This window comes from Acinetobacter sp. V104_13 (assembly GCF_031798995.1).
In the GTDB taxonomy this organism is placed as follows: domain Bacteria; phylum Pseudomonadota; class Gammaproteobacteria; order Pseudomonadales; family Moraxellaceae; genus Acinetobacter; species Acinetobacter pittii.
This window is the reverse complement of record NZ_JAVQNP010000027.1, coordinates 1,038,085-1,095,755: the sequence shown is the minus strand read 5'-3', so window position 1 is coordinate 1,095,755 and position 57,671 is coordinate 1,038,085. Positions and strand designations below refer to the sequence as shown.

The 57,671-nt window shown below is 40.4% G+C and carries 53 protein-coding genes (2 of these 53 only partly in view); 37 read left to right on the top strand and 16 right to left on the bottom strand.

Annotated features, from left to right (window positions below; translation table 11 throughout):
- Positions 1-337: the 3' end of a YoaK family protein gene (locus tag RMB06_RS17935; protein WP_311080646.1), read on the top strand. It extends 371 nt beyond the left edge of the window; the window shows 337 of its 708 coding nt (coding positions 372-708); its start codon lies beyond the left edge, outside the window; it ends in the stop codon at positions 335-337.
- A gap of 150 nt (positions 338-487) precedes the next feature.
- Positions 488-2,401, top strand: a complete 1,914-nt coding sequence (locus tag RMB06_RS17930) for an alpha/beta fold hydrolase (protein ID WP_311080645.1) — start codon at positions 488-490, stop codon at positions 2,399-2,401.
- A gap of 55 nt (positions 2,402-2,456) precedes the next feature.
- Here RMB06_RS17930 and RMB06_RS17925 read toward each other — a convergent pair whose 3' ends face one another.
- The 7 genes from RMB06_RS17925 to betI form a co-directional block, all read right to left on the bottom strand.
- Entirely contained in the window at positions 2,457-3,791 is a 1,335-nt protein-coding gene (locus tag RMB06_RS17925; RefSeq protein ID WP_032004190.1) for a basic amino acid/polyamine antiporter, read from the bottom strand.
- 5 nt (positions 3,792-3,796) lie between these two features.
- Positions 3,797-4,675, bottom strand: coding sequence for a homocysteine S-methyltransferase family protein (locus RMB06_RS17920; protein WP_039756979.1), 879 nt, complete (start codon positions 4,673-4,675; stop codon positions 3,797-3,799).
- A gap of 216 nt (positions 4,676-4,891) precedes the next feature.
- Entirely contained in the window at positions 4,892-5,362 is a 471-nt protein-coding gene (locus RMB06_RS17915) for a hypothetical protein (RefSeq protein WP_262439888.1), read from the bottom strand.
- A 91-nt stretch (positions 5,363-5,453) separates the two neighbouring features.
- A complete protein-coding gene (mqo, locus tag RMB06_RS17910) occupies positions 5,454-7,094 on the bottom strand; it encodes a malate dehydrogenase (quinone) (protein WP_311080641.1) in 1,641 nt (546 codons plus the stop codon).
- 510 nt (positions 7,095-7,604) lie between these two features.
- Complete coding sequence (gene betA, locus RMB06_RS17905) at positions 7,605-9,263, bottom strand: choline dehydrogenase (RefSeq protein ID WP_017481348.1); 1,659 nt, start codon at positions 9,261-9,263, stop codon at positions 7,605-7,607.
- Positions 9,264-9,358: 95 nt separating this feature from the next.
- The gene (gene betB, locus RMB06_RS17900; protein WP_075382446.1) at positions 9,359-10,831 is read right to left on the bottom strand and encodes a betaine-aldehyde dehydrogenase; all 1,473 of its coding nucleotides are present in this window, start codon (positions 10,829-10,831) and stop codon (positions 9,359-9,361) included.
- Positions 10,824-11,447, bottom strand: a complete 624-nt coding sequence (betI, locus tag RMB06_RS17895; protein ID WP_005070763.1) for a transcriptional regulator BetI — start codon at positions 11,445-11,447, stop codon at positions 10,824-10,826. Before betI ends, betB begins: the two co-directional genes overlap by 8 nt.
- A 264-nt stretch (positions 11,448-11,711) precedes the next feature.
- Here betI and RMB06_RS17890 point away from each other — a divergent pair, with 264 nt between their 5' ends.
- From RMB06_RS17890 to RMB06_RS17875, 4 genes are all read left to right on the top strand, one after another.
- A complete protein-coding gene (locus RMB06_RS17890; protein ID WP_002117782.1) occupies positions 11,712-13,334 on the top strand; it encodes a BCCT family transporter in 1,623 nt (540 codons plus the stop codon).
- Between the two features lie 121 nt (positions 13,335-13,455).
- The gene (locus RMB06_RS17885) at positions 13,456-15,522 is read left to right on the top strand and encodes a choline transporter (RefSeq protein ID WP_218660223.1); all 2,067 of its coding nucleotides are present in this window, start codon (positions 13,456-13,458) and stop codon (positions 15,520-15,522) included.
- Between the two features lie 11 nt (positions 15,523-15,533).
- Entirely contained in the window at positions 15,534-16,148 is a 615-nt protein-coding gene (locus RMB06_RS17880; protein WP_002117499.1) for a MarC family protein, read from the top strand.
- Positions 16,149-16,398: 250 nt separating this feature from the next.
- On the top strand, positions 16,399-16,914 hold the full coding sequence (locus tag RMB06_RS17875; protein ID WP_005070756.1) for an acyl-CoA thioesterase: 516 nt from the start codon (positions 16,399-16,401) through the stop codon (positions 16,912-16,914).
- 131 nt (positions 16,915-17,045) lie between these two features.
- Here the strand turns inward: RMB06_RS17875 and RMB06_RS17870 are convergent, their stop codons facing one another.
- Positions 17,046-17,246, bottom strand: a complete 201-nt coding sequence (locus RMB06_RS17870; RefSeq protein ID WP_000761577.1) for a hypothetical protein — start codon at positions 17,244-17,246, stop codon at positions 17,046-17,048.
- A gap of 501 nt (positions 17,247-17,747) precedes the next feature.
- Between RMB06_RS17870 and RMB06_RS17865 the strand changes: the two genes are divergently transcribed.
- Entirely contained in the window at positions 17,748-18,746 is a 999-nt protein-coding gene (locus RMB06_RS17865) for a GTP-binding protein (protein WP_311080632.1), read from the top strand.
- 45 nt (positions 18,747-18,791) lie between these two features.
- Here the strand turns inward: RMB06_RS17865 and dctA are convergent, their stop codons facing one another.
- A complete protein-coding gene (gene dctA / locus RMB06_RS17860) occupies positions 18,792-20,054 on the bottom strand; it encodes a C4-dicarboxylate transporter DctA (protein ID WP_068530328.1) in 1,263 nt (420 codons plus the stop codon).
- A 189-nt stretch (positions 20,055-20,243) separates the two neighbouring features.
- Here dctA and RMB06_RS17855 point away from each other — a divergent pair, with 189 nt between their 5' ends.
- From RMB06_RS17855 to pgaD, 5 genes are all read left to right on the top strand, one after another.
- Complete coding sequence (locus RMB06_RS17855) at positions 20,244-20,774, top strand: YaeQ family protein (RefSeq protein WP_005075397.1); 531 nt, start codon at positions 20,244-20,246, stop codon at positions 20,772-20,774.
- 87 nt (positions 20,775-20,861) lie between these two features.
- Entirely contained in the window at positions 20,862-21,200 is a 339-nt protein-coding gene (locus RMB06_RS17850; RefSeq protein WP_002117532.1) for an FKBP-type peptidyl-prolyl cis-trans isomerase, read from the top strand.
- 243 nt (positions 21,201-21,443) lie between these two features.
- Complete coding sequence (gene pgaB, locus RMB06_RS17845) at positions 21,444-23,438, top strand: poly-beta-1,6-N-acetyl-D-glucosamine N-deacetylase PgaB (RefSeq protein WP_311080628.1); 1,995 nt, start codon at positions 21,444-21,446, stop codon at positions 23,436-23,438.
- A gap of 13 nt (positions 23,439-23,451) precedes the next feature.
- The gene (gene pgaC, locus RMB06_RS17840) at positions 23,452-24,711 is read left to right on the top strand and encodes a poly-beta-1,6-N-acetyl-D-glucosamine synthase (RefSeq protein WP_002117710.1); all 1,260 of its coding nucleotides are present in this window, start codon (positions 23,452-23,454) and stop codon (positions 24,709-24,711) included.
- Positions 24,712-24,794: 83 nt separating this feature from the next.
- A complete protein-coding gene (gene pgaD / locus RMB06_RS17835; protein WP_044100554.1) occupies positions 24,795-25,214 on the top strand; it encodes a poly-beta-1,6-N-acetyl-D-glucosamine biosynthesis protein PgaD in 420 nt (139 codons plus the stop codon).
- 102 nt (positions 25,215-25,316) lie between these two features.
- Here pgaD and RMB06_RS17830 read toward each other — a convergent pair whose 3' ends face one another.
- On the bottom strand, positions 25,317-26,105 hold the full coding sequence (locus RMB06_RS17830; RefSeq protein ID WP_311080624.1) for a crotonase/enoyl-CoA hydratase family protein: 789 nt from the start codon (positions 26,103-26,105) through the stop codon (positions 25,317-25,319).
- A gap of 248 nt (positions 26,106-26,353) precedes the next feature.
- Between RMB06_RS17830 and pnuC the strand changes: the two genes are divergently transcribed.
- Positions 26,354-26,935, top strand: a complete 582-nt coding sequence (gene pnuC, locus RMB06_RS17825) for a nicotinamide riboside transporter PnuC (protein ID WP_311080622.1) — start codon at positions 26,354-26,356, stop codon at positions 26,933-26,935.
- A 14-nt stretch (positions 26,936-26,949) separates the two neighbouring features.
- Positions 26,950-27,249 (top strand): hypothetical protein, encoded by a 300-nt coding sequence (locus RMB06_RS17820; RefSeq protein WP_311080621.1) that lies wholly within the window; start codon positions 26,950-26,952, stop codon positions 27,247-27,249.
- A gap of 46 nt (positions 27,250-27,295) precedes the next feature.
- Here RMB06_RS17820 and RMB06_RS17815 read toward each other — a convergent pair whose 3' ends face one another.
- Complete coding sequence (locus RMB06_RS17815) at positions 27,296-28,108, bottom strand: IclR family transcriptional regulator (RefSeq protein WP_032005847.1); 813 nt, start codon at positions 28,106-28,108, stop codon at positions 27,296-27,298.
- A 273-nt stretch (positions 28,109-28,381) separates the two neighbouring features.
- Here RMB06_RS17815 and RMB06_RS17810 point away from each other — a divergent pair, with 273 nt between their 5' ends.
- The 14 genes from RMB06_RS17810 to RMB06_RS17745 all read left to right on the top strand — a co-directional run bounded on the left by RMB06_RS17810 (position 28,382) and on the right by RMB06_RS17745 (position 41,836).
- On the top strand, positions 28,382-28,687 hold the full coding sequence (locus RMB06_RS17810; RefSeq protein ID WP_002117586.1) for a non-heme iron oxygenase ferredoxin subunit: 306 nt from the start codon (positions 28,382-28,384) through the stop codon (positions 28,685-28,687).
- Positions 28,688-28,714: 27 nt separating this feature from the next.
- Positions 28,715-29,014 carry a recombinase-like helix-turn-helix domain-containing protein gene (locus RMB06_RS17805; protein WP_005070730.1) on the top strand — a complete coding sequence of 100 codons (300 nt, stop codon included), beginning with the start codon at positions 28,715-28,717 and terminating at the stop codon, positions 29,012-29,014.
- 16 nt (positions 29,015-29,030) lie between these two features.
- Positions 29,031-30,098, top strand: a complete 1,068-nt coding sequence (locus RMB06_RS17800) for an aromatic ring-hydroxylating dioxygenase subunit alpha (RefSeq protein ID WP_311080617.1) — start codon at positions 29,031-29,033, stop codon at positions 30,096-30,098.
- Entirely contained in the window at positions 30,091-30,855 is a 765-nt protein-coding gene (locus tag RMB06_RS17795; RefSeq protein ID WP_068551207.1) for an SDR family oxidoreductase, read from the top strand. Before RMB06_RS17800 ends, RMB06_RS17795 begins: the two co-directional genes overlap by 8 nt.
- 11 nt (positions 30,856-30,866) lie before the next feature.
- Positions 30,867-31,796: a VOC family protein gene (locus RMB06_RS17790; protein WP_130120979.1), complete on the top strand. Its 930-nt coding sequence runs from the start codon at positions 30,867-30,869 to the stop codon at positions 31,794-31,796.
- Positions 31,797-31,824: 28 nt separating this feature from the next.
- Positions 31,825-33,036 (top strand): FAD-dependent oxidoreductase, encoded by a 1,212-nt coding sequence (locus tag RMB06_RS17785; RefSeq protein ID WP_311080614.1) that lies wholly within the window; start codon positions 31,825-31,827, stop codon positions 33,034-33,036.
- A 42-nt stretch (positions 33,037-33,078) separates the two neighbouring features.
- Positions 33,079-34,302 (top strand): MFS transporter, encoded by a 1,224-nt coding sequence (locus RMB06_RS17780; RefSeq protein WP_017399048.1) that lies wholly within the window; start codon positions 33,079-33,081, stop codon positions 34,300-34,302.
- A 23-nt stretch (positions 34,303-34,325) separates the two neighbouring features.
- Positions 34,326-34,847: a cupin domain-containing protein gene (locus RMB06_RS17775; RefSeq protein WP_002117566.1), complete on the top strand. Its 522-nt coding sequence runs from the start codon at positions 34,326-34,328 to the stop codon at positions 34,845-34,847.
- A gap of 36 nt (positions 34,848-34,883) precedes the next feature.
- Positions 34,884-35,708 (top strand): alpha/beta fold hydrolase, encoded by an 825-nt coding sequence (locus RMB06_RS17770; RefSeq protein ID WP_000988622.1) that lies wholly within the window; start codon positions 34,884-34,886, stop codon positions 35,706-35,708.
- A gap of 15 nt (positions 35,709-35,723) precedes the next feature.
- Positions 35,724-36,518 carry an SDR family oxidoreductase gene (locus RMB06_RS17765; protein ID WP_000009979.1) on the top strand — a complete coding sequence of 265 codons (795 nt, stop codon included), beginning with the start codon at positions 35,724-35,726 and terminating at the stop codon, positions 36,516-36,518.
- Between the two features lie 15 nt (positions 36,519-36,533).
- Positions 36,534-37,325 carry an aspartate dehydrogenase gene (locus RMB06_RS17760; protein ID WP_057068466.1) on the top strand — a complete coding sequence of 264 codons (792 nt, stop codon included), beginning with the start codon at positions 36,534-36,536 and terminating at the stop codon, positions 37,323-37,325.
- Between the two features lie 13 nt (positions 37,326-37,338).
- Entirely contained in the window at positions 37,339-38,805 is a 1,467-nt protein-coding gene (locus RMB06_RS17755) for an aldehyde dehydrogenase (RefSeq protein WP_304397096.1), read from the top strand.
- Positions 38,806-38,843: 38 nt separating this feature from the next.
- Positions 38,844-40,484 (top strand): thiamine pyrophosphate-binding protein, encoded by a 1,641-nt coding sequence (locus RMB06_RS17750; RefSeq protein WP_311080613.1) that lies wholly within the window; start codon positions 38,844-38,846, stop codon positions 40,482-40,484.
- 155 nt (positions 40,485-40,639) lie between these two features.
- Entirely contained in the window at positions 40,640-41,836 is a 1,197-nt protein-coding gene (locus RMB06_RS17745) for a hypothetical protein (RefSeq protein ID WP_031962933.1), read from the top strand.
- 62 nt (positions 41,837-41,898) lie between these two features.
- On the opposite strand, the gene RMB06_RS17740 is transcribed toward RMB06_RS17745, so the two are convergent.
- Positions 41,899-43,197, bottom strand: a complete 1,299-nt coding sequence (locus tag RMB06_RS17740) for an MFS transporter (RefSeq protein WP_311080612.1) — start codon at positions 43,195-43,197, stop codon at positions 41,899-41,901.
- A 234-nt stretch (positions 43,198-43,431) separates the two neighbouring features.
- On the opposite strand from RMB06_RS17740, the gene def reads away from it, so the two are divergent.
- Together def and RMB06_RS17730 are read left to right on the top strand one after the other, a co-directional pair.
- On the top strand, positions 43,432-43,914 hold the full coding sequence (gene def / locus RMB06_RS17735; RefSeq protein WP_206218322.1) for a peptide deformylase: 483 nt from the start codon (positions 43,432-43,434) through the stop codon (positions 43,912-43,914).
- A 178-nt stretch (positions 43,915-44,092) separates the two neighbouring features.
- On the top strand, positions 44,093-45,415 hold the full coding sequence (locus RMB06_RS17730) for a glutaminase (protein ID WP_002060167.1): 1,323 nt from the start codon (positions 44,093-44,095) through the stop codon (positions 45,413-45,415).
- Here RMB06_RS17730 and RMB06_RS17725 read toward each other — a convergent pair.
- Positions 45,382-46,170 carry a helix-turn-helix transcriptional regulator gene (locus tag RMB06_RS17725; protein ID WP_311080610.1) on the bottom strand — a complete coding sequence of 263 codons (789 nt, stop codon included), beginning with the start codon at positions 46,168-46,170 and terminating at the stop codon, positions 45,382-45,384. The two genes, RMB06_RS17730 and RMB06_RS17725, sit on opposite strands and share 34 nt — an antisense overlap.
- Before the next feature lie 106 nt (positions 46,171-46,276).
- Here RMB06_RS17725 and RMB06_RS17720 point away from each other — a divergent pair, with 106 nt between their 5' ends.
- Together RMB06_RS17720 and RMB06_RS17715 are read left to right on the top strand one after the other, a co-directional pair.
- A complete protein-coding gene (locus RMB06_RS17720; RefSeq protein WP_311080608.1) occupies positions 46,277-47,497 on the top strand; it encodes an MFS transporter in 1,221 nt (406 codons plus the stop codon).
- A gap of 270 nt (positions 47,498-47,767) precedes the next feature.
- The gene (locus RMB06_RS17715; protein WP_199111804.1) at positions 47,768-49,003 is read left to right on the top strand and encodes a hypothetical protein; all 1,236 of its coding nucleotides are present in this window, start codon (positions 47,768-47,770) and stop codon (positions 49,001-49,003) included.
- A 151-nt stretch (positions 49,004-49,154) separates the two neighbouring features.
- Here the strand turns inward: RMB06_RS17715 and RMB06_RS17710 are convergent, their stop codons facing one another.
- Positions 49,155-50,300 carry an aldose epimerase family protein gene (locus RMB06_RS17710; protein ID WP_311080607.1) on the bottom strand — a complete coding sequence of 382 codons (1,146 nt, stop codon included), beginning with the start codon at positions 50,298-50,300 and terminating at the stop codon, positions 49,155-49,157.
- 193 nt (positions 50,301-50,493) lie between these two features.
- On the opposite strand from RMB06_RS17710, the gene RMB06_RS17705 reads away from it, so the two are divergent.
- Positions 50,494-50,940, top strand: a complete 447-nt coding sequence (locus RMB06_RS17705) for a hypothetical protein (RefSeq protein ID WP_227061780.1) — start codon at positions 50,494-50,496, stop codon at positions 50,938-50,940.
- An 11-nt stretch (positions 50,941-50,951) separates the two neighbouring features.
- On the opposite strand, the gene RMB06_RS17700 is transcribed toward RMB06_RS17705, so the two are convergent.
- Positions 50,952-51,827, bottom strand: a complete 876-nt coding sequence (locus tag RMB06_RS17700; RefSeq protein ID WP_227063873.1) for a LysR substrate-binding domain-containing protein — start codon at positions 51,825-51,827, stop codon at positions 50,952-50,954.
- Between the two features lie 184 nt (positions 51,828-52,011).
- On the opposite strand from RMB06_RS17700, the gene RMB06_RS17695 reads away from it, so the two are divergent.
- The 4 genes from RMB06_RS17695 (at position 52,012) to RMB06_RS17680 (ending at position 56,021) form a co-directional block, all read left to right on the top strand.
- Entirely contained in the window at positions 52,012-52,761 is a 750-nt protein-coding gene (locus RMB06_RS17695; protein ID WP_069141010.1) for an SDR family NAD(P)-dependent oxidoreductase, read from the top strand.
- A gap of 78 nt (positions 52,762-52,839) precedes the next feature.
- The gene (locus RMB06_RS17690; protein ID WP_000381867.1) at positions 52,840-54,141 is read left to right on the top strand and encodes an MFS transporter; all 1,302 of its coding nucleotides are present in this window, start codon (positions 52,840-52,842) and stop codon (positions 54,139-54,141) included.
- Positions 54,142-54,160: 19 nt separating this feature from the next.
- Positions 54,161-55,006: a transketolase gene (locus tag RMB06_RS17685; protein ID WP_311080752.1), complete on the top strand. Its 846-nt coding sequence runs from the start codon at positions 54,161-54,163 to the stop codon at positions 55,004-55,006.
- A 10-nt stretch (positions 55,007-55,016) separates the two neighbouring features.
- Positions 55,017-56,021 (top strand): transketolase family protein, encoded by a 1,005-nt coding sequence (locus RMB06_RS17680; protein ID WP_032038364.1) that lies wholly within the window; start codon positions 55,017-55,019, stop codon positions 56,019-56,021.
- Between the two features lie 81 nt (positions 56,022-56,102).
- Here RMB06_RS17680 and metH read toward each other — a convergent pair whose 3' ends face one another.
- On the bottom strand, positions 56,103-57,671 hold the final stretch of the coding sequence (gene metH, locus RMB06_RS17675; RefSeq protein WP_311080606.1) for a methionine synthase. Its footprint extends 2,118 nt past the window's final position; the window shows 1,569 of its 3,687 coding nt (coding positions 2,119-3,687); its start codon lies beyond the right edge, outside the window; it ends in the stop codon at positions 56,103-56,105.

Genomic DNA, 57,671 nt, shown 5'->3' with positions numbered 1-57,671 from the left:
GCTAACAGTTGCAGTAACAGGAGGACTGGGTTTAATTGCTTTGGCTATTCGTAATACTTCAAACAAAACCCTTATTAAAAATATTAGCCCAAGCACCATGATGACAGGTAATACTACCCAGCTCGGGATTGATATTGCCAACTTACTTAAAAACAATAATGCAGCCAATCGGGCAAGTTTTCTAAAAAGTGCCAGTATTGTAATTGGTTTTGTGATTGGTGCTTTCTTGGGAGCGATCCTCTATGTCTATTTTGATTTCTGGAGTGTAGCGCCGTTTATCTTACCAATTTTGTATTTCTCTTATTTAGCTTCACAGCAAAAGTTCAACCAAGCTTGATTTTAAAAAAATAACAAATTAGCCTGAATTAAAATGAGTTCAGGCTTTTTTTCGTAATAAGGGAAAACGGAAGCGGACTCGAAATTGTTCGTTCACTGCTTTACAGGCATAATGACCAGATGGGGAATACATTCGATTAAGGAAGGCAGAATGACAAAGTCTTACCATTATTCAATCATAACAATAATGGCTTTGCTCAGTGGCTGTCAGGTCATTCATTTAAAAGAAAGTAATTTAAGCAATGCTTTAAAAAGTAAGAATGAAAGTATTCTGACTGACGGCACCTTAAGTCATCAAACCCAAAACTTACTGTATTTGGTCAAAGAAGATGAAAAAACTTGCCTACAAAATTTTGATGATTGTTTAAATAAGGTTCAGAGCCTGTCCGAAAATAGCAGCCGAGAAGAACGCTATGCTGCGCTGAGTGAAATTTACTTGGCAAAAGCTTTAGATGTCGGGCGTAGTAGTCAGTGTAATGTCATTAATAAAAGTAACTGTTGCGTTGAGCAAGAGTTAGCGCTGTTCGATAAAAGCTTACGCTATAGTTATGTCTATTTATTTGACTCTGAAGAGTCGCCTTTCGATCGGGTGTTTGACCATCGCCAAAATCAGGTACGTATTTTTTATAACGTCGCCTTGTCAAAGCTCATGACCACGTATTTTAATCATTTAAATACGCATCGCTTTCCACCATTGCTGAAAGCAGATGGGCATGAGTACCACGTCAATTTTGACCACGCGTTAGATGTACAAAAAATTGAAGTCGATACTTTTCGCTCCAGCTATAACATGAACTTTTCTGGTTTTAATACTGTCAACCGTAAGGATGGTTTGGGGGCAGAGTTTATTGTTGGGCGTAAAGAAAATGATGTGAATCACGGCTTCATTTTAGACCCCGATAATTTTTATGCTCACCAAGCCAACCCTAATATTCATTTACCACGCTTCTTTCCAGCCACTGCTATTGCATACCCAAAACAAAAAGCCACAGCCGATCAGGTCATTGCTGGGGCAGAGTTAGAAATTTCAATGTTCGATCCATATCGACAAGACCGTGTAAAAATTGAAGGTGTGGACTATCCACTGACTGCAAACTATTCGGCTCCTTATGGGCTTTGGTTGTCGAAATATAATTTAGGTGCGGCAGGTTATTGGTCTTTAATTAATAAAGAAGCCAATTTAATCATGCCGCATTTATATATGCTGGAACCTTTTAACCCAAATAAGAAAATTATTGTGTTTGTTCATGGTTTAGCAAGTAGCCCAGAGGCATGGGTGAGCCTAACCAATGACATTATGGGCGATGCTGAATTAAGGAAAAACTATCAGGTTTGGCAGGTGTTTTATTCAACCAATATGCCGATTTTTGAAAGTCGTTTTCAGATTTATTCATTGTTGAATCAGGCTTTCCAAAACATTGCCAAAGACAGTTATGCTGCACATGATGCAGTGTTAGTTGGGCATAGTATGGGCGGCGTGATTAGCCGTTTACTGGTGAGTAATACTGATGTTTCAGAGCAAGCCATACAAAAAATGAATGAAGCTCAGCTAAACCGTTTAAAAGAAAATCCGGTGATTCAAGAGCGTTTTCAGTTCAAGGCTTTGCCATATTTTAATCGAGTTGTTTTTGTTTCGGCACCGCATCATGGTACAGACTACGCCGACCGATGGTTTACCCAAATTGCCCGCCGTATCATTCGTTTGCCCGCTGATTTTTTTATTGCAGTTGAAATGCGAGATGAGAAAAATACAAAACTCAGAAAAGGCTTAATTGAAAATGGGGCGAGTAATTTAAGTCGCTCTTCTAACTTTATGCAGTTGACTCAAGCCATTCAACCATCGCCACAAGTGGTCTATCACTCAATTATGGGTAATATTAATGGGACAACTGACAAGTTAAAAAGCAGTGATGGGATTGTGCCGTATCAAAGTTCGCATTTAGGTGGGGAGCAGTCGGAGTTGATCATTAAAGGTGGGCATTCAATTCAAACTAGCCCTGAGGCAATTTTAGAATTACGCCGTATTTTACGATTACATTTAAAGCAGTCACAGCCTTCAAAATAGAAATTTTTGTTTTTAGAAAACCACTGCTGAACTAGGTCAACAGTGGTTGAAATGATTAATTTAGCTGATTTTGTTTGAGCGATTTTTTATGCTCAAAGTAGCTGATTGAAAAAATAACCAAGCCGACCAAATACAACACACCAGACAACAGAAGTAAGTCTAAACCTGCTGCATAGAGTAACCAAAGCGCATAGATTGAAGCGACACTTGCAATCGCAATATGCGGCATGCGTTTATGGCGAATGGATTCTTTAAGGTAAAAAGCTGACACCAGAAAATAAGGCAGCAAAATCATCACCGATGAAATTAATAAAAGCTGAGTGTAGTTTTTATTGAAAAAATACACGGCAATTAAAGAACCTTGTACGACCAGTGTCGTCAACCAAAGTGATGAAATGGGTACATTATTTTGATTATTCTTTAAAAATAATTTCGGGAAAGCACCATTTTTTGCAGCCAAAAATGGAATTTCAGTGGCAAATAAAGTCCAACTTAAATAAGAGGATGCAACTGAAATAATGAGTCCAATGGTAATAATGATGGTACCCGGCAAGCCGATCAGTTGCTGTAAAATGGTCGCCATAGATGGGTTATGCATGCCTGCAAGGGCTTCACGACTCGCCACACCATAAGCCAATACGGTCACCATCACGTAAAAACTTAATGCCAGCAAAACACCTAAAATAGTTGCTTTACCAATATCATGACGTTTTTTTGCACGCGATGATAAAACTACAGCACCTTCAATACCAGTAAATACCCAAAGGGTAATCAACATCAGGTCTTTCACTTGCTGCCAAAGTGGAACTTGCAAAGAAAAGTCATGTAAGTTGAGTTTGAATAAATCAAACTTAAAGGCAATGAAGGTAAAGAAGATGAAAACCACCATTGGAATAATTTTGGCAATGGTTGCCAGTAAATTCACAATCGCAGCTTCTTTAATGCCTCGACTCACTAACCAGTGTACCAGCCATACAAAAATGCTTGAGCCAATCAGTGAATAGAGCGTATTACCTTCACCAAAAATAATATGGTCTTTGCTGTCGGTAAACATGCCGACGCCTGAAAAGGCAATCACCACATAACCAACAATACCAATGGTAGTACACAACCAATAACCCCACGCCGAGCAAAACCCGATCAGGTCCCCAAAGCCTTCGCGTGCATAGTTATAAATACCGCCGTCAAGGTCTGGTCGTTGACGCGTTAAATGTAATAGCGAGAGGGCCAAGAAAATAATGCCGACTCCGGTAATGAGCCATGCAACAAGAAGGGCAGAGCCGTTGGCAACTTGAGCCATATTTTGGGGAAGACTAAATACGCCTGACCCCACCATAGAACTAAATACCAGCGCTGTAAGAGACAATAATCCGATTTTGGCAGCAGACATGGTATTTATTCTTTAAAAAATTGAGAAAGTTCAGCAATGTGTTCTGGTCCGATACCACAACAACCGCCCACTAAACTTGCACCTGCTTGCTGCCATTGCTTGGCAAAACCTAAATAAGCTGGAGCATCTAAGTCTTTACGAATTTCATCCAGACCATCGTTGGCAGTAGCGCTTTCATCTTGCGGTGGGAACGCGTTGGCATAAGCACCAATTTGCACAGACTCTGGAATAAGGCCTTTAATTTCATTAATTGCTTGCAAGATCACTTCAGGTTGGCAGCAGTTAAACAATACTGCTTTGGCATTTGATTGTTTGATGAAATCAGCCACTTGTTGCATATTTTCGCCTGAACGAAGTAATGCTTGTTCTTGTTTAATCTCATCTTGCAGCGTAAATGACACCCAATAGTCTTTACCATCTTGTGGTAATAACGCATGGACTGTTTCAACTTCTTTTAAGCATGATTGGGTTTCTGCTAGCCAAAAATCTACTTCCGGTGCCAATGTTTTAATGATGGGCTCAGCAAGGCTTTTAGCCTGTTCAGGTTGGAACAGGTCGGCACGGTAAGAACCAAATAATGGTGGTAAGCAGCCTGCGATTTTGACATTTTTGCCGCTTTCTTGAACTGCATTTTTTGCTTGTTCAATAGCAACTTTAATTAAACGCACACCGTCAGTTTCAAAGCGTTCTTGACCAATATGAAATGGCACAACAGCATAGTTGTTAGTCGTAATAACTTCTGAACCAGCGTTAATAAAATCGAGATGTACTTCTTTTACTGTTTCTGGTGCTTCAATGAGTGCAAGCGCAGACCATTCTGGTTGACGAAATGGAGCGCCACGACGGGCCAATTCACGGCCTAAACCGCCATCTAAAATTTTCATAAATTACAACATAAAGGGAGAAAAATAATTCAGCTAATCTAGCGTGTAGATGGATTGTGTTCAATCGCTAATATGCTCGATATATTTCTAAATAAATTAGATTGTTATGAATATTTTTTCTTAAAAGGAATTCTGTAGATCATGTTCAGTTTTACTGATGAACTTCATGTGAAAAAGATTACGTATTTATTTGAAAATATAGACTAAAAAATAATCTTATAACGCGCCATATTGTTGCCAACTTTCGCCAGTGTGCTGCGTTCTATAATACGCTTTAAGCTGTTCAAGCTGCATAAAGTGTATGCCTGACCAAATTAATAAACTGATGAATATTAAAACTTTAGACAAGCGACGAACTTTTTCTAGGCGAGCAAAAGCTAACAGTACAAAAAATAAGGCAGGTAAAAATATAAAGAATTGAACAGGGGAGAAAAATAAATGAGCAGTACTGAAATATAACGCCGCTGCACTGATGAGCAGATTTAAAACAGAACATAGCTTTTGATATTTACCGAGCTTAAATGCATACGCGGTGATGGCAAGTAGTACGGCTGAGCTGATGTAAATTGCTGTACCACCAATCATCCATATATAAAAACCGCTTACCAAAAGATAAGCCAGCAGCAAAACAAGCACGAGCTTAAAACCAAATGATAAGAGGTGAGAAGATGAGTTTAAATGGGTCATAGCGAATCTAAATATCTCAGCTGAGGTCTTAAAAAACAAAAGGACGAATCGAAATTCATCCTTTTGGAATTTTATTTATACATCGTCAAACTTAGTTTGCTTTTGCAACTGGGGCAGCAGCAGTTTCATCGTTTGCAGCTTTGAACGGAGATGTATAGTTCAAGCCAAGCGTAGAACTTGTGTACTGGCGAACTTTATCGAGTAACACAGGATCTTTGCTTAAGTCTTGTTTATAAGACACTACAATTTCATGAAGCTTCTGGTTCCACTTACCTTCAGTTTGCTGAGGGAAAGCTTTTTCAAGCAAGTTAAGCATGATGTATGGAGAAGTCGAAGCACCCGGAGACGCACCTAACAATGCAGTTACAGCACCATCTTTAGACGCAAAGATTTCTGTACCGAATTGAAGCGTTGCTGGTTTACCCGGTTCTTTCTTGATGATCTGAACACGTTGACCACCTTGGCTTAAACGCCAGTCTTCAGCTTTCGCATCTGGGTAGTACTTACGAAGTTCATTGAGACGGTCTTCATCTGACATCATAACTTGGCTGACCAAGTATTTAACAAGATCAAGGTTTTCTAAGCCAACAGTCGTCATTGGTAAAACGTTGTTTTTGTTGGTTGATGCAAGTAAATCAAGCTGAGAACCATTTTTCAGGAACTTGTTTGAATACGTTGCAAATGGGCCAAACAATACATATTTTTTACCGTCGATATAACGTGTATCAATATGTGGTACAGACATTGGAGGCGCACCAAGTTCAGCACGGCCATATACTTTCGCTGTGTGTTCAGCAGTAATTTTTGGATTGTCAGTAATTAAGAACTCACCACCAACAGGGAAGCCAGCATATTGTTTCGCCTCTGGTAAACCAGTAAGTTGCAATAATTTAACTGCTGCACCACCTGCACCGATAAATACAAAACGTGTTTTAACGTGATCTACTTTACCAGTTTTCAAATTTTTGAAAGACACAGTCCAAGTTTTGTCATCATTTTGGCTGATGCCAGTCACTTCAGTTGATGTCTGTAATTTGAAATTCGGGTTTTGATTTAAATGACCCACTAATTGTTTAGTGATTGAACCATAGTTCACGTCAGAGCCAACATCCATACGGGTTGCTGCAACTTTTTGACTAGGGTCACGGTCATTCATGACTAAAGGTGCCCATTGTTTAATAACAGCAGGGTCTTCAGTAAATTTCATACCTTTGAACAACGGGCTTTGAATCATGGCAGCATAACGTTTTTCTAAGAACTGAACGTTATCGCCCCAAACAAAAGCAATATGCGGAACTGGATTAATGAATGATTTCGGTTCAGCTAAAACGCCTTGTTTTACCTGATATGACCAGAACTGTTTAGCAACTTCAAATTGAGAAGCAACTTTTTCAGCTTTGGCAATTTCCATCTTACCGTTTTTCTCTTCGGTATAGTTCATTTCCATAAAGCCTGAGTGGCCTGTTCCGGCATTGTTAAAGCCGTTTGAACTTTCTTGAGCAACTTGGTCAAGACGTTCGTACATACGAATTTGCCAGTTTGGTTCAAGCTCAGTTAAATAAGTACCAAGAGTAGCACTCATGATGCCGCCGCCAACAAGAACAGCATCAACTACTTGCTCATCTTTTGCAGTTTCAACTTGTTTTGACGTTGTAGGTCTAAACAAGAACGCAATACCTGCAATTAAAATAAGAATGATTAATACCAGAAGGTATTTCAAAAACTTTTTCATGTAAGGGGGACCTTAAAATAAGTTATTTGAGTCACTTAAGGTGTGAGGAAACCTAGACAGCGTATCCAGACAAAAAGGATATAAATGCGAAAGTAAACTCTCTAAAACAGAGAGTCTTGAAAAAAATAAAAATTACTTGGGATTATCGCAAACACTCTATATTTTAGACTAATTTTGCATTGACAAGACAATTTTTATAATAAATGGGGTTCATCAAAATCATAAATATGATTTATATTTAACCAAATTGAGCATTGATAAGATAATTTAACTTAATTGTTATTGTGTAAATATTTGAAATTAAAATAATAATTTTGATTTGATTAAAGTTGAATCATTTGAAGAATATTTGCCTATAAAAATCGATTAATTTTTATTTCATATCATAATTATGTAAATAAGCTCTTCGTAGACGCTTATTTTTTGTCATACATGGTTCTTATTAATATTGGTTCTATAAAGATTAAATTAAGGGCATATTTCTGCATAAGAAATATGCCCTTTCAGATTTTATGATGCTACATAGAACGGTGCAGTTGAACGTGGTAACGCTTCGCGTCCACGAATTTGGTCTGCAATTTTCTCGGCAATCATAATAGTAGTTGCGTTTAAGTTACCGGTAATAATGAGCGGCATGATAGAGGCATCGACAACACGTAAACCACGCATACCGTGTACACGGCCTTGACCATCTACAACAGCCATTTCATCTTCACCCATCTTGCAGCTACAAGATGGATGGTAAGCTGTTTCTGCATGGTTACGAACAAAGTCATCAAGCTCTGCATCGGTTTGCAAATGTTTGCCTGGACTAATTTCTTCACCACGATATGGGTCAAGTGCAGGTTGCTGCATGATTTCACGAGTGATACGAATTGCATCACGGAACTCGCGCCAGTCTTGCTCAGTCGACATGTAGTTAAACAAGATACTTGGATGCTCAAACGGATCCTTCGATTTAAGTTTGATTCGACCACGTGAAGGCGAACGCATTGAACCGACGTGTGCTTGGAAACCATGTTCTTTCACTGCATTACTACCGTTGTAGTTAATGGCAACTGGCAAGAAATGGTACTGGATATTTGGCCATGTAAACTCATCCGAACTACGGATAAATCCGCCTGCTTCAAACTGGTTACTTGCACCAATACCTGTACCGTTAAATAACCACTCGGCACCAATCGCAGGTTGGTTATACCATTTCAAGGCAGGGTATAAAGAAACAGGTTGCTTACATTTATATTGTAAGTACATTTCCAAGTGGTCTTGCAGGTTTTCACCTACGCCCGGCAAATCATGAACCACATCAATGTCCATTGATTTTAAGAAAGTGCTTTGACCCACACCTGAGCGCTGTAAAATTTGCGGTGACGCAATTGCACCTGCGCACAGTAATACTTCGCGTTTAACCAAGGCACGTTGTAAGTTGTTTTGGTCAGCGCCAATAATATATTCAACACCAATTGCTTGTTTTTGATTAAACAAGATTTTGTTGGTCGTCGCATGAGTCAAAATAGTCAGGTTTGGACGACCTTTTGCCATATCTAAATAGCCACGTGCAGTGCTTGAACGCCGACCTTTAGGGGTTACCGTACGGTCCATTGGACCAAATCCTTCTTGTTGGTAACCGTTTAGGTCATCAGTACGCGGATAACCTGCTTGTACACCAGCTTCAACCATGGCATGGAACAACACATTGTTGCCATTTTTAGGGGTAGCAACGGACACAGGACCATTGCCGCCATGGTAATCATTTTCACCAATGTCACGAGTTTCGGCTTTTTTGTAGTATGGCAAACAGTCGGCATAAGACCAGTTTTCAAGGCCTTTATGTGTTGCCCATTGTTCTAAATCCATTGCATTACCGCGGATATAGCACATGCCGTTAATTAAAGATGAACCACCTAAACCTTTACCACGACCACATTCCATACGGCGGTTATTCATGTGTGGCTCAGGATCGGTTAAATAAGCCCAGTTATAGCGACGGCCTTGAAGAGGGTAGGCCAAAGCTGCCGGCATTTGTGTACGGAAATCCAAGCGATAATCTGGTCCACCCGCTTCTAATAATAAAACGGTGGTATCTTTGTCTTCAGTAAGACGCGCAGCGAGTACATTTCCGGCAGATCCTGCGCCAATAATAATGTAATCATATTCTTTAATATTCATAACTATCCTTTTTTTACTAACAGTTTGCCTGAGCAATCTATAAAGACTGCTCGGCATATGTGATTTAGGTTGAAGTGTTTAAAGCGATGGAGGCATTAAAAAATGCTTTGATAATCGCCAAGTTCAACTTGAATAGATTTGATACGGGTATAGTGCCCAAGCGTGGTCAAGCCATTTTCGCGGCCCACACCAGATTGTTTATAGCCACCGACTGGCATCTCGGCAGGCGATTCGCCCCAAGTGTTAATCCAGCAAATACCAGCTTCAATTTGGTGAATAATGCGATGAGCGCGGCTAATATCTTGAGTGACCACACCGGCAGCTAAACCAAAGGTCGTGTCGTTAGCACGTTGAATCACTTCTTCTTCAGTTTCATAGCTTAAGATGCTCATGACAGGCCCAAAAATTTCTTCTTGAACAATAGCCATCTGGTCAGTACAGTCGCTAAATACAGTCGGTAGTACATAAGCGCCTTTGGCAAGTTCGCCTTCTGTAGCACGACCACCACCAATTAACACTTTAGCGCCTTGTTGTTTGCCTGACTCAATGAAAGACAACACTTTTTCCATGTGAGGGAAGCTAGTGAGTGGACCGAAGTTTGTGTCTTCAGCCATTGGGTCACCAATGCGAATACGTTTTACACGCTCTACAACCGCTTTTTCAAAGTCGGCTAGAAGTGATTTTGGAACAAATACACGCGTACCGTTGGTACATACCTGACCTGAGCTAAAGAAGTTCGCCATGACTGCAATATCTGCTGCACGGTTCAGGTCGGCATCTTCACAAATAATCAGTGGAGATTTACCACCGAGTTCCATGGTTACTTCTTTTAGCGTAGAACCAGCAGCACTTGCCATGACTTTTTTGCCAGTTTCCACACCACCAGTAAATGAGATTTTTTCAATCACAGGATGTTCAGTGAGCCACTGACCGATTTCACGACCAGCACCTTGCACCACGTTAAATACGCCGTCTGGTACGCCAGCTTCTGTATAGATTTCTGCAAGTTTAAATGCAGTGAGTGGAGTGGTTTCACTTGGTTTGAAAATCATGGCATTACCCGCAGCAAGGGCAGGGGCAGATTTCCATAAAGCAATTTGAATTGGATAGTTCCAAGCACCAATACCGGCAACTACGCCTAAAGGTTCACGGCGTGTATAAAAGAAACTTGATTCGCGAAGTGGAACTTGTTCACCTTGAATGGCTGTTGCAAGTCCTGCGTAGTATTCGAGTACATCTGCGCCAGTCACAATATCGACTGTAGATGTTTCGCTAAAAGCTTTACCTGTGTCGAGTGTTTCAAGACGGGCAAGCTCATCATTACGTTCACGAAGAATGTCGACAGCACGACGTAAAATACGTGAACGTTCCATGGCAGTCATGGCAGCCCAGATTTTTTGTCCTTGTTGGGCACTTTGTACAGCAGCTTCAATATCTTGTTCAGAAGCTTGTTGAAGAGTCGCGATTGTCTCGCCGTTGGCAGGGTTAATACTATTAAATGTTTTACCACTGGTTGCTTTAACGTAGCGTCCATGGATATACAATTGATGAACTTGTACATCACTCATTTTGTCTCTCCTGCAAAGGCTTGTTCGCAAATTGCAATTGCGTTTGTACATAATCGTAAGCAATGGAACGAGCAAGGTTGCTGTCAAATTCGTTATGACGGCTTAAACTGCCTCGTAACCATAATCCATCAATCAATGCTGCCAAACCTCTAGCGGCAACACTGGCCTGTTGTTCATCCATTAACTTAAGAAAATAAAATTTCAAGTTGGAGTACAGGCGTTGATCATTAATCTTTTGTAAGCGGCTTAAGTCTGGTACATGCATACTTGCTGACCAAAAGTCCAACCAGACCCGCATTGCTTTTTCATTGACCTGACTAATGTCAAAGTTAGAGTCGATAATGGCCTTAATCTGGCTCTCTGGATGCGAATCTGCTTCTGCTCTGTACTGTTCGGTTTTACGACGCAGAACATTTAACATTTCTTGCATACAGGTATTTATCAACCCTTGTTTGTCGCCAAAATAATGGCTAACAATGCCGGTCGACAGCTCGGCTTTTTTTGCAATTTGTGCAATGGTGGTATTGGATAACCCCACTTCATAAATTACGTCGAGTGCAGCGTTCATGATTTCTTCACGTCGCACATGTTCTGGTTTTACTCTGCGTTTTGTCATGGTTGTCCACATCAGCACTTTTAGTGGTGCTTAAAATTCAACATGTTAACTTGCAGAGCATCATAGCACTTTTTTATCATACTTGTTATTGATTGAACGTTCAATCAATAACAAGTATGATATGTAAAAATCAATGAATTTTTGAAGATAACTTCTAGAATAAAGAGGTGAAATCAAAGGTTCTTAAGGATAGGATGATGCGCATAAGTACATTACTTATCACGTTATTTTGAGAAAAATACACCGATTGCAAGGAGCAATAAGATGGTGTTGAAAAGTGATGGATATTCTTCAGACCATATTCGGTTAAATCGTTTCGTATTTTGGAGTTCAGCCATCAGTATTGGCATTTTTGGCCTACTTTTTGTGCTGTTTCCAGAAAAAAGTCAGTTTTGGCTGACTTATGTACAAGAGCAAGTAAATCACTTTTTTGGGTGGTATTACATGCTGGTTATTGTGCTGTGTCTGGGTTTTGTTGGTTGGCTCGCTTTTTCAAAAGTAGGGCAGATTCCTTTGGGAAAAGATGACGACAAACCAGAGTTTAGTTATTTGGCTTGGACTTCAATGCTGTTTTCGGCAGGGATTGGTATTGCGCTACTTTATTATGGTGTGGCCGAACCGGTTGACCATTTTTTAAGACCGCCAGAAGGTGAGGCAGGAACGATTCAGGCAGCCCGTAATGCGATGACTTATAGCTTTTTGCATTGGGGGATTCATGGCTGGGTGCTGTATGCATTGCTCGGAGTTACTTTAGGGTACTTCGCTTTCAGACAAAACTTGCCATTAGCACTGCGTTCAGCACTTTACCCAATTTTTGGAGAGCGAGTGCATGGCTTGGTGGGCGATTTTGTCGATGGCTTTGGGATTTTAGCGACAGTTATTTCCTTGGTTACCAACTTGGGAATCGGAGCGTTAGTGCTTGTATCGGGCATTTGTTATTTACTTCCGCAAATTCCGGATAACTCTGCGACTTTAATTACTGCCGTGCTCATCATGATGTTCGTTGCCACGATTACGACAGTGGTGGGTATTGAAAAAGGTTTGGCGTGGTTGTCGCGTATTAATTTACGTCTGCTATATGCCTTACTTTTATTTGTATTTTTAACGGGTCCGACTAACCATTTATTAAATGGTCTGGTACAAAATACTGGCGATTATCTCAATAATTTTATTGGTAAAAGTTTTGATATGTATTTGTACAATCAAAAAGCCAGTGGCTGGTTGGGTTCGTGGACTGTATTTTATTGGGCTTGGTGGATTGCATGGGCGCCTTTTGTCGGTATGTTTATTGCCCGCATTTCAAAAGGACGTACCATTCGTGAAGTAGTATTGGGTGTATGCCTGATTCCACTCGGCTTTACACTGGCTTGGATTTCGGTTTTTGGAAACACTGCAATTTATTTTATCTTGCAGCAAAAACAGAAAGTATTAGGTGATATGGTCTTAACTGATCCAGCATTATCTTTATTTAAATTACTCGAATATCTGCCGTTTAATCCTTACGTTGCAGGTATTGTTGTTGTAATTTGTTTCGTTTTATTTTTGACACCAGTTGGCTCTGGTACACTAATGATCGCTAATTTGTCCTCAAAAGGGGGCACCAATGATAGTGATTCACCGATCTGGTTACGCGTCTTTTGGTCTGTGGTAATTACCATTGTAAGTATTGGCTTGCTTTTAGCCGGTAGTTTTAACTCCATGCAAAGTGCTGTGGTGTTATGTGGTTTACCATTTTCAGTCATTATTTTGCTTTATATGTTTGGTTTAGCCAAAGCGTTAAAGCAAGATGATTTTGACCCTCAATTAGTGAAAAAACAGTTAGCTGTTTCAAAAGACATTTCAGTCCCATCGAATTGTGACCAGAATAAAGTGACCGAGGTTTTATAACCTCAATCGATCACATCTATATATTATTTTTTTGCGTTTAAAGTCGTCTTTTCATTGTTTTAAATAAGAGTGAAAAGACGAAATTAAATATTTTGTTTTTATTTTATTCCTTGAGGATTGTATGGCAACAGATAATCCAAGAGCAGTTGATGATTTAACATTATCTAAATCTAAAAAAGACCCGCTCAACCGTGTGGTTTTTTATTTTTCAGCTGTACTTATTTTAATTTTTTCTCTCGTCACGTTTTTGTTCAACGATTTTGCAAATCGAGTCATGAATGCCGTGCTTCAGTGGGTAACTTCAACTTTTGGTTGGTATTATCTGCTTGCCGCAACATTATATATGGCCTTTGTGATTTTTATTGCCTGCTCAAGATATGGCAGTATCAAATTAGGACCTAAGCATTCAAAGCCTGAGTTTAGTTTGCTCAGTTGGTCTGCCATGCTGTTCTCGGCGGGTATTGGTATCGACCTCATGTTCTTCTCGGTCGCTGAACCACTATCTCATTACATGCAACCTCCGGTCGGAGTAGGTCAAACCTATGAAGCAGCACGCCAAAGTATGGTTTGGACATTGTTTCACTATGGCTTAACCGGTTGGTGTATGTATGCCTTGATCGGTATGTCATTGGGATATTTCAGCTATCGTTATAATTTGCCGCTTACCATTCGTTCTGCACTTTATCCAATCTTTGGACAAAGAATTAATGGTGCGATTGGACATAGTGTAGATACGGCTGCCGTGATCGGGACAATTTTTGGTATTGCGACGACCTGCGGGATTGGAGTAGTACAGCTGAATTATGGCTTACATGTGTTATTGGGGTTACCAGAAAATATCTGGATGCAATTTATCCTGATTGCTGTTGCAGTGGGTATTAGTATTATTTCGGTGACATCTGGGGTCAATAAAGGCCTGCGGATTTTATCTGAAATCAATATTTATGTTTCGGTCGGGTTATTGCTGTTTATTTTATTCTTGGGAAATACCGAGTTTTTACTTAATGCCCTGGTCCAAAATATTGGTGACTATTTAACTCGTTTCCCTGCTTTAGCATTACAAAGTTTTGCTTTTGAACAGCCTAAAGAGTGGATGAGTAGTTGGACTTTCTTCTTCTGGGCGTGGTGGATTGCTTGGTCTCCATTTGTAGGACTCTTTTTGGCACGTATCTCAAGAGGACGTACCATTCGTGAGTTTGTATGCGGTACCTTAATTATTCCACTTCTATTTACACTTACGTGGTTATCTATTTTTGGTAATAGTGCTCTGCACAGCGTTATTTTTGAAGGCAATCAAACCTTAGCAGCGACTGTGTTAGCAAATCCGGCTCATGGTTTTTATGACCTGTTAGCGCAATATCCAGGTTTTACCTTTATTGCTTCAATTGCCACTGTAACAGGGCTTTTATTCTACGTGACTTCTGCCGATTCGGGAGCTCTGGTTTTAGGTAACTTCACCACTAAACTCACTAATATCGATAATGATGCTCCACGTTGGTTAAGCGTGTTTTGGGCAGTGGCGATTGGTTTACTCACATTAGCCATGCTCATGACCAACGGCATTACCGCCTTGCAAAACGCAACTATTATTATGGGTTTGCCGTTTAGTTTTGTGATGTTCCTTGTGATGGCAGGGCTTTATAAGTCACTCAGACTTGAAGATTACAGGCATGCTAGTCGCAGTATGAATGCGGCACCAGTGGTAGGGAACGTTGATATTCTGAACTGGAAACAGCGTTTAACTCGAGTCATGCATCATCCGGGAACCACTGAAACACAGCGCATGCTAGATACGGTGTGTTTGCCAGCTGTTCAGGCTGTTGCTGATGAGTTGATTAAGCAGGGTATGAATGTGGACGTGCAGCAAACCCCGCTTGAAGATGAAGATACGCTTTACCATTTAGATCTGACTATCCATTTGGAAGAAGAGCAAAACTTTGTTTATCAGATCTGGCCTGTACGCTATAGCGCGCCGAACTTCAGTCAGCGTGTAAAACGAGGCAAACAGTTCTATTTCCGACTTGAAACCTATCTTTATGACGGCTCGCAAGATAACGATCTGGTTGGCTACAGTAAAGAACAGGTCATTAACGATATTTTAGATAAATATGAAAGACATATGACGTTCTTACATATTAATCGTATTAGCCCCGGGAATCGTCCATTGTTCCCAGATCCACAAGCTTAAGAGGAAAATGCATGGCTTCTCCTTATCTACATTCTTTTGCTTTATTTTTCTCGTTGCTCAATCCATTTTTAATGAGCATTTATATGATTGGCCTGATCCGCCATTCAGAAGCCAAGGTGTTTAATAAAGCACTGATTCAGGGAAGTTTGATTGCTTTTGTCGTATTCATGCTATTTGCATGGGGCGGCGAAACAATTTTTAGTAAATATCTGAATGTACGTTTTGAAGCCTTTCAGATTTTTGGAGGCCTTATCTTTTTGGTGATTGGCTACCGCTATGTGTTTCAGGGTGCCGACACCATTGGAGAAATGCGTGGTGCTCCAGAACATCTGGCTGGCACCATTGCCATGCCGTTTATGATCGGTCCAGGGACTATTAGCGCTGCGGTAGTCACAGGAATTGAAATGTCAATTGGTGAGGCAGCGCTAGTGATTGCTTTCACCTTGTTTTTAACTTGCAGTATTTTGATTTTGATGAAATTTTCACATGATCATTTACGCTATAAACATGCCAAACATATTGACCGTTATTTTGATATTGTCGGGCGTTTATCTGCTTTATTAATTGGTACGATCGCCATTGATATGATCATTAATGGTGTGACAGGCGTCATTAATAAAGTTTAGCAAGTCACTCATAAGAACCTGCTATGCCATTGAACATGGAATAAAATGGCATAGCATCTTCTAAAAAATTCTAAGATAAATAAAACAGCTTTAAAAAATAACTTTAAAAATAGTGTCTTAAAAAATTAAATTTTAAAAAACAATCAAAGATATTAAAAAATACAATGCTATGTTGTGGATTTAAGCATGTTTTTTTTGTGAATTATCAACCATAATGTTGACTGAGCTTGTTTTAAGACAGAGTTGAGCTATGCCTACATTAGATGAAATGACCACAGCAACTGATGATCAGTCTGAATTGACGATGTCAGTTTTGATGACGCCTGATATGGCAAATTTTTCAGGTAATGTTCATGGTGGTACGATTCTAAAACTACTAGACCAAGTCGCTTATGCTTGCGCAAGTCGTTATTCGGGTGGCTACGTGGTGACTTTATCTGTAGATAAAGTAAATTTTAAAGAACCTATTTATGTAGGTGAGCTGGTGACCTTCTTGGCAAGTGTTAACCATGTAGGTCGTACTTCAATGGAAGTCGGAATCCGTGTTGAAGCGCAAAATATCCAGAAGAGGACAGTGCGCCATACCAATAGCTGTTATTTCACGATGGTTGCTGTTGATGAACAGGGCAAGCCATGTGAAGTACCTCAATTAAATCTCAATACAGAATGGAAGCGTTGCCGCTTTGAAGCTGCTGAGCATCGTAAGGTTTTACGTCTTCAAGAAAACCACAATCCATCTTGTAGCATGTATAAGAAAACTTCTTAAAAAAATACATCGAATTAAAAAAGGATCGAACCGCAGCATGGTTCGATCCTTTTTCTTCTTTACCAAAATTCAGCGTCCATTTTTCATTTCAGTAAAATTATCTCTGAGCTTGGAGGAGAATGCTGAGAGAATTAACGAGTTGCAGGAGCAGCTTCAGAAGCAGAACCTACAGCATCAGATGCAGCATTTGCAGTGTTTGCTTGTTCTTGAGTTGAAACAACAACTTTTTCTTCACCAGCAGTGTTATGTGCTTGGTCGTGCTTAGAAGCAGCAAAAGTTGAAGCAGCAGTTAAAGCAAGTGTAGTAGCGAGTAAAGTTTTAGCTAATTTCATTTTATGGCATCCTTAAATTTCATTTAAAAATAAATTAAACCTAATCGTTCATACCTACCTGAAACCTGTATGGCTGAATGACTAAGCTAGGACACATGCTAAGCCGAGCTTGGTATTACATCAATTAACTTAACAATCTATTACGGCTATCTTAACAATATGAAATATACGGGTCATTTATGTGAGCAATCTGTAAAATAAAAGGGCTTAAATACACCTTAAAATGTGAAAAAATATTTCTTATCGAGTAAAAAAAAGCCAACTGTGTTACGTAAACCTAACACTCTGGCATGAATTGTGAATGCGCCTAAATAGAATATTCCGTTTGAATTATAATTATCCAGAGTTAATATAGATTTTAAATGAGATGTATGTCACATATTAACTATTTTGGCCCGATATATTGAAAAGTATATCTTCAAAGTGAAAAATCATTTTCATGCGACTTAAACAGTGATATATCTTTCTTAGTTTTTTGAACCTTGTTGATTTGAGCCGCTTGTGAAACTGATAGCTCCAAAAACTGTTCCCACCCATATTATTTCCGGTTTTTTAGGGGCAGGAAAAACCACATTATTACAGCATTTATTAAGCCAAAAGCCTAAAGATGAGGTGTGGGCTGTATTAATGAATGAGTTTGGGCAAATTGGAGTAGACCAACAGCTCTTACCCCAAGATGAAGGGTATGCAGTCAAAGAGCTATTAGGGGGCTGTCTATGTTGTAGCAGTCAATTGCCGATGCATATTGCTTTAGCACGGCTATTGAGTGAACAAAAGCCAGATCGACTCTTTATTGAGCCGACTGGACTTGGGCATCCTTCTCAGTTATTTGACCAACTGACTGAGCCTCATTGGCAAAGTAGTTTAGCCATGCGGGCACTGATTACGGTGATCGATGGTAGTCGTTTGCATGATACCAATTGGGTTAAACAAAACCTTTATGAAGATCAGTTAAAAGCTGCCCAAATTGTAGTGGTGTCACATACAGATGTGATGAATTTTGAAGATGATCAGGCGCTTGAGCTATTAAAAGACGAATACCAACCTTATCACCAAGAGTGGATTAAGATTGAACATGGTCAGTTAGCTTTAAATAAAATTGATATAGCTGCTCGTTTAACTGAGCGATCTATACAACCTTTACTTAAAATTCAAAAGCAAATGACTGAAACCGAAGTCGCAAAGGAAATTAATCAATTACCTTATCATTATGTCGAGTCGGCACAAGGTTATATTGTGGCAGGTTGGAAATTACCTAAGCGCTGGAAATTCGAGTTTTATGCTTTGCTAGATTTATTATGTGCACAGCAAGACTGGCTCCGAATTAAGGGAATTTTTAACACAGATCAAGGATGGAAGGTTTTTAACTTTAATCCTGATCAGTTTAATTATAAGTCAGGTGAAGAGGGTATTGATAACCGGATTGAAATCATTAGCGAACATAACCATGATTGGTTGGCTTTTGAAACAGCATTACTTGCCTGTCAGCTTGAAGAGTAGAGAACATTAAACCAAAAGTAATTCAATGTTCTCTGAAGAGTGGGATTAAGGTTTGCTATCTAACACAGCTTTAGCTTGCGCATGGTCAATATCTTTTTCCCAGTGAGCAATCACTACGGTTGCGACACAGTTACCAATTAAGTTGGTACAGGCACGAATAATTCCAATAAACCAGTCCACTGAAAGTAGAAGCACTAAGCCAATTGCAGGGAGACTTGGTATCACTGAAAGCGTGGCTGCAAGAATAACTAAAGCCGAGCCGGGAATGCCGTGCGCCCCTTTAGATGTGATGAGTGAAACCAGCAAAATAGCCAGTAAGTCATGCATAGACAAATTAATATTGCAGGCCTGTGCAATAAAGATCACGCCTAAAGTTAAGTAAATTGAAAAGCCATCTAAATTAAATGAATAACCAGTTGGAATAACCAAACCGACAGTTGAATCTTTAATTCCCAAATTTTTGAGTTTTTTCATAATTTGAGGAAGAACAGAGTCAGAAGAAGCGGTACCTAAAACAATAGCGAGTTCATCTTTAAAATAACCCACAAATTTAAAAATGTTGAAACCAGCAAGTTTTAAAATCGAACCTAAAACAATAACGACAAATAAAATGCAGGTTGCATAAAACAGTAAAACCAAATAACCCAATTGTAAGAGTGAATCTAAACCAAATTTAGCAGTGGTATAGGCGACTGAACCGAATACACCAATTGGAGCTAAACGAATAATAAGTCCCATAATTTTAAAGAAGACTTCTGAAAAAGCTTCAAGTGCTTGACGTACCAGCTCTGCTAAATGTTTTGGAATTAAAAGTAGGGAAACACCAAATAAAATAGCGATCAATAAAACCTGTAAAATATCGCCGTTTGCAAAAGCGGCAGTGAAGGTTTTTGGAATAATATTGAGTAGAAATTCCGAACCCGTATGCATTTCGTGGGCACGTTCGGTATAGGTACTTAAATCTTTTGCATCTAAATGGCTAATATCGATATTCATACCGACGCCCGGTTTAAATACATAGGCCACAATAATGCCTAAAATTAAAGCAATACTGGTCACCACTTCAAAATAGAGAATCGTTTTTGCACCGACTTTGCCCATTTTTTTAATGTCGTTTGCACCATAGATTCCCAGTACAACAACACAAAACACAATTGGTGCAATCAGCATCTTAATTAAAGAAATAAAACCATCACCTAATGGCTTTAAAGATAGGGAGAAATCATGAAAGCCGATTCCAACTGCAACCCCAAGAAAGAGAGCACAAAGAACCTGTAAAAATAAACTACGCTTGAGCTTTAGCCACATAAGTCATCAATTTTAGCAAGAGGAAAATATCTCTCTCTAAAGCAAAAAGCCGGCCAACTATAAAATAAGCTGAGCGTTTTGGAAGAATATGCAAATTTCACATGACTATGCTTTGCATTGTTCAGTTTTTTTATAATTTTTTACCTAAAATCGAGTATCCTTAGCGCCAAATTTTTGGACATATTAATCATGGCGCTTAAAGCAACAATTTATAAGGCAGACTTGAATATTGCCAATATGGATGACCATATTTATGGTGATTATCAACTGACGCTTGCCTTGCATCCTTCGGAAACTTTAGAACGCTTAATGGTTCGTTTGATGGCTTTTGCCCGTTTCGCAAGTGATGAGCTTGAGTTTACTAAAGACCTTTTTGAAACTGACGAGCCAGCATTATGGCAAAAAGATTTAACGGGTCAGTTAGAAACATGGATTGAAGTTGGCTTACCGTCTGAAGATAAAGTCAAAAAAGCCAGTGCGCGCTGTAAAACAGTTGCGCTTGTTGTGTATGGCACACAAGTCGAAGACTGGTGGAAACGAAACAGTAAAATTAAAACGTTAAGTAACGTTCAGGTGTGGCAAATTGCTCCTCAAAGTACAGCAGAGCTTGAACAACTTTGTGAACGTACAATGCAGCTTCAATTAAATGTCATGGACAACGAGTGGACGCTTTTAGGTGAAAAGGGCCAGGCAAGTGTTGTGTGGACACAGTTACAGTAACATAGAAAAGCGCAACAAATTCTACAGATTCAGTTGGTACACTAAGTACCAGTTGCGATTTTAAAGATTCAGATTAAGGGGTAAACCATGTCAAATGAATTAGAAATTATCGATTTAAAAGTAGGTGAAGGCAAAGAAGCGGTTAAAGGTGCTTTGATTACAACTCACTACACAGGTTGGTTAGAAGACGGCACAAAATTTGATTCTTCAATTGATCGCGGTAATTATTTTGAATGTGTGATTGGAACAGGCCGTGTAATTAAAGGTTGGGACCAAGGCATTATGGGAATGAAAGTTGGCGGCAAGCGTAAATTAATCGTACCTGCTCATTTAGCTTATGGTGAGCGTAAAATGGGTAAGATTATTCCCGCTAATTCTAATTTAATTTTTGAAATTGAATTATTCGATGTCAAAACTCGTGACTAGTGAAAATTTAAAGCCCTTTAGGGGGCTTTCTTGTTTATATGAGCTTTAAATATAAATACATTATTAATTTATATTTTAGCTTTTTAAATATTTAAGATTATTTTCAGATTATTTGATTATAAATGCTGACTGAAAAACTGTTCATTTATAGGCAGTGTGATATTAAGACCAAATTTCAAAAAGTTTGTGGCTTAACATCAAATTTCACATAAATAATCTATATTGATATCGAGACGCTATTTCATGACTATCCGCTTTGCATCTCCTTTGTTGAACATATCACTTGGCTTGGCTTTGGCTGGCTTGTCGGGTATGGCATTAGCCAAACCACCTAAACTGGACGCATCAACACTTACAGTTATTGGTTATCATGAAATTACCGATACTAAAAATGCATTAATTCCTCAATATGCAGTAACGACGCAACAATTTACACAGCATGTTGAATGGCTGCAAAAAAATGGATTCCATTTTATTACGGTTGATCAGTTGATCCGTGCTCATCAAGGTAAATTTCAACTACCTACAAAACCTGTTCTATTAACTGTAGACGATGGTTATCAATCTTTTTATCAAAATGCTTATCCTGTTATTAAAGCTAAAAAAATCCCTGTGGTACTCGCAGTGGTTGGTTCATGGTTAGAGCCAAAAGCAGGGCAGAAAGTCGATTTTTCAGGGGAAGAAATTCCTCGCGATAAAATCTTAAGCTGGGGTGAGCTTAAAGAGATGCAAGATAGTGGCTTTGTAGAGATTGCAAGCCATAGCTACCATTTGCATCGCGGTATTACAGGCAACCCACAAGGCAACTCTGAACCTGCTGCAACAACCCGTTTTTATGACGCAAAAACTCAAACTTATGAAAGCGATGAACAGTATCAATCACGTATCTATAACGACTTAAAGAAAAATAATGAGCTACTCAAAGCTCATGGCTTACGTTCACCACGTATTATGGTCTGGCCTTATGGTCGCTATAATATGCAAACAGTTCAAATTGCTAAAAAGCTTGGTATGCCAATTACCATTACACTTGATGATGGGGCTGATCACGCAAAACAATCTCTACAAAATATGAGCCGTATTTTGGTAGAAGGCGATATGACGACTGATGATTTGGCTCAAGAAATTAAAAATCGTGAATTGAATTTAACGGATAACAATCGTCCGCAAAAAATTATGCATATCGATCTGGACTATATTTATGATCCAGACCCGAAACAGCAAGAACGTAATTTAGGTCACTTGTTAGACCGAATTAATGCGATGGGTGTAAATACTGTCTATTTACAAGCATTTTCAGATCCAGATGCGAATGGCTCTGCTGATATGGTGTATTTCCCAAACCGCCATATTCCAATGCGTGCTGACTTGTTTAACCGTGTTGCATGGCAAATTCAAACGCGTACGCCTGTAAGTCGTATTTATGCGTGGATGCCTTTATTGGCATGGGAACTACCAAAAACTGATCCAGTTTCTAAAGACTTAGTTGTGACAGAACAGGCAAAATCTGGTGAACACCTCAACATGGGGTATATCCGTTTAAGTCCGTTCTCAGCAGACGCACGCCAAACTATTCGTGAGATTTATCAAGATTTGGCTAAGTCATCTTCATTTAACGGAATTTTATTCCATGATGATGTCACCTTATCTGACTATGAAGATGCAAGCCCAGAAGCATTAAAAGCCTATGCAAAACAAGGCTTGCCAACAGATTTGGCAAAAATCCGTGATAACGATCAAGATTTGCAAAAATGGACTGCATATAAGACAAAATATCTAGATGATTTTGCAATGCAACTCGTTGATGACGTGCGACAATATGAACCGTTCTTGCTCACCGCACGTAACTTATACGCGCAAGTTGCTTTAAAACCATACGCAGAAAACTGGTATTCACAATCGCTTGAAGAGTCATTAAAACGTTATGACTTTACGGCTATTATGGCAATGCCTTATATGGAACAGGTAGATAATGCCGATCAGTTCTATAAAGATATGGTTGATCGCGTGAAACAATATCCAAATGGCATTAAGAAAACCGTTTTTGAATTACAGGCAACTGACTGGCGTAAAAACGAAAAGGTACCTTCAACTGAAATGGCTGCAACAATTCATTCTCTTTATCAGCAAGGTGTAATGCATGTCGGATATTACCCAGATGACCCAATTAAAGATCATCCGGATGTGGACACTATGCATAAAGCATTTGCTGAAAAATCATCTCGTCTTGTGCCGTAGTTGAGGCTAAAACATGACAATCTTTGCTGCAATATGGTCGCATGCCTTAAAATTCGTTTTCTATTATCCATTATTCATGTCGTATTTATGGATGATTGGCGCGATCATTTTCTATTGGAAAGAACGTCAGGCCCCGCCTTACGATCAACCAGCTCCATTAGAGAGTTATCCAAAAGTCGCTGTATTAATTCCTTGTTTTAATGAAGGGGATAATGCAGAAGAAACCATTAGCCATGCATTAAAACTGGACTATCCTCATTTTGAAGTGATTGCAATTAATGATGGTAGCTCGGACAATACAGGCGAGGTACTCGACCGTTTAGCAGCACAACATGAAAAACTCCGTGTTGTTCATTTGGCGCAAAACCAAGGTAAAGCTATGGGGTTGCAAGCTGGAAGCTTAATGACCGATGCCGAGTTTTTAATTGGTATTGATGGCGATGCTTTACTTGATCCTCATGCAGCAAAGTGGATGATTCGTCATTTTCAGGAAAATCCAACAGTTGCAGCTGTGACGGGTAACCCGCGTATCCGTACTCGCTCAACTTTGCTAGGGCGTATTCAGGTCGGTGAGTTTTCTTCGATTGTCGGCATGATTAAACGTGCACAACGTACCTTTGGACGCTTATTTACCGTATCGGGTGTAATTACCGCTTTTCGTAAGAGCGCTGTTCACCAAGTCGATTATTGGTCACCCAATATGTTGACTGAAGATATCGATATTACTTGGAAATTGCAGCGAGCAGGTTGGGACATTCGTTTTGAGCCGAATGCCTTGGTCTGGATTTTAATGCCTGAAACTTTAAACGGTTTGTGGAAACAACGTTTACGTTGGGCTATGGGTGGGGCACAGGTATTAATTAAAAATATTGATGTGTTCACCAAACCAAAATTAAATTTTTTATGGCCTTTAATGTTTGAGCTTTGCTTAACCTTAGTTTGGTCATATTTAATGCTCGCGATGGCTTTGTTATGGTTGGTACATTTTATTTTACCGGTCCCTGCTTTAGCCGTTGTGAGCTCTCCATTTTTACCGTATGGTAGCGGTATTTTATTGGGGGCAACCTGTCTTATTCAGTTTGCTTTAAGCAAATGGATGGATAGTCGTTATGAACCACATCTGGGAAAAAACTATTTCTGGATGATCTGGTATCCATTGGTCTTTTGGCTAATCACCATCTCGGCAACTATTGTGGCATTTCCAAAAGTTTTAAAACGTGGAGATGAGAAACGTGCGCGTTGGGTGAGCCCGGATCGGGGCATTCGTGGATGAAATGCAAGAGTCATGAGATTTTAAAGATCGTGCTGTATTGATGTCTGGGGAAAACCACAGCACTTCGTTAGGTAAAGAGAGAAATGAAGACAAATTCGTTGATTATTGATTTACGCCGTCAATTACCATGGCATAAGCGCTATGCTTCTACAACAAGCACAGCCATGATGTGGGCGGTTTGGTTGTTGCTGTGGCGTCCGTTTGTACTGATCTGGGTTTTGGCTGAGCTCCAAAAAACACATTTAGTTCACCGTTTGTTTAGTGCCTTTGGTTTAGGCATTGAACATGGTATTACTGCGTTAATTGCTTGTGCAATTTGCTTATTGTTGTGGAGTCATGTGCTGCCTGAGCATCGTGTTGGCGGTAATGCGCTTAAAGCAAAACAGACTGATGATTATGCGCGCTATTTTGATTTACCTGAACATGAAATTGAACAGGGACGTAGTCAGAAAATTACAGTCGTTCACCATGATGAGCTAGGTAAAATCATTAGAGTTGAATAAAGCCAATTAATAAAAAAGCCCGCATCGTGTGGGCTTTTTTTTTACGCTAATTTCTGTATATCCATAGGTTTTAAACTGTAGAGCGCAGTGCTTGTGCAGGTATTATTTACCTTTAAAAACAGGCGGTCTTTTTTGTAACATGGCAAATACACCTTCTTGAACATCTTCTGTGGTGAGCAATGGTTGAAGATAGCTTTGCAATTGCTTAAAGGCAACCTCGTACCCTTCGTTAATAGCTTCACGAGCAGAGGCGAGGGTCGCTTTTACAGCAAGAGGAGCAGCTTGCGCAACATGTTCAGCAAGTTCTATTGCACGGTTGAGCTGAGAACCATCTGGGCATATTTCGGTAATCAGGTTCATGTCAAATGCTGCTTGGGCATCGAAAGAGTCACCAGTGAGTAAATAACGCATGGCTTTGGCCCAACCCGCGGCTTGAGCAAAGCGTGCAGTTGCCCCACCAAAAGGTAAGATGCCACGCTGGACTTCCATTTGAGCAAATTGTGTATTTTCACATGCTAAAGCAATGTCTGCATTCAGAAATAGTTCTATACCAGCTGTATAACAATAACCTTGTACTGCCACAATCAAAGGTTTACTGAGCTTTCGGCCTACAGTGCCCCAAGGGTTAATTTCATTTTCACTAAAATCAAAAACACCTGTAGCGAGTTTAGGTTGTAACTCAACTAAATCTAAACCAGCTGTGAAATGATCGCCATGAGCAAAAATAACCGCGCAGCGCAGGGCATCATTATTTTCATATTCGGTGAGCGCTAGTGATAAGTCTTTGATCATGTGACTATCAAAAGCATTACGTTTTGCTGCCCGATCTAGACCAATTAAAAAAATATGTCCACGAGTTTCACGGCTGACTTTTCCTTCTTGATTTGACATATTGTCACGCTCTTTATTTGTCTTTAATCATGTTTTAAACAATCGTTTAAAAACTAGCAAATAGAAATTGTTAGTAACTTGATCAGTATTTCTTTTGTCTATCTATTGAAAATAAATCGACAGCATTAGAAAAGAGTAAAACCTCAGCCAACGTCAATTTGCATCATTTATTTAAATTAGCAGTTTGCTTCGCTCTATATTTTTCTCATAATACCTCGTCAAATTGATCTCAATAAGCAGCTGTTTTTATGTCACCTCTAGAAATCTTTGCAGTCTTGATTAGCCTGATTGGAGTCGGATTAACGGTAATCCGTAATATGTGGTGTTGGCTGTTTAATTTCTTTGCCTTTGTTTTATATGCCTATTTGTTTTACGAATTTAAGCTATATGGAGAAACGATTTTGCAGTTCTTTTTTATGGTCGTAAATTTTTATGGCTTTTACTACTGGCTCAAAGGAAAGCAGCAAGATCATGACATTCGTATAGAGCCAATAACTCCTAAAGTTGCAATTTTTCAAATGATCATTGCCGCGGTAGGTGGCTTGCTTTTTGGTTTGATACTTAAAAACTTTACCGATGCAGCGGTGCCTATGCTCGACTCACAGCTTGCCGCCTTTAGTTTACTTGCAACTTATTGGACCAGCCGAAAACATATTGCGACTTGGATACTCTGGGTATTTGTCGATATTATTTATGTCGGTATGTTCATCTATAAAGATTTATTCTTAACAGCCGCTTTGTATGCAGCATTTGTTTTGATGGCAGCTTATGGTTGGTATCAATGGGAAAAGGTTAAAAAGAAACAGCTTTTAGCCTCAAACCAGCTTTAATTTGGAGGGTGATCATGTTGTTGAGCTTAGAGGTTTATAAACAACAACAGTTTGATCAAATGGCTGCAAAAATAATGGCTAAGCCAAAACAGTATTGTGAATTTAATTCTGTATCTGATTTTTATAATGCCGCATGGCTCAACGGTTTTCCACAAGGTACTCAGGTCTCTGCGACAGGTTTAGATGATGGTGCTGAAGAGTTTTATGCAGTTATTCAGTTTAAACAACAGTATTTGAAATTTGATATTAAAGAAAATAATTCGACAATTATCTTTCAGGATATGAATGGGAATGTTTTAAAAAGTAATTTTTGATTTATAAAATAAAATCTAAAAAAAAGCGACTTAACGTCGCTTTTTTTTAATAAATAAATTTGGAAATTTTATTCGCTGTTTCAACAACTAGGTTTGCGATATCTTCTTTAAATGTTCTTTCATCGTAAGTGGTAATTGGACAACTTACAGAGATAACAGCGACCATTTTACCGTTTGATTGTTTAAAAATAGGCGCTGCACAGGCTGCCATATCATGATTGTAATGACCCCAGCTCACCATGGTTTTTTGAGTTTTTACGTAAGAGAGTCTTTGCAATAAAGCTTTTAAATTAGTTGGCGTCAGTTCAGAGAAACTGTCCCAATCGCTAAAATTGCGGTAACGCTGACGTACTTCCGTTTCAGGTAAATCAGATAAAAGCATTTGACCAATGACGGTTGCATGGGCAGGCCAGCGAGTTCCTAAACTAATGTTGCTCGTAAAGGTTCCCATCGACTGGATATTATTTACAAAGACAATATGAGTGCCTTCTAAAATTGAAAGATGTACTGCGAGTTTGGTCTGGTCACGTAGTTCTTTCATTAAAGGTGTCGATAAATCAAGTAATGAAAGTTTAGATAAACTGTTAAAACCAAGTTCCATGACTTTGGAATCGAGAGCATAAGTTTTTTGAGATGCTTTTCTTAAATAGCCACAAGATTCGAGTGTATAGATCAGGCGAAATGCACTAGAACGGTTCACTTCTAAAATTTCAGCAATTTCTGTAATGGTCATTTCTTGCGCTTGTTGATTAAATGCTTGCAAGATAGCTAAACCCCGTACAAGTCCGGGAACTAAATATCGGTCATCATTTTTTGTTGTTTCCGATTCTTGCGAATCTTCATCAATTGCTATGCTCATTCGTGTCATTTTCCTATAAATAAAACATGATTCAATTTGGGGCATGCTGCTTTATTTTATAACTATTGTAATTGTTAAAAATGCATAAAACAATTTTTATATTTAAAACTTTGTTTCCTTCTTGAAACGTAACAAAATATTTAAAAATTAATAACACAATGAATTTTATATTTATTTTTACTTTGACAAAAAATGATCAAGGGGATTATGCTTAGCTTGTGTTTTGAAAATCAAATTATGTTTTGTATATAAAACAAAATGAGGACGCAAGGTATGAGTTGGATCTCAGTTTGTCAGCAGGGTGACGTTAGCGAAGATGAGCCGAAAGCCATCGAAATTGAAGGGAAAAAAATAGGCGTATTTTTCGTCGATGAAAATTACTTTGCTATCGAAAATGTTTGCCCTCATGCGTATGCCTTATTAACCGAAGGATTTATCGAAGATCAGACTGTTGAATGTCCATTGCACGAAGCAATTTTTGACATTCAAACAGGTGAGCTAAAAAGTGGGCCAGGGTGTAGAAACCTATGTACGTACCCAGTTCGTGTTGAAGGACAGGATATTCAAATTCAACTCTAGTCCTCACATGTACAAGGAAGCAGAACAATGAAGACATTTAATGAAAAGTTGGCAAGCTGGATTCATGCAACGCCGGCAACCGAAGCAGGTATCAACAATATTCAAATTCCAGGTCAATCTGAATTGTTGGTTTGGCAGACACGTTATAAAGAGCCAACGCTCTATGAACAGGATTTTGTAAAAAACTTGATTCAGGCATTTTCTGCGGGCGCAACAGAGTTAGATGACGTTGTTTCTGCACTTAATCAACAGGGTTTCCGCTGTGAATCTGGTGATGAATGGACTTCTGCAAGCTTTACAGAAGAAATGCAACGTTTAGGTTATTGATTCAGGGAAGAATAAAATGAACGCAATCGTATCAACTTCACAAAACGCTGAAGAATATTTAGAACTTGGTTTACGTGACCAATGGCATCCGGTTTTGGCAAGTTGGGAAGTCGCTGCTAATCCAGTTGGAATTACTCGTTTAGGCGAAAACATTGTGGTTTGGCGTGATGCCGAAGGTCAGGTTCATGCACTTGAAGACCGCTGTCCACACCGCGGTGCTCGTCTTTCCCTTGGTTGGAACTTAGGCGACCGAGTGGCTTGCTGGTATCACGGTGTTGAAGTTCGTGCTGATGGTGTAGTTGCTGATGTGCCAGCGGTTCATGAATGTCCAATGACTGGAACTAAATGTTTAAAGAACTACCCAGTAATTGAGCAACATGGCGCAATCTTCATCTGGTTTGGCATCGATGCAAATGAACAACCAGCGCCGCTTGAGTTTCCAGAGCAACTTGCAAGCGAAGAGTGGAGTGCATTCCTTTGCCAAGCAGACTGGAAAGTAAACCATCAGTATGCAATTGATAACGTGATGGATCCAATGCATGGTAGTTATTTACATGCGACATCGCACTCGATGGCAGATGGTGATCGTACTGCAGAGATGAAACACCGCACGACCGATAATGGCTTTGTTTTTGAAAAAGAAGGTCAATTAGGTGTGAACTTCGACTGGGTTGAATATGGTTCAACAGGTGCAAGCTGGTTACGTCTTTCAATTCCATACCGCAAACAATTTGGCCCAGGTGGCGAATTCTGGATTGTCGGCTATGCAACGCCAATTGATGCCAACAATACCCGCGTATTTTTCTGGCGCTGCCGTAAGGTGGGTGGTTGGCAACGTAATGTATGGCGCTTCTTATATCGCAATCATTTAGAACAATTGCATTGGGATGTATTGGAACAAGACCGCATTATTTTAGAAAATCTTGCGCCAAATGCGCGTGAAAAAGAGTTCCTCTATCAACACGATGTGGGTCTTGCACGTTTACGCCGTTTAATGAAAAAAGAAGCTGAGAAGCAATTAAAGAAAATTGCTGCACTAAATGCATCAAACCGTATCGAGATGCAGGAAGAAGCTCATGGCTAATGTAGCGTTGTTGCAAGGTAAAAAAGTTTTAGTGACTGGTGCTGCGCGTGGTTTAGGTAGAGATTTCGCTCAAGCGATTGCCGAGGCAGGTGCTGAAGTTGTGATGGCAGATATTTTGTCTGACTTGGTGCAACAAGAAGCACAAGCGTTACAACAACAAGGACTAAACGTTCATGCTGTCACCGTTGACCTTGCCAATGCAGACTCTATTGAAAATGCGGTTGCAAAAAGCATTGAAGTATTACAGGGACTAGATGGCCTTGTGAATTGCGCGGCACTGGCGACCAATGTCGGTGGAAAAAATATGATTGATTACGATCCTGAACTTTGGGATCGGGTCATGAATATTAATGTGAAAGGCACATGGCTCATCAGTAAGGCATGTGTTCCCCATTTAAAGCAATCGGCTGCAGGCAAGATCATTAATGTTGCTTCCGATACAGCACTTTGGGGCGCACCGAATCTAATGGCTTATGTTGCAAGTAAAGGTGCAATTGTTGCCATGACGCGTTCAATGGCAAGAGAGTTGGGGCAGTCCAATATCTGCGTTAACACATTGTCACCGGGCCTTACTCTGGTTGAAGCAACCGAGTATGTGCCTCAAGAACGTCACGATTTATATGTCAATGGAAGAGCGATTCAACGTCAGCAACTTCCACAAGATTTAAATGGAACAGCATTGTATCTACTGTCGGATTTGTCCTCTTTTGTGACAGGTCAAAATATTCCGGTCAATGGCGGTTTTGTCTTTAACTAAGGAGTAGTCAAATGATTACAGGGATCGAGATTTTAAAGTTTGGAGTTGAAGATAGAGCCGCTTCAAACAAGTTTTTGGCAGATTTTGGTTTAAGCCAAAGTAGTTCGGATATTGAAGGCACTGATCTTTACCAAACCCAAAATGGTAGCAAGATTTATTTATTTAATTGTGATGATGATCGTTTGCCAGTTGCTATTGAGCAAGGTTCAACTTTACGTGAAGTTACGTGGGGTGTTGAAAGTGCTCAAGACCTTGAAGACTTGGCAGCTCGTTTAGCCGATGTAGAGGGTTTTAAACGTACTGAAACGACAGTTCAGTGTCTTGACCCAAATGGCATGACCATTCGTTTTGAACAAAGTTTTGTTAAAGAAGTACCTGAACTTAAAACGGAAGGTATTAACCAATACGGCAACATTCAACGTGTTAATGCAGCAAGTCCTGTCTATGAAAAAGGTCAACCTGTTGCGATTGGACATGTGGTGTTCTTCACACCGGATTTGGCAACAACTGAAAACTTCTATATTGAAAAAGTAGGTTTTCATTTATCTGATGCTTACAAAAATCGCGGTGCTTTCTTACGTTGCCGCGGTGAAGGTTATCACCATGATTTATTCTTGCTCAGTGTTCCAAATAAACCTGCTGGCTTAAATCACGTTGCATTTGTCGTTCGTGATATCCATGAAGTGATTGGGGGCGGTTTAAATATGAATCGTTCGGAGTGGTCAACCTTTATTGGACCAGGACGTCACCCAATTTCTTCTGCGTATTTCTGGTACGTCAACTCACCATTAGGTGGTGCATTTGAATACTACACCAACGATGATTATTTGACAGAAGAATGGCAACCACGTGTAGAAGAACATCGTCTAGAGCTTTTCACTGAATGGGCGATTGAAGGTGGTCTTGATGACACAACCCGCCGTCAGGTGAAGCCTGTTTAACAGGTATTGCTTTACAAGGAAGATGGCTATGGAAAAGATCGTAATTGTAGGTGCCGGACAGGCAGCGGGTTGGGCAGTAAGTACCTTGCGTCAAAATGGGTATGTGGGCGAAATTCACGTGGTTTCAAATGAAGATCAAGTGTTTTATGAGCGTCCGCCACTGTCTAAGCAAGTACTTTCAAAAGAAGCAACGTATGAAAGTTTGAATCTGTTCTCACCTGAACAGGTTCAAGAGTTCAACGTTCAATGGCATAAACCAGAAATTGCAACAAAAGTCGATCGTGAGCAAAAACAGGTTCATTTAGAAAGTGGTCAGATTTTGCCGTATGACAAATTGCTGATTGCAACTGGAAGCCGTGCCCGTGTACCCGTTAATACATGGCAGTTCATTCCTAATGTTGTGACTTTACGCAATGTGCATGACTGTGAACGTTTGGCTGAAATTTTAAAGAATGCAAAAAATGTCGCTGTGATTGGCGGTGGTTGGATTGGTTTAGAAATTGCTGCAACTGCACGTAAGCAAGGTAAAGATGTTCATATTTTTGAATATGGCGATCGTTTATGTGCAAGAAGCGTGAGTCCGGAAGTTTCTGTATTTTTAAAAAATATGCATGAAGCCCAAGGTACAAAAATTCATTTAGACAGCAAGAGCCTTCATTTGGTTGAAGCGCCAAATCAAAAAGTTGAAGTGGTGAACCATCCTCAAAATAGTCAGTTATTTGACTGTGTGGTGGTAGGTGCAGGCGCTGAGATTGCCAAAGAGTTAGGTGTACATGCTGGTCTCGATGTGAAAGATGGCATTGTGGTGAATTGTTTTGGGCAAACTTCAGATCAAAACATTTATGCCGCAGGTGATGTCGCGATTCATCCGGGCTTGGGTTATTGCATTCAGTCTTGGGCAAATGCACAAAATCAGGCGATTGCAGCAGCAAAGTCGATGCTCGGAATTGAAACTGAATATAGCGATATTCCATGGCTTTGGTCAGATCAATATCACTTTAATATCCAGATTTTAGGTACTTATCAGCCTGAAAAAACGAAGGAAGTGGTCATTCGCCAAGGCGGGGAAGATCAGGTGAGCTATTTATATCTGGACCATGAAAATCGTTTGCTCAACATGATTGCCATTAATGATTCTAAACTGGTCAAACTGGCAAAACGTTGGATGCAAGCCAACACCGTTTTAGATCCAAAACTATTAGCAGATGCTGAATTTAATGTCATGAAGTTAAAACCGTAAACATTAAATCTGGTTCTCATTACCAAATCGAAGGAATGACACATGAGTAATGAAGAAAAAAGTGGATTGAAGCATTGGGTACCTGCTTTTGTCCTTATGGTGTGTGTGGTACTGGCATTTTTCGACAAGATTAGTATTGCGGTTTTATTTTCAGATCCTCATTTTCAAAGTGCAATGGGAATTGCTGAAGATAAGGCCAAGCTCGGATGGCTCATGACAAGTTTCTTACTTGCTTATGGTTTTTCATCAGTCTTTCTAAGCTTTTTGGGTGACATTTTTAACCCAAAGAAAATGCTGTTCTGGAGCGTAACATCGTGGGGCGTACTCATGTTTTGCATGGGGTTCACCACCAGTTATTCAGGCATGTTGATTTTACGTGTACTGCTTGGTTTAGCAGAAGGCCCATTATTTGCCTTGGCATATACCATTGTTAAGCAGACTTATACGGACCGTCAGCAGGCACGTGCTTCTACTATGTTCTTACTTGGAACGCCAATAGGTGCATTCCTTGGATTCCCGATCACTGCAAATGTTTTAGCTCACCACGACTGGCACACCACTTTTTTTGTGATGGCTGCGCTAACCCTGATTGCGATTTTTAGCATTGTTTTTGGTCTGCGTAACTTGCAGCTTAAGAAAACTGTCGAAATTGAGGGCGAGAGTAAACGCACTAATTTCAAAGGTCACATTACCAATACTAAATTGCTGCTCAGCAACAGCGCATTCTGGTTGGTTTGTCTCTTTAACATTGCGTTGATGACGTATTTGTGGGGTTTAAACAGCTGGGTTCCTTCTTACTTAATGCAAGACAAAGGATTCAATCTCAAAGAGTTTGGGATGTATTCAAGCTTTCCGTTCATTGCCATGTTAATTGGCGAAATTATCGGTGCGTTTTTATCTGACAAGTTAGGCCGCCGTGCAATTCAAGTATTTAGCGGTTTACTACTCGCGGGCATCTTCATGTATGTGATGGTCATTATGACTGAGCCACTATTGATTATTGCTGCCATGTCTTTAAGTGCTATGGCGTGGGGTTTTGGAGTAGCAGCTGTATTTGCTCTGCTTGCAAGAGTGACGACCTCAAATGTAGGTGCGACTGCGGGTGGAATATTTAACGGTTTAGGTAATTTTGCAAGTGCAATTGCGCCTGTTCTTATCGGTTACATCGTGATGCAAACACATAGTTTTAATTTAGGAATTACCTTCTTGGCTGCTGTCGCTGTCATTGGGTCGTTGTTCTTGGTTCCTCTTTTAAAACGTTATTAATTCACTGTATAGGAGTTTAAAAAATGACTACACAACAATTCGAATCGTGGGCACAACCAGAGGGTGCTTCTTTAGAAGATTGGTTAAACACACGTATTGCTCGCTTTGAGACACGTAAATACGACTTCGATGCTTTGAAGTTTCAAGCAGATTACGACCCGAAATATCGCCGTGCACAAATGCGTTACATGGGTACGGGTGCAACAGGTGTTGCAAATGACGGTAACACTGTACCAGCAGAAAACTTCACGTTTTCAACCATGGTTCTGCCACCACAGTGTGAAGGCCCTTTGCACATTCACCATGATGTTGAAGAAGTTTTCTTTATGCTCCGCGGCGAAATTGATTTGTTCATTGAGCACAACGGCGAAAAATTTGAGACCCGTTTAAAAGAGCGTGACCTGATTTCAATTCCACCGGGTATTTACCGTGGTTTGTTTAACCCAGGACAAGAAGATGCCTTGATGTGTGTGATGTTGGGAACAGGTAAACCAACCATTCCGAACTATCCACCAGAGCATCCATTGTCTCAAATCAAACGTTAATTGTTTGATGAAGTGAATGAAAGGAAAGAATTGAAAATGATGACACTCATTGAAAAGTTAGCAGAATTTCCGGTGAAAACGGTCAATGTTCAAGGCCAGCAGCAAGCCTATCGGGAAGCCGGTCAGGGCGAGTACCTTGTGCTATTGCACGGCATTAGTTCAGGTTCTGCTTCATGGGTAAACCAACTTGAAGTGCTGTCTCATCATTTTCATGTCATTGCCTGGGACGCACCGGGCTATGGCAAATCAGATGAACTTTTAACTGATCAGCCCAATGCTACTGACTACGCAAAGCGTTTGGCAGGGTTGTTCAATGCTTTAAAAATTGAAAAAGCGATTGTGGTCGGACACTCATTAGGTGCCTTACAGGCGAGTGCATTTGCTGCACTGTACCCAGAGCGAGTGGAACACTTGGTTGTTGCTAACTTAGCTCAAGGTTACCAACGCCACGATGAACAGACACAGATTCAGGTTTTTGAAAAAAGACCAAAAATGTTGAAAGAACTCGGTGCTAAAGGAATGGCCCAAAGCCGTGGACCTCATTTGATTTATAAACAAGAGCCACAGGCCTTAGCTTTAGTTTCAGAGGTGATGCAGCAATTGACCCTACAAGGTTTCACCCATGCATCGTACTTACTGGCATATGACGAAATACGTAATTATTTAACCCATTTAAAAGTCCCATGCACAGTCATTGCAGGGCAGCAAGATCAAATCACTCCTGCGTTAGGTATACAAGAGCTTGCTCAGGAATTGCAGTTGGAACAGCGCTTCGTCATAGAAGATGCAGGACATTTAAGTTATGTCGACCAACCGCAAGCATTTAACCAAATTATGTTGACGATTCAGGAACAATCGTAAGAGAGATTAAGGATTATGAGCTTCCAAGTTGAAGGAAAAGTTGCAGTTGTTACCGGTGGCTCATCTGGGATTGGGCTGGCTGCTGTTGAAATACTGGTTGCAGAGGGGGCAAAAGTTGCTTGGTGTGGTCGCGATGAAGAACGTTTAAATGCTTCTAAGCACTATATTTTAGAAAAATTTCCACATGCCAGTATTTTTACCAAAGCATGTAATGTGTTGAAAAAAGAAGAAGTTCAGCAATTTGCCAAAGACGTCAAACTCAATTTGGGCAATGTGGACATGCTCATTAACAATGCTGGGCAAGGCCGTGTTTCAAATTTTGAAAACACACAAGATGAAGACTGGATGAAAGAAATTGAGCTGAAATATTTCAGTGTTTTACATCCGGTACGGGCTTTTCTCGACGACTTAAAACAGTCGGCAAATGCCTCAATTACCAATGTGAACTCGTTACTGGCATTGCAACCAGAACCGCACATGATTGCGACTTCATCTGCACGCGCTGCACTGTTGAATTTAACCCATTCATTAGCGCATGAGTTTACTCAATATGGCGTTCGTGTGAACTCGATTTTACTTGGAATGGTCGAATCTGCGCAGTGGAAACGCCGTTATGAAACCCGTTCAGATTTAAATCTGTCATGGGAAGAGTGGACAGGCAATATCGCAAAAAATCGTGGCATTCCTATGCAGCGCTTAGGCCGTCCAGAAGAGCCTGCACGTGCTTTAGTTTTCTTGGCATCACCATTGGCATCTTACACCACAGGTTCGGCAATAGATGTCTCGGGTGGTTTTAACAAACATTTATAAATATCAGGTGCTGTCATGAAAAAGTTGATGATGATTGGTTTTGGCGCAATGGCAGCAGAAGTGTATGCCCACTTGCCTCAAGATCTGCAACTCAAATGGATTGTCGTGCCATCTCGCAGCATTGAAAAAGTGCAGTCACAAGTCTCTTCCGAGATTCAGGTGATTTCAGATATTGAGCAGTGTGATGGTACGCCAGACTATGTCATTGAGGTGGCAGGTCAAGCAGCAGTGAAAGAGCATGCTCAAAAAGTTTTAGCGAAAGGCTGGACTATTGGTCTGATCTCGGTGGGTACGTTGGCTGATAGCGAATTTTTGGTTCAGCTTAAGCAAACTGCCGAAAAAAATGATGCCCATCTGCATTTACTGGCAGGGGCTATCGCAGGCATTGACGGTATTTCTGCGGCTAAAGAAGGTGGTTTGCAAAAAGTCACTTACAAAGGCTGCAAAAGTCCAAAAAGCTGGAAGGGCAGTTATGCAGAGCAATTGGTCGATTTAGACCATGTTGCTGAACCTACTGTCTTTTTCACTGGAACTGCCCGTGAAGCTGCGACCAAATTTCCAGCCAATGCCAATGTTGCAGCAACTATTGCACTTGCAGGACTTGGTATGGATGAAACCATGGTTGAGTTAACTGTTGATCCAACCATCAACAAAAACAAACACACCATTGTGGCAGAAGGTGGCTTTGGGCAAATGACTATTGAACTGGTGGGCGTGCCATTACCAAGTAACCCAAAAACATCAACTTTGGCTGCGCTTAGCGTGATTCGTGCTTGTCGCAACAGTGTAGAAGCAATACAGATTTAAGAAGGATTTGATCATGGCAAAGGAAATTTATATTGCAGGTGAATGGCGATTAGGCCGTGGTGCAGTCATTCAAAGCCTGTTTCCGGCAGATCAGTCGGTGAATGCAGAGCTTTCAACAGCAACGCTTGAAGATGTAAATGAAGCAATTGAAAAAGCAGATCAGGCTTGGCGTCAACCAAATTGGAGAAACAGCTTGCCGCATGAGCGCGCACGTATTCTCTATAAAGTTGCAGATATTATTGAAGCGCGTGTAGATGAATTAGCAAAATTACAAACACGTGATAATGGTAAGCCTTTAACCGAAACTCGTGGCTTGGTGATGAGCGCGGCGGCAACTGCACGTTATGTTGCTGCGGCATGTGAAACGTTGAACGATGAGCTCACCACTCAACGTGCTCCAGACTTTATGACCATGAGCGTGCATGAACCTGTAGGAGTTGTAGCAGCCATTACCCCTTGGAACTCTCCAATTGCGAGTGAGGTTCAAAAACTTGCTCCAGCTTTGGCAGCAGGAAATGCCGTGGTGTTAAAACCAGCAGAAGCAACTTCACTGATTGCTTTAGAGCTTGCTAAAATTTTTGAAGAGGCTGGTTTACCAAAAGGCTTACTCAGTGTGTTAGTGGGGCGCGGTTCTGTGATTGGTGATGCAATTGCTCAGCACCCATTGGTTCGTAAAATTTCTTTTACAGGTGGAACAACTACGGGTCGTCATCTGGCACACATTGCCGCAGATAAACTGATTACCACTTCGCTTGAGTTAGGTGGTAAGTCACCAACCATCGTTTTGCCAGATGCAGATGTCGAACTGGCGGCTAAAGGTGTGGCGTACGGTATTTTTAGCTCGGCAGGCCAAGCGTGTATCGCAGGTTCTCGCTTGTTTATTCATAGCAGTCTTTACGATCAGTTTTTAACGCGTTTGGTTGAAATCACCAAAGGCTTACGTGTGGGCCATCCAGAACAGGGGGGTGTGCATTTAGGGCCATTGGTCAATGACAAACATTTGCAGTCCGTCGACCGCTATGTGCAGCTTGCTAAAAGCGAAGGTGGTCAAGTTCTGATTGGTGGTGAGGCACTTACTACTGGTGACTATGCCAAAGGAAGCTATTACTTACCAACGATTATTACGGGCTTAAATAACAGTGCTCAAACCTGTCAGGAAGAAATTTTTGGCCCTGTTTTAGTGGTTATGAAATATGACAACGAGCAAGATTTAATTGCCCAAGCCAATGACAGTTGTTTTGGTCTTGCCGCAGGCATCTGGACTGAAAGCTATCGTAAAGCTTGGCGTATTGCACGTGCATTAGAAGTTGGAACGGTATGGATTAATACCTATAAAAAATTCTCGATTAGTGCGCCTTTTGGTGGCTTTAAAGACAGTGGAATCGGACGCGAAAAAGGCCGGTTGGGCATTTTATCGTACATGCAACAAAAGAGTATTTATATGGGGCTGAATGAACAGCCGAACCCTTGGTGCGATTAATAAATTCAAGGACTGAAAATAAATTTTGAGGAACAGACATGACTGAACGTGTAAATGTAGGCGAAGCAATCGCAAGAGTTTTAGAAGCGCACCAAGTTGAGAGTATTTATGGTGTTATTTCTATCCACAATTTACCTATTGCTGATGCAGTAGGGCGCCGTGAAAAAATGCGCTTTGTCGCAGCCCGTGGTGAAGCGGGTGCAGTCACCATGGCAGATGCACACTCACGCTTTAAAGGCCTAGGTGTAGCGTTGACCAGTACAGGTGCTGGGGCAGGTAATGCGGTGGGTTCACTCATTGAAGCAATGAATGCGGGTAGCCCTGTATTGCATTTAACAGGTCAAGTTGAGCGTGAATATCTCGACCGTGATGCAAGCTTCATCCATGAAACTAAAGACCAACTTACATTCTTGCGCGCATCAAGTAAAGCGGCGTTCCGTATTACCAGCCCAGACAATGCTGTTGGTGTGATTCGTGAAGCAATTCGTGTAGCAACCACAGTTCCAATGGGTCCGGTTAGTGTTGAGCTGCCGATTGATGTGCAGGCAGCAGAAATTGATTTGCCACTTAACTTAGGACCAGTCAAAGCACTTGAGTTACCACAGGCAGAGCAAGCAGAAATTGATCTTCTTGTAAGCGAAATCAAAAAAGCAAAACGTCCAATTTTCTGGATTGGCGGTGGAACTTTAAATAGCGTTGCCGAAGTTAAAGCAATTGCAGATTTAGGTATTCCTGTTGTGTCATCTACACATGGTCGTGGGGTGTTGGCAGATGATCATCCACGTAGTTTAGGTGCTTTTCATAACTCTGCAGGTGTTGAGCAGTTATTAAAAGATGCCGACTTGATGGTTGTAGTGGGTTCTCGCTTACGTAGTAATGAAACTAAAACTTATTCGGTTGAGTTCCCTGAAAACATTATTCAGGTAGATGCCAACCCAGTGGCTCAGCAACGTAATTACAAAATTCGAAACTTCATTTGTGGCGATGCCAAAGATGTCTTAACACGTGTGTTAGAGCAACTTCAAGGGACTTCAAAAATCGATGCCGATTACGATGCTGCTGTTGTGGCTGCTAAACAGGCTGCAATTGATGCACTGCGTAAACAAATCGATCAGTACGCATTAATTTGTGATCACTTGCGTGCAGCTTTACCTCAAGACGGTATTTTTGTACGTGACATCACCATGTCGGGTAGTACATGGGGCAGTCGTTTATTCCCAGTACAAGCACCAAACCAAAACATCCACTCACTCGCGGGTGCAATTGGTTTAGGCCTTGCAACAGCAATCGGTGCTTCAGTTGCTAACCCTGATAAAAAAGTAATTGGTTTAGTCGGTGATGGCGGCTTAATGCTGGGTATTGGTGAAATTGCAACTATGGTGCAAGAAAACACCAACATGGTCTTAATGATTATGAATGACGGTGGTTATGGCGTAATGCGTGGCATTCAAAATAACTACTTTGGTGGTCGTCAGTATTTCAATGAATTGCATACACCTGACTACAAACTCCTTGGCGAATCAATGGGTGTGAAAAGCTGGAAAGTCGGTAGTGCAGATGAGTTTAAAACGGTTATTCAAGAGGCTGTTGCTTTTGAAGGGCCAACCGTGATTGAGCTCGATATGAACTCGATTGGACCATTAAACTTCGCGGGTCCACCGCAAAAGAAACTGTATTAACCAGTTTGGATGGTTTAGTACATATGCGATGGGAGCTGCTAAGCCATCCTTTTTTTAGATAAATTTTTTTGTCTAAAAAACAATAAAAACGAAGTTTTACAGGTAAAACAAATAAAGTTCCAGCAGGACGCTGGAACTCAATCAAGGATGTAGAGATGAAAAAGACTTCATTGATCATGGCATTCATTGCACCGCTTACGCTGGGGGTAAGCGTCAATGCATTTGCAAAAGACTCATTGCTTGAATGGAAAAGTGATGACGGCACCGACTCATTAAAGTTAGGTGGGGTGGTTCGGTTAAATCAACGCTATGAAGATTGGGAAGGGCCAAACCGTGGTTTTGGTAAGCTCCATTTTGATATTTTCAGGGTTGATCTCAAAGGTAAATTTGATGATGCCTATATCAATGCCAGCTATATGGTTCAAGACCAACAGAAAACGTCCATTGAAAAAGCATATGTTGGCTATAACTTAGATGCCAATAACAGCATTGAAGCAGGTCTAGTTTATAAACCTTTTACGATTTATCCTTATCCGCAAAATGGCTGGACCTATCACATTCCATTCTTTTTAGGTTATGGCAATAACATTGCACCGGGGATCAACTGGAATTATCACAACAAAGATTGGGATGTAAAACTCGGTTATTATCCTCAAATGCTAGAGACGAACCTGCGTTATTCCCCTGAAAGTGCAACTTATGATGACTTGGCAGGAAATGCATTTCCATCTCAAAAAGCTTATCAAAATGAAAAGCGCAATCAGGTGAATACCCGCATTGTTCGCAAGTTAGAAACTGATTTCGGTAAGCAAGAGTTTGGCGTGTCGGGTGCAATTGCCCAGTTGCATAATGACATTACTGACAAAGACGGCAAATATTATGCAGTCGGTTTGCATACTGAAAATAACTATAAGCGCTTTAACTTACAAAGTTCGGTCATTCATTATCAGTACGATGCTAAAAATCCGGATGGTGTAAACAGTGATATGACTTTGATGGGAGCGAATGGCCTTACACCTGCTTATTTCATTGCTTCGGAAGGTACGATTGCCAGTTTAAACCTTGCCTATACGTTGCCTGTGACCAATATGGGCAAGCTAAAAGCCATTAAGTTTTATAATGACTATAGTTATCTCGATAAAAAACGTGATGATTGGTCAGACTCGCAAATGAACACTACAGGGATGATGTTTATTGCTTCACCATTTATGGTTTGGGCAGATTATACCTGGGGTAAAAACTCTAACATTATTGGTGGGGCAACCAACTCAACAGGGTATACCTCTGCAACTTCACCAAATAGTGATAAATGGCTATATCGTATTAACTTTAATATCGGGTTTACTTTCTAAAATAAGCAGCATTAAAAAACCACGCAATCGGCGTGGTTTTTTTATTTAATAAGTGAAAATTTTTAATACCTGTTTTTTTCAAACTTATTCCAAAACACAAAGGCAGTTACAAAGGCCAAAATGGTTAGCGCGAAAATATAATACATCGCACCAATATCACTATATTGACTGAGCCAATGCACTAAAGGCAGCGTCATACCACCAACAATTGCATACGATAAATTATAAGAAAATGAAATGCCCGAGAAGCGAACAGGCGCGGGGAACATTTTGACCATACTGCTCGACACCATGCCGACAGTACCAGAGCATAAACCCAACAACATATATAAACCAAAAATGGTTGAATGTGCCGCGTGCTCCAAACTGTTATAAAAAACTGCCGCTGTAAGTGCCACAGCAAGTGCACCGACCATCATGACTTTGCCACAGCCAAAACGGTCAGCAAAATAGCCTGCCAAAATACAGCCGACCATTTGCATAACAATGGCTGCACTTTGCATTTCAAAAGTTTGAGCACGCTCAAAGCCAAACGTACCAGTTAATAAATTTGGCATGGCTAAAATCACCACCACCACACAACCTGTTAAAAACCACGTAAATAACATGCCAATCGCAACGGCTGTTTTATGCGTTTTTAAGACTTGCTTCACTGGCATTTCTTTAGAAATTTCTTTACGTGCCTGCATGGCTTTAAACACAGGGGTTTCTTTCAAATACGTTCTTAAATAAAGTGCAACGAGTCCAAAAATACCACCCACAATGAAAGGAATACGCCATGCCCAGTCATGGATTTGTCCTTCACTAAAATTAAGTGAAATCCATAAAGACATCAGTGCACCTAGTAAAATTCCTAAAGACAGCCCAGCGGTGAGTAAACCATTGGCCAGTCCGATTTTTCTTTCAGGCACGTGTTCAGATACAAAGGTCCATGCAGCTGGAATTTCACCCCCAATCGCAATCCCTTGTACCACACGCATAAGTAACAAAAGTAGCGGTGCCAAATATCCGATATTTTCAAAAGTGGGCAAAATCCCGATAAACAGGGTAGGCAGCGCCATGAGTAAAATAGAAAGCGAAAATAGTTTTTTACGCCCGACCAAATCACCAAAATGGGCCATAACAACCCCGCCCAAAGGTCTGAAAAAGTAACCTGCTGCAAAAATACCGTAAGTGTTGAGCATGGCCCAAAACGGACTAAGTGTGCTGGGGAAAAAGAGGTCGGAAATGATTTTGGCGTAGAACACATAAATCACAAAATCATAAAACTCTAAAGCTCCACCCAATGAAGAAAGGGCGAGGGTTCGTTTATCTTCTTTATTAAGATAGTTCGCATCCTGCAAAGTTAATTCCTGATCCATTTTTTACTTAATTGTTGTAATTGAAGTTTGGATATTAATGGAAAAGTGAAGTAAAAGTAAATGGAGGAAATTTGTTCTATATAGCAACGTCGATTGGACTTACTCAGAACAAAAAGCTTTAAAACAAAAAACGCTTTAGATGAAACAAAAACAGATGTAGGAATGACTTTTCTTTTGGCTTGTTCAGCGACACAATAAAACTTGTTATAGCCAGTTTAATGAGAGAGTCAAAGGATGAGTGTAGTTTTACCTGTCGCGAAGCGTGGCGAAGATATTTTAAAACTAATTGCTGCTCCCGTCTCGGCAAATGAGTTAAACAGTAATTGGCTTTATCAGCTTGCTGACGCTATGCATGCGACAATGCTCGAACGTAATGGAGTAGGGATTGCTGCACCGCAAGTTTATATCTCTAAACGCGTCATTATTGTGGCATCTCGACCAAACCCACGCTATCCCGATGCACCTGAAATGGAAGCAGTGGTCATGGTGAATCCTGAAATTTTAGAGTTCTCAGATGAAGTTTGTTTAGGCGAAGAAGGCTGCTTAAGTGTGCCAGACGAACGTGGACAAGTTGAACGCGCAGAAATGGTTAAGGTGAAATATTTAACACTTCAGGGCGAGACGGTGGAAACAATTTTTCATGGTTTTCCTGCTCGTATTGTTCAACATGAGGTCGATCATTTAAATGGGATATTGTTTGTAGAAAGAATAAGCTAATCTTCAGTTTAAAGTTTTGAAAAACCTATAATGAGCTTGAAAAGGATAAGTCATCGGAATTACAATACTTATAGCGTGATATTTAAATCATTACAAAAGATATAATTTTAATATTATCAGCAGGTTGTGCTGAAATTTTACGCGATGTTGTAAATCTCCTCATTTAAGGTTACTGACCATGCAAACCCCTCTCCCAGATTATTTGGCAAATGTTATAGAAGCCTGTGACATCGATAACAGCGGTCATCTCGCCGATTATATTCCTGAGTTGGCAAATGCAAACCCAAATCGATTAGCTTTAGCAATGTCTACGGTAGATGGTGAAATTTATTCGGTCGGCGATGATGATGTTGAATTCACCATACAATCAATTTCTAAACCTTTTGTATATGCCTATGTTTTACAACAGCTTGGCATTGATGCAGTACTTGCGAAAGTAGGGGTAGAGCCTTCTGGTGAAGCCTTCAATGAAATTTCATTGGGTAAAGATGGTCGTCCAAAAAATCCGATGATCAACTCTGGCGCAATTACTGTACATTCCTTGATTCAGGTCAAGCATGGTTTACATAGCGCAGAAATTCTACGCCGTTTTATGAGCGAGCTTGCTGGTCGTGAATTAAGTTTTGATGAGTCTGTTTATGATTCGGAAGTCAAAACAGCCTACCGTAATCTTTCGATCGGTTATATGTTGCGAACAGTGGGAATTTTAGAAACTGACCCTGTTGATATTGTGAATGGTTACATTCGTCAATGTGCGATCATGGTTACAGTTAAAGACTTGGTACGTATGGGCAGTGTACTTGCCAATGGCGGAGTCGATCCTAGAACTGGAAAACGCCTATTGAATCGATCTGTGGTTAGACAAGTGCTCAGTGTCATGATGAGCTGTGGTATGTACGATGCAGCGGGTGACTGGCTTTCAACTGTAGGTATTCCGGCTAAAAGCGGTGTAGCAGGCGGTATCTTGGGTGTGCTACCGGGGCAGGTCAGTATCGCTGCTTTTTCACCTCGACTAGATGAGCATGGTCATAGTGTTCGAGGTATCGATATTTTAGAACGATTATCTCGTGACATGGGATTACATCTCATGGAAGGTACACCTTCTGCCCAGACCATTGTACAAAGTCATTACCGTACAGGAAAAGATGCATCGTTAAGTGTGTATGTGCTTCGGGGTGTATTGAAATTTACCGAAGCTGAAATGTTGTTGCGTATTTTACAAGACGAGACAACTGACCAAAGCACGATCGTTATTGATTTAACCCAGATTTCACTTATCCACGATGTGGGTAAACGTATGTTTTTAGAAGGCGTAGATCGTCTGATTGATGATGGCCATACTCTTGTTTTAGTCGACCCTGAACAGCGCTTAGATCATGCCAGAACTGGTAAAGATCGAGAACTGCATGTCTATCATGATTTCGATGATTTGCTCGAAAAGCATGACCTACCTGCAAAAAAAAAGACTTATAGCGACATCGCGGCACTTCTAAATTGTTGAGGTGTTTTTCCTAGATGTCGCTTAAACATTGCACTGAACGCGCTGGGGTTTGTATACCCCAGTGATTCAGAAATTCGAGCAATAGATTCACCATTCGCAATTTTACTTAAGGCAAGTGCAATATGCATTTGCTGGACCCATGCTCGATAAGACAGTCCAGTTTCTTTTTGGAACATACGCATTAGGGTTCTAGAACTCGCACCAATCTCATCAGCCCAATCTGTTAAGTCTTTTGAATGGTCAGGAGTATGTAATAACTCTTGGCAAATTTTTAATAGTCGCTTGTCTTTCGGCCAAGGAATCTGGATAGGCAACAAATTGGCCCGATGAATTTCTTCAAAAATCAAAATTTGTAAAGAACGGGAAAGCTCTTGAGACGTCGCCGTATTTGGCGTGTCTTCTCGTTCAATTTCATTTAAACGAATCAAAAGTTCATGTAACAGGTTACTGACTCGAATAATAAAGCAATGTTGTCCCATTAAAGCTGCTGCATTTACTTCAACCAATGCCGTATTTAACTTAACGTGACTCAGTGAAATCACGCTGTGCTCTACATGTGCTGGAATCCATAATGCACACATGGGTGGCACAATCCACACATGATTAGGCGTAAAAACTTGAATGTTGCCAGTGGACGCATATAAAAACTGCGCACGTGTATGCGTATGGGTAGGAGTGATTTCTCGGTAAGAATGCTCGGAAGATAGCCCAATCACCAGTTCAGATAAATCAGACTGAATAAGAGAATCGGACATAAACTATCCTAAAAATTGTCACTTATACAATGATTATTGGAAGATAACTTTATAAGCGACAATTTACAATAAGCATCTCATTTAAAAATATTGGAGTTTTTCAGGTATGACGTCTTCAATACAATTGAAAGATGGTATTGCCGATACCGTTGCAAATGATCAGTCTCAAGGAATGATTATTAAAATTGTAGGCGCCGTGGCAGTCGCACATTTACTAAATGATTTAATTCAGGCGGTGCTACCAGCTATCTATCCAATGCTAAAGGCAAACTTTTCACTGAGTTTTGCCCAAGTCGGCCTAATCTCGTTTGTATATCAAATTACAGGTTCACTGCTACAGCCTTGGATTGGACTTTATACCGATAAACATCCAAAACCGTATCTTCTCCCACTCGGAATGGTCGTCACATTCTGCGGCATTATCTTGTTAGCATTTTCACCAAGTTTTGCTGTGTTGTTATGTGCATCTGCACTGATTGGGGTTGGGTCTGCAACCTTTCATCCAGAGGCTTCACGGGTGGCGCGAATGGCATCGGGCGGGCGCTTTGGTACGGCTCAGTCGACTTTCCAAGTAGGCGGAAACACAGGTACTGCCATTGGTCCATTATTAGCAGCTTTACTCATTGTCCCATTTGGACAGCATGCAGTTGCCGGCTTAGTGATATTTGCACTTTTGGCGATTTGGGTTTTATTTGGTGTAAGCCGTTGGACTGTGAGCCATGCTAAAAATCAGGTAGCTGCACGTGCAACTCAAGCACATACTAAATTGCATGGTCGTAAGCTCATTATTGCTTTGAGCACAATTAGTGTATTGATGTTTGCCAAATTCACCTACATTGCCAGCATTAGTAACTACTTTACTTTTTACTTAATTCAAAAGTTCCATATCAGTATTCAAACAGCTCAATTGCATTTGTTTGCCTTCTTGGCAGCCGTTGCTTTAGGTACATTTGCAGGTGGCCCAATTGGTGACAAAATTGGCCGTAAAGCGGTGATCTGGGTTTCATTTGTTGGTATGGCGCCGTTTGCATTAATGATGCCGTATGCAAACTTATTTTGGACAACAGTTTTCTCAATTATTGCAGGTTTGGTGTTGTCATCTGCTTTTGCTGCAATGGTGGTTTACGCACAAGAAGCTGTTCCGGGCCGTGTGGGTATGATTGCAGGTTTAATGTTTGGTCTCATGTTTGGGGTAAGTGGTATTGCCGCAGCTGGGTTAGGACATTTAGCTGATATTAACGGCATTGAATGGGTATTTGGTTTATGTTCATTCTTGCCATTACTTGGATTTGCAACTGCATTTTTACCAAACACAAAAGTTAAATAAAAACCATCACTCCGTTGTTTTAAATCCTCCAGTCTTAAAAGGGTTGGGGGATTTTCTATTAGAAAAGAGAACTATATATTAGGGTGATAAATTTATTTTAATTAAAATAATAAAGTTAATTCAATAGGCTATCTTGTCCTATGAAAAAAATTGTTTAAAATCGCAAGGCAATATATCAAGACATAAATTGATAATATTATAGAAACAGTAATAATTTCTTAATTTATTGAATTTATTATATAAAATAAAATTTGTTATAGGTGGTATGAAGTGTTCGCTATTAAGCAATTATCATTAAGTGTTTTTCTCGTTTCTACATTAACTTTAGTTGCATGTGGTGGGGGTGGTGGAGGAAGTTCCACGGACGGTTCTTCTACATCTTCAAAATCAAATCCTAATGAAATCCCGACTTTATCATCTACTCCTTTGATTAATTACACTACAACTTTTGAGCAAAATCTCACTATAATTAATGAAAAAAATAATGGCATATCAACCCAGCTTGTTCCAAGTAATGGATCTAGTAACAGTGTGATTGAACCTAGTTATAGTGTAAGAACTTATGGAAATTCAGGGCTTTCATTTTACTATAAATTAGATAAAAATCAATTTATTAGGGTGGAGTACGATAAGCTTTCTGGCAAAGTAATAAATGCAAGAATTGATACGGAGAAATCTTCTTTAACTTGTAGGAATGATAAGTGGACTCCTGAAGGTTGTGAAGGAATTAGTATGATTTATGATGACCGTACTGGTGATTCAACACTATTATTTAATAATAAAAAATTTGAAGATTCATATTATACAGATTCCTCTTCGACTAATGAAAAGATAACGTATTTAGTTACATTGAATGGTACGGTAAAAGGGAGTATTAGCAGTAAACCTTTAGTATTTACAGATTTTGAAAAGACCCATAATGGTGAAATTACTGTTAATGGTAAGAAAATGGATATTCTTCGAGCCTATATGAGGGATACTCAGCTTGTTGTTCAATTTACGAATGGTGAGAGCTTATATTTGCTTACAGGTAAATCATCAGGGTTGGTTAACTCTTATTATACAGGAGAAGAGATTCTCTCTAGTGCGGCGGCTATGGGGACATTAAAAAAACTAGATAACGATCGAGTAAATGTAGAATTTAATAACGTTTACTTTAATTCAAAAACTGGATCTAACTCTAAAATAGCCTCAGGAAATATTACTTTAATCAATAGTTACGCCAAAATTGATATCTCAAATGTAGGAAAAATTGATACAAACGAGGTTTATGCTTATGAACTCTCTAATAAAGAAATAACTTACTTTATTACATCTACTACTGGGCATGGTTATATCACTGTTCAAGGACAAAATCCTGTGAATATTCAGATAAATGGCTATTCTTGTACCTTAAGTGATTGTAAAAATGTATTGATCTCTAAAGATGGTTCTTATATCCAATTGAAGGGTACAAAGCTGGGTGATGTGAGTGTGACTGGTTCAATTCGAACAAATATTCATTAAGTCATTCATTTCACCTTGGACTAATTGGATAGGAGTGAGGTGACGGTTAATATTCGGTATTTTATGAATACAAAAGTTAAATAAATGAAAAGACTCTCAGCCATATTTAGCTGAGAGTCTTTTTAATATGAACATAGCCTCATTGAAAAGATTATTTTTGAACACCAAACTTAAATACGGTGACACTGTTATAAGTTTGATTTGGGTTTAAACGTGTAGAAGGGAAAGCTGATTGATTCGGGCTATCTGGAAAATGCTGTGTTTCTAATGCTAGCGCATCTGCTTGTCGATAGAGTACGCCATTTGCACCAGTAACATTTCCGAGTAAATGATTGGCTGTATACATTTGAACGCTTGGTTCAGTGGTTAAAACCTGCATGGTTCGTTTAGATTTTGGGTCAACCACAATAGCTGCAAGATTGAGTTTCCCTTGAGACTTTTGATTAATTACCCAAGTTTGGTCATAGCCATATCCATAGGCCAATTGCTGATTATTCGCTCGAATATCTTTCACAATAGCCTTAGGCGTCCGAAAATCAAAAGGTGTACCTGCAACCGAAGCTATTTCACCTGTGGGTAAAGAGTTTTGATCGGTTACTAATATACGGTCTGCATTGAGTTGTACCACATGATCTAGCACGCCATAAGGGTTATTGCCAGCGCCTGATAAGTTGAAATAACTGTGGTTGGTGAGATTGACGACTGTCGGTTGATCAGTTTTGGCTTTATATTCGATCTGGAATTCATTTTGATCTGAAAGACTGTAGATCACTTCTACATCTAATTTTCCGGGAAAACCTTGATCACCATTTGGACTGGTTAACTTAAGAGAAGCTTTAACGGTTTCACCTTTAGAAACGAGGGGCTTAACTTGCCAAACACGTTTATCAAAACCGGGATTACCGCTATGTAATGAATTCGGCCCATTATTTTTTTCAAGGTTATACGTTTTTCCATCTAAGTTAAATTTAGCATTGCCAATACGGTTCGCATAACGACCAATTAATCCGCCAAAATGAATGCCTTCCTTGGTATCAGTGACTTCATAACCTTTTAGATCATCAAAGCCCAAAACAATATTATTTTGTTTGCCTTGTGCATCGGGAGTCAAAATCTGTGTAATTACGCCACCGAAGCTAATAAAAGATACCGAGACTCCTTTGTTATTGCTCATGGTGTATAAATCAACTTTTTGACCGTCTTGAGTCGTACCATATGGTTTTACATTTAATGTGGCTGCATTGGTAAGTTGTGCAAAGCTATAAATCGTAATACCTAAAATTACTATTTTTTTCATGTTTATACTCTATTTTTTAATCGTAAGACTGGATGAATATAAGATTGATTTTTCATCTTTTTAAAGAGGTTTTTATTATAGATAGTGTTAATGATGCTTAGTGCCATTAACTCTAAATATTGAACAAACTTGCACAATTTAAGGTTATAAAGAAATTAATCTTATGAGCAAAACTCAACGGTAAGCTATTTTTATGATTCATCCCGACTCGGTTTTAAAATTCTCACTTGGTCTTAATGGTTTGTTATTTGACATAAACAACCAACATATTCGACTTGAACAGGGCTTGGGTTTTGTTGATTCGAAAAGTATTAGCAATGGTGTTATTGATGAGCTTGCGATTGAAAAGATGATTTATTTCATTGAAGAAATCATAGAGTCTCAGCCCCTCAGAAATTTAAATATAAGTGGTTTAGCTGTTACGTCTGATGCTGTTATGACACAACTGAGTCAGTTATTTTTTTATGCTAAAAAGCAAATCAGCCGTACTGAGCTTGAGCATGGTTTTAATAGTTTTATTGAACGTTTGAGCTACTACACAAACCAAGTAGCTCCAGATCAGCTTTATATTTTTACCTACTTTGTATTTGTTCGAGAGATGATGCATCACTTAAGAGTTGAGGAAATTCAAATCATTTAATAATTACTTTCTCAATCCGCTAACTCATCATGAATCCAGTTTAAAAACAGCTCAATTTTAGGAATAAATTGGTGGGTTCGTGGATATACCAAATGATGAGCCGAGATAGGAATCGATAGTTCATTTGCAAAAACTCTAACTAATTTTCCAGATTCTAAGTAATTTTGAGTGAGTAAATTACTTTCCAAAACAAAACCTAGTCCATGTGTGGCTGCTTCAAGTGACATATAAGAGCGGTCAAAACTCAAAGTATAGGGAAACTCAGGAATGCTTAAACCCTGATGGGCAAACCATTGGGGCCAAGTGACTAAGGTCGAGCGCGATAAAATCAGTTCTTTCTTTAATAAATCTTGAGGCTTTTGTACCGGACTACGTTCAAGTAGCTTAGGAGATGCAAGCACTTCTAGCTTTTCATTACGAATCGTTCTGATTTCTACGCCTGTCCAGTTGGGTAATCCATGACGAATATCAATGTCGATCTTATCGCGGGTAAAGTGCAAGTTTTCATAGGAACACGAAAGATTGACCTGAATCATTGGGAACTTTTCTTTAAATGACTCGAGGCGAGGGAGCAACCAAAGCAAACCAAAACTTGGGGATGAATGAATATATAAACTGTCTTTAGGGCTTTTATCGGCAGCTTTTTCAGTGGCTAACATTAGATTATGCAAAATGGTGGTGACATCTTGAAAATAGCGCTCGCCAGAAGGGGTAAGCGTCACACCACGGGCACCACGAATAAATAAACTCTGCCCAATCATTTCTTCAAGCTTAGCAATTTGATGACTTACTGCTGAAGGGGTGAGATTCAAATGCTCGGCTGCCTTGGCAACATTGCCGAAACGGGCGGTTTGTTCAAAAGCCTGTAATGTTTTAATTGAGGGCATGTGGTTGAAATTGTTTTCACTACTATCCATGAAATGATCCGTTTTTATCCCTAAAACTTATTTGAAAATAGCATAGGCATGAATTTTTTTCATGCCTTGTTGAATTCGACATGATTGCTGGGCTTTGTGAAAAAAGAGATTCTAAGTCAGAACTCAGGAAATAAAGCGTAAAAGAGGATTGAACATGTTACTACAAGGAAAAGTGGCATTAATTACCGGTGCAGCATCAGAACGTGGAATTGGGCGAGCAACCGCCGAAATCTTTGCACAACAGGGTGCCAAAGTCATTATTGTTGATTTAGATCTTGCTCAAAGCCAAAACGCTGCAAAGGCGCTTGGTGAAGGACATTTAGGCCTTGCTGCAAACGTTGCGAACGAAGAACAGGTCAGAGTAGCTGTTGAACAAGCATTACAGCACTATGGCAAGATTGATATTTTAATTAACAATGCTGGTATTACTCAGCCAGTTAAAACACTCGAAATCCAGCGCAATGACTATGACCGCATTTTAGATGTTAGCCTACGCGGAACATTGATTATGTCGCAAGCTGTTATTCCATCCATGAAGGCAAATGGTGGTGGAAGCATTGTATGCCTATCTTCAGTTTCAGCGCAGCGCGGTGGTGGTATTTTTGGCGGGCCACACTATAGCGCTGCGAAAGCAGGTGTGTTAGGTCTGGCAAAAGCGATGGCTCGTGAGTTTGGTGGCGATCAGATCCGTATAAATTCTCTTACTCCCGGTCTAATCCAGACTGATATTACTGGCGGTTTAATGAATGATGACCGTCGTCATGACATTTTGGCAGGTATTCCTCTCGGCCGCTTAGGTAAAGCGCAAGATGTTGCAAATGCAGCATTATTTTTGGCAAGTGATCTGTCAGCTTACTTAACTGGTGTCACACTCGATGTAAATGGTGGCATGCTGATTCATTAATCGCTCACTATTTCAAAACTAAAAATAGAATGATGGTCACAAGAGGATACTGTGGCCAAATGTAAAGGGATTCGCATGATGGATACAGTATTTTCATCTGAAGTAGATACGGCGGTTCGTAAATCTGCCTATCGAAAAATTGCATTTCGGCTCATGCCATTTTTAATGCTTTGTTATTTTTGTGCCTATTTAGATCGAGTAAACGTGGGTTTCGCCAAGCTCCAAATGATGAGCGATTTACAGTTTAGTGAAGCTGTATATGGTCTAGGCGCAGGGATTTTCTTTATTGGTTATTTCCTATGTGAAGTACCAAGTAACATTGTACTTCACAAAGTAGGTGCACGGCGTTGGATTGCCCGAATCATGATTACATGGGGCATCTTGTCAGGCTGTTTTGCGTTTGTTCAAACCGAATGGCAATTTTACACCTTACGTTTTCTATTGGGTGTCGCCGAAGCTGGACTAGCTCCGGGCTTGTTGCTCTACCTTACTTATTGGTTCCCGTCTTATCGCCGCGCACGCATGACAGTTCTTTGGTTTATCGCGATTCCAATTTCAGGAATGATTGGTGGACCACTTTCAGGCTTAATCATGGACCGAATGAGCGGTGTACATGGTTGGTTTGGCTGGCAATGGATGTTTGTAATTGAAGCCATTCCCACAGTGATTGTTGGCCTGCTTGTACTTGCTGTTTTAAAAGATTCAGTTCAAGACGCCAACTGGTTAACCCAAGACGAAAAGAACTTGGTGAAGCAAGAGCTTGCTCAAGATAACCAGCACAAAGAAGGTCATGCTAGCGTCAAAGAGTTCATCGCAGATAAACGCTTATGGCTACTGGCAGGTATTTACTTTTGTGTCGTGATGGGGCAATACGCCATTACATTTTGGCTACCAACTCTCATTCGTAACTCGGGCATTAGTGATAACTGGCATATCGGTTTGCTCACAAGCCTGCCTTATATGTGTGCCATTGTGGTCATGATTTTGGCAGGGCGTAGCGGTGACCATTTCCAAGAACGCCGCTGGCACTTAATTATTCCGATGTGTGCAGGCGCTATAGCACTCACATTTGCGACTTTATTCGCTTCAAATCTAACACTCTCTTTAATTTGCCTTTGCATCGCAGCCTCAGGTGTGCTGACGGCATCCTCTTTATTCTGGATGTTACCGACCAACTTTTTGGGTGGTGTTTCCGCAGCGGCAGGTATTGCAGCAGTGAATAGCTTCGCCAATCTTGCAGGATTTTGCTCACCTTATTTAATCGGTTGGGTCACCACCAACACAGGTTCAAATGCAATCGGCATGTTCTTAATCACAGCAGTATTAATTTTCGGTGCCAGTCTGGTTCTGCGTGTTCCGGCAAAACTGGTCAATCGTTAATAAGGAATAGTAAATGACAATGTTAAATGTTGATAAAGCAGGCCAAATTGCCGAGTTGCAACAACGTGCCTACCACATTCGCCAACATGCTTTACGTATGGGGCAAGTACAAGGCCAAGGCTATGTTGGACAAGCCTTGGGTGCAGCAGATTTGCTCGCAGTATCTTATTTCCATGCCATGAAATATCAGCCAGGAAACCCTGAATGGGAAGGCCGTGACCGTTTTTATCTTTCTATTGGACACTATGCAATTGCACTCTATGCAGCCTTAATCGAAGCAAAAATTATCCCGCTTGAAGAGCTTGAAACCTACGGTGCAGATGACAGTCGTCTACCGATGTCGGGTATGGCTTCTTACACACCGGGTATGGAAATTACCGGTGGCTCATTGGGTCATGGTCTTGGAATTGCAGTTGGTGCATGTCTAGGTCTGAAACAGAAAAAGTCGGATGCTTTTGTTTATAACTTACTGTCCGATGGAGAGCTAAATGAAGGCTCAACATGGGAGGCAGTGATGTCTGCTTCGCATTGGAAACTAGATAACTTGATTGCCATCATTGATGTGAATAATCAGCAGGCAGATGGACACTCCAGCGAAATTTTAGCGTTTGAGCCGATTGTTGATCGTTGGCAGTCATTTGGATGGTACACCCAACGCGTAGATGGCAACAACATGGAAGCTTTACTTGAGGCATTCGATCAAGCACGAAACCACAAAGGAGTATGCCCACGCGTCATTATTTGTGACACCAAAATGGGTAAAGGCGTGTCGTTCTTGGAAAGCCGCGAAAAAACACACTTCATTCGTGTTGATGAACATGAATGGGACGACGCTTTAAATATTTTGACCCACTACGGACAGTAAGGAGTACACCATGAGCCAGTTAGCTAATCCTCCTAAGAAAAAACTAACCACTTCGGCAATGATTGCTTCTATTGCTGCTGAGGGTCAACCGACCAAACCAGCACCATTTGGACATGCGCTGAATGCCTTGGCAAAAGAGCGTGACGATATCGTAGGTTTGTCAGCAGATTTATCAAAATATACAGACCTACATATTTTTGCCAAAGAAAACCCCGACAAGTTTTTCCAAATGGGCATGGCAGAACAACTTTTGATGAGCGCAGCAGCAGGACTCGCCCGTGAAGGGTTTGTTCCCTTTGCGACGACCTATGCCGTGTTTGCATCACGCCGCGCCTATGACTTTATTTGTATGGCAATTGCAGAAGATAACCTGAATGTTAAAATTGTGGCAGCACTTCCAGGGCTAACCACGGGTTATGGCCCAAGTCATCAGGCAACGGATGATATTGCAATTTTCCGTGCTATGCCAAACTTGATGGTCATCGATCCATGTGACGCTTTAGAAATTGAACAGGCGATTCCTCAGATTGCTGCGCATAATGGCCCGGTATATATGCGTTTATTACGCGGTCAGGTTCCGTTAGTGCTCGATAAATACAACTATCAGTTTAAATTGGGTAAGGCACAGGTGATTAAACCGGGTAAAGATTTACTCATTATTTCCACTGGTTTATTGACCATGCGTGCGCTTGAGGCAGCCGAAGAACTTGAAAAAGAGGGCATTGAGGTTTCAGTGCTACATGTACCGACCATTAAGCCTCTAGATGAACAAACTATTTTAGATGAAGTCGCAAAAGGTGGCCGACCTGTTTTAACTGCCGAAAATCATTCAGTGATTGGTGGGTTAGGCGAAGCAGTTGGCTCACTACTTCTAAAAAATGGGCAACATCCTCGTTTTGACATGATTGGTTTGCCAGATGCATTTTTAGATGCAGGGGCATTGCCCACTTTGCATGATCGCTATGGTATTTCAACTGAAGCAGTTAAAGAGAAGATTAAGGCACATTTGAAGTAAAAAGATTAAATTTTCAAATTGAAAAGGGCGTGATGGATTTCCTTCACGCCCTATTTTTTAATCAGGTTTATTTATATGAACTTAAGCAATCGAATCATCTAAATTCGGAGCTAACCAACGCTTCGCTTCATCAAGTGTCCAACCTTTACGTTTTGCGTAATCTTCAAGTTGGTCTTGAGAGATTTTACCCACGTTAAAGTATTCACTTTGTGGATGAGAATAATAAAAACCACTCACCGAAGATGGTGGCATCATTGCAAAGTGTTCAGTCAGTTTAGTACCGATTTTGTCGGTCGAATCTAACCAGTCGAACAACACCGCTTTTTCAGAGTGTTCTGGGCAAGCAGGGTAACCCGGTGCAGGGCGAATACCGACATATTTCTCTTTAATCAGTTCTTCATTGCTGAGCTGTTCGTCAGCTTTATAACCCCAGAACTCTTTACGAATGCGTTCATGCAAGTGTTCTGCAAAAGCTTCAGCAAAACGGTCAGCCAGTGATTGAACTAAAATTGCAGAGTAGTCATCACCTTTAGCTTTGTATTCATTTGCCAGTTCTTCTGCACCAAAAATAGATACAGTGAATCCGCCTAAGTAGTCTTGTTGCTCACGGTCCTTACGAATGTAATCTGCCAAAGACAAGTTTGGTTTACCTGTCACTTTGTCAGATTGCTGACGTAAGTGCTCAAAAGTATGCGTAACATTTTGACCAGCTTCATCAAATACACTCACTGTGTCTGCGTCAGTGCGCTGTGCAGGGAACATACCGAATACAGCACGAGCATCAAAACGGTTGTTGTCGATAATATCTTTCAACATTGCTTGAGCTTGGTTGTACAAATCTGTTGCAGCTTCACCAACCACTTCATCTTCTAAAATTTTCGGGAATTTACCTGCCAAGCTCCAAGAAATGAAGAATGGTGTCCAGTCAAAATACTCTACAAGCGTTGCAAGAGGGTAGTTAGTGAGGACTTGTGTTCCCAAAAGATTTGGTTTTGGTGGTACATAGCTTTCGTCAATTTTAAAACCGTTTTCAACTGACTCAGCATAGGTCAATTTTGCAGCTTTTGGTTGTTTGTTAGCTAAGCGCTCGCGAATCTTGGCATATTCAGCACGGTGTTCTGCAATAAAGTTTCCACGCATTTCTTTAGAAAGCAGGGTCGTTGCAACACCCACAGCACGTGAAGCATCAGCCACATAAATCACAGCATCGTTTTGGTACTGAGGATCAATTTTTACTGCTGTGTGTGCTTTAGAAGTAGTCGCGCCACCAATCAATAAAGGAATGTTAAAGCCTTTGCGTTGCATTTCTTTCGCAACAAAGACCATCTCATCTAAAGATGGGGTAATCAGACCTGACAAGCCGATGATGTCACATTTTTCATCAATTGCAGTTTGCAGGATTTTCTCACAAGGGACCATCACGCCAAGGTCAACAATGTCGTAACCATTACAGCCAAGTACAACACCTACAATATTCTTACCAATATCGTGTACGTCACCTTTAACAGTTGCCATCAGGACTTTACCTTTAGATTGGCTACCTGTTTTTTCAGCTTCAATGTACGGGTTGAGCCAAGCCACTGCTTGTTTCATGACTCGGGCAGATTTTACAACTTGTGGTAAGAACATTTTGCCTGACCCGAACAAGTC

Bases quoted from the DNA above. Each gene is read 5' to 3' on its own strand.
- RMB06_RS17930 (WP_311080645.1), top strand. From the start codon at position 488: ATGACAAAGTCTTACCATTATTCAATCATAACAATAATGGCTTTGCTC.
- RMB06_RS17925 (WP_032004190.1), bottom strand. From the start codon at position 3,791: ATGTCTGCTGCCAAAATCGGATTATTGTCTCTTACAGCGCTGGTATTT.
- RMB06_RS17920 (WP_039756979.1), bottom strand. From the start codon at position 4,675: ATGAAAATTTTAGATGGCGGTTTAGGCCGTGAATTGGCCCGTCGTGGC.
- RMB06_RS17915 (WP_262439888.1), bottom strand. From the start codon at position 5,362: ATGACCCATTTAAACTCATCTTCTCACCTCTTATCATTTGGTTTTAAG.
- mqo (WP_311080641.1), bottom strand. From the start codon at position 7,094: ATGAAAAAGTTTTTGAAATACCTTCTGGTATTAATCATTCTTATTTTA.
- betA (WP_017481348.1), bottom strand. From the start codon at position 9,263: ATGAATATTAAAGAATATGATTACATTATTATTGGCGCAGGATCTGCC.
- betB (WP_075382446.1), bottom strand. From the start codon at position 10,831: ATGAGTGATGTACAAGTTCATCAATTGTATATCCATGGACGCTACGTT.
- betI (WP_005070763.1), bottom strand. From the start codon at position 11,447: ATGACAAAACGCAGAGTAAAACCAGAACATGTGCGACGTGAAGAAATC.
- RMB06_RS17890 (WP_002117782.1), top strand. From the start codon at position 11,712: ATGGTGTTGAAAAGTGATGGATATTCTTCAGACCATATTCGGTTAAAT.
- RMB06_RS17885 (WP_218660223.1), top strand. From the start codon at position 13,456: ATGGCAACAGATAATCCAAGAGCAGTTGATGATTTAACATTATCTAAA.
- RMB06_RS17880 (WP_002117499.1), top strand. From the start codon at position 15,534: ATGGCTTCTCCTTATCTACATTCTTTTGCTTTATTTTTCTCGTTGCTC.
- RMB06_RS17875 (WP_005070756.1), top strand. From the start codon at position 16,399: ATGCCTACATTAGATGAAATGACCACAGCAACTGATGATCAGTCTGAA.
- RMB06_RS17870 (WP_000761577.1), bottom strand. From the start codon at position 17,246: ATGAAATTAGCTAAAACTTTACTCGCTACTACACTTGCTTTAACTGCT.
- dctA (WP_068530328.1), bottom strand. From the start codon at position 20,054: ATGTGGCTAAAGCTCAAGCGTAGTTTATTTTTACAGGTTCTTTGTGCT.
- RMB06_RS17855 (WP_005075397.1), top strand. From the start codon at position 20,244: ATGGCGCTTAAAGCAACAATTTATAAGGCAGACTTGAATATTGCCAAT.
- RMB06_RS17850 (WP_002117532.1), top strand. From the start codon at position 20,862: ATGTCAAATGAATTAGAAATTATCGATTTAAAAGTAGGTGAAGGCAAA.
- pgaB (WP_311080628.1), top strand. From the start codon at position 21,444: ATGACTATCCGCTTTGCATCTCCTTTGTTGAACATATCACTTGGCTTG.
- pgaC (WP_002117710.1), top strand. From the start codon at position 23,452: ATGACAATCTTTGCTGCAATATGGTCGCATGCCTTAAAATTCGTTTTC.
- pgaD (WP_044100554.1), top strand. From the start codon at position 24,795: ATGAAGACAAATTCGTTGATTATTGATTTACGCCGTCAATTACCATGG.
- RMB06_RS17830 (WP_311080624.1), bottom strand. From the start codon at position 26,105: ATGTCAAATCAAGAAGGAAAAGTCAGCCGTGAAACTCGTGGACATATT.
- pnuC (WP_311080622.1), top strand. From the start codon at position 26,354: ATGTCACCTCTAGAAATCTTTGCAGTCTTGATTAGCCTGATTGGAGTC.
- RMB06_RS17820 (WP_311080621.1), top strand. From the start codon at position 26,950: ATGTTGTTGAGCTTAGAGGTTTATAAACAACAACAGTTTGATCAAATG.
- RMB06_RS17815 (WP_032005847.1), bottom strand. From the start codon at position 28,108: ATGAGCATAGCAATTGATGAAGATTCGCAAGAATCGGAAACAACAAAA.
- RMB06_RS17810 (WP_002117586.1), top strand. From the start codon at position 28,382: ATGAGTTGGATCTCAGTTTGTCAGCAGGGTGACGTTAGCGAAGATGAG.
- RMB06_RS17805 (WP_005070730.1), top strand. From the start codon at position 28,715: ATGAAGACATTTAATGAAAAGTTGGCAAGCTGGATTCATGCAACGCCG.
- RMB06_RS17800 (WP_311080617.1), top strand. From the start codon at position 29,031: ATGAACGCAATCGTATCAACTTCACAAAACGCTGAAGAATATTTAGAA.
- RMB06_RS17795 (WP_068551207.1), top strand. From the start codon at position 30,091: ATGGCTAATGTAGCGTTGTTGCAAGGTAAAAAAGTTTTAGTGACTGGT.
- RMB06_RS17790 (WP_130120979.1), top strand. From the start codon at position 30,867: ATGATTACAGGGATCGAGATTTTAAAGTTTGGAGTTGAAGATAGAGCC.
- RMB06_RS17785 (WP_311080614.1), top strand. From the start codon at position 31,825: ATGGAAAAGATCGTAATTGTAGGTGCCGGACAGGCAGCGGGTTGGGCA.
- RMB06_RS17780 (WP_017399048.1), top strand. From the start codon at position 33,079: ATGAGTAATGAAGAAAAAAGTGGATTGAAGCATTGGGTACCTGCTTTT.
- RMB06_RS17775 (WP_002117566.1), top strand. From the start codon at position 34,326: ATGACTACACAACAATTCGAATCGTGGGCACAACCAGAGGGTGCTTCT.
- RMB06_RS17770 (WP_000988622.1), top strand. From the start codon at position 34,884: ATGATGACACTCATTGAAAAGTTAGCAGAATTTCCGGTGAAAACGGTC.
- RMB06_RS17765 (WP_000009979.1), top strand. From the start codon at position 35,724: ATGAGCTTCCAAGTTGAAGGAAAAGTTGCAGTTGTTACCGGTGGCTCA.
- RMB06_RS17760 (WP_057068466.1), top strand. From the start codon at position 36,534: ATGAAAAAGTTGATGATGATTGGTTTTGGCGCAATGGCAGCAGAAGTG.
- RMB06_RS17755 (WP_304397096.1), top strand. From the start codon at position 37,339: ATGGCAAAGGAAATTTATATTGCAGGTGAATGGCGATTAGGCCGTGGT.
- RMB06_RS17750 (WP_311080613.1), top strand. From the start codon at position 38,844: ATGACTGAACGTGTAAATGTAGGCGAAGCAATCGCAAGAGTTTTAGAA.
- RMB06_RS17745 (WP_031962933.1), top strand. From the start codon at position 40,640: ATGAAAAAGACTTCATTGATCATGGCATTCATTGCACCGCTTACGCTG.
- RMB06_RS17740 (WP_311080612.1), bottom strand. From the start codon at position 43,197: ATGGATCAGGAATTAACTTTGCAGGATGCGAACTATCTTAATAAAGAA.
- def (WP_206218322.1), top strand. From the start codon at position 43,432: ATGAGTGTAGTTTTACCTGTCGCGAAGCGTGGCGAAGATATTTTAAAA.
- RMB06_RS17730 (WP_002060167.1), top strand. From the start codon at position 44,093: ATGCAAACCCCTCTCCCAGATTATTTGGCAAATGTTATAGAAGCCTGT.
- RMB06_RS17725 (WP_311080610.1), bottom strand. From the start codon at position 46,170: ATGTCCGATTCTCTTATTCAGTCTGATTTATCTGAACTGGTGATTGGG.
- RMB06_RS17720 (WP_311080608.1), top strand. From the start codon at position 46,277: ATGACGTCTTCAATACAATTGAAAGATGGTATTGCCGATACCGTTGCA.
- RMB06_RS17710 (WP_311080607.1), bottom strand. From the start codon at position 50,300: ATGAAAAAAATAGTAATTTTAGGTATTACGATTTATAGCTTTGCACAA.
- RMB06_RS17705 (WP_227061780.1), top strand. From the start codon at position 50,494: ATGATTCATCCCGACTCGGTTTTAAAATTCTCACTTGGTCTTAATGGT.
- RMB06_RS17700 (WP_227063873.1), bottom strand. From the start codon at position 51,827: ATGCCCTCAATTAAAACATTACAGGCTTTTGAACAAACCGCCCGTTTC.
- RMB06_RS17695 (WP_069141010.1), top strand. From the start codon at position 52,012: ATGTTACTACAAGGAAAAGTGGCATTAATTACCGGTGCAGCATCAGAA.
- RMB06_RS17690 (WP_000381867.1), top strand. From the start codon at position 52,840: ATGGATACAGTATTTTCATCTGAAGTAGATACGGCGGTTCGTAAATCT.
- RMB06_RS17685 (WP_311080752.1), top strand. From the start codon at position 54,161: ATGTTAAATGTTGATAAAGCAGGCCAAATTGCCGAGTTGCAACAACGT.
- RMB06_RS17680 (WP_032038364.1), top strand. From the start codon at position 55,017: ATGAGCCAGTTAGCTAATCCTCCTAAGAAAAAACTAACCACTTCGGCA.